At 71.3% G+C, this 55,689-nt stretch carries 52 protein-coding genes (2 of these 52 only partly in view); 28 read left to right on the top strand and 24 right to left on the bottom strand.

Features of this window, described 5'->3' with window-relative positions; all coding sequences use genetic code 11:
- Nucleotides 1-331: the 5' portion of a ParB-like protein gene (locus BMX97_RS05875; protein WP_091746589.1), read on the bottom strand. 287 nt of this gene lie to the left of the window's left edge; the window shows 331 of its 618 coding nt (coding positions 1-331); its start codon is at nt 329-331; its stop codon lies beyond the left edge, outside the window.
- A gap of 524 nt (nt 332-855) precedes the next feature.
- Between BMX97_RS05875 and BMX97_RS05880 the strand changes: the two genes are divergently transcribed.
- Genes BMX97_RS05880 through BMX97_RS05890 form a run of 3 tightly spaced genes read left to right on the top strand, consistent with a single transcriptional unit; the run spans nt 856 to nt 7,032 of the window.
- On the top strand, nt 856-2,148 hold the full coding sequence (locus BMX97_RS05880; protein WP_091746592.1) for an efflux RND transporter periplasmic adaptor subunit: 1,293 nt from the start codon (nt 856-858) through the stop codon (nt 2,146-2,148).
- 13 nt (nt 2,149-2,161) lie between these two features.
- A complete protein-coding gene (locus BMX97_RS05885) occupies nt 2,162-5,299 on the top strand; it encodes an efflux RND transporter permease subunit (RefSeq protein ID WP_091746595.1) in 3,138 nt (1,045 codons plus the stop codon).
- A gap of 5 nt (nt 5,300-5,304) precedes the next feature.
- Nucleotides 5,305-7,032 carry an efflux transporter outer membrane subunit gene (locus tag BMX97_RS05890; protein ID WP_244538302.1) on the top strand — a complete coding sequence of 576 codons (1,728 nt, stop codon included), beginning with the start codon at nt 5,305-5,307 and terminating at the stop codon, nt 7,030-7,032.
- Nucleotides 7,033-7,144: 112 nt separating this feature from the next.
- On the opposite strand, the gene BMX97_RS05895 is transcribed toward BMX97_RS05890, so the two are convergent.
- Entirely contained in the window at nt 7,145-7,465 is a 321-nt protein-coding gene (locus BMX97_RS05895) for a hypothetical protein (RefSeq protein ID WP_091746598.1), read from the bottom strand.
- A gap of 57 nt (nt 7,466-7,522) precedes the next feature.
- A complete protein-coding gene (locus BMX97_RS05900) occupies nt 7,523-9,004 on the bottom strand; it encodes a methyl-accepting chemotaxis protein (protein ID WP_091746601.1) in 1,482 nt (493 codons plus the stop codon).
- Nucleotides 9,005-9,215: 211 nt separating this feature from the next.
- Between BMX97_RS05900 and BMX97_RS05905 the strand changes: the two genes are divergently transcribed.
- From BMX97_RS05905 to hisN, 10 genes are all read left to right on the top strand, one after another.
- On the top strand, nt 9,216-9,686 hold the full coding sequence (locus BMX97_RS05905; RefSeq protein WP_091746604.1) for a PAS domain-containing protein: 471 nt from the start codon (nt 9,216-9,218) through the stop codon (nt 9,684-9,686).
- A gap of 207 nt (nt 9,687-9,893) precedes the next feature.
- On the top strand, nt 9,894-10,886 hold the full coding sequence (locus tag BMX97_RS05910) for a DUF808 domain-containing protein (protein WP_091746607.1): 993 nt from the start codon (nt 9,894-9,896) through the stop codon (nt 10,884-10,886).
- A 267-nt stretch (nt 10,887-11,153) separates the two neighbouring features.
- Entirely contained in the window at nt 11,154-11,417 is a 264-nt protein-coding gene (locus tag BMX97_RS05915) for a hypothetical protein (RefSeq protein ID WP_091746610.1), read from the top strand.
- Nucleotides 11,418-11,426: 9 nt separating this feature from the next.
- Complete coding sequence (locus BMX97_RS05920) at nt 11,427-12,473, top strand: DUF2169 family type VI secretion system accessory protein (RefSeq protein ID WP_091746613.1); 1,047 nt, start codon at nt 11,427-11,429, stop codon at nt 12,471-12,473.
- Nucleotides 12,470-13,513: a DUF4150 domain-containing protein gene (locus BMX97_RS05925; RefSeq protein ID WP_177202131.1), complete on the top strand. Its 1,044-nt coding sequence runs from the start codon at nt 12,470-12,472 to the stop codon at nt 13,511-13,513. Before BMX97_RS05920 ends, BMX97_RS05925 begins: the two co-directional genes overlap by 4 nt.
- Nucleotides 13,514-13,543: 30 nt before the next feature.
- Nucleotides 13,544-14,518, top strand: coding sequence for a type VI immunity family protein (locus BMX97_RS05930; protein WP_091747033.1), 975 nt, complete (start codon nt 13,544-13,546; stop codon nt 14,516-14,518).
- 234 nt (nt 14,519-14,752) lie between these two features.
- Nucleotides 14,753-15,796 carry a hypothetical protein gene (locus BMX97_RS05935; protein ID WP_091746619.1) on the top strand — a complete coding sequence of 348 codons (1,044 nt, stop codon included), beginning with the start codon at nt 14,753-14,755 and terminating at the stop codon, nt 15,794-15,796.
- Nucleotides 15,797-15,907: 111 nt separating this feature from the next.
- On the top strand, nt 15,908-17,944 hold the full coding sequence (gene pbpC, locus BMX97_RS05940) for a penicillin-binding protein 1C (protein ID WP_244538303.1): 2,037 nt from the start codon (nt 15,908-15,910) through the stop codon (nt 17,942-17,944).
- Nucleotides 17,945-18,068: 124 nt separating this feature from the next.
- Nucleotides 18,069-20,159 carry an AI-2E family transporter gene (locus BMX97_RS05945; RefSeq protein ID WP_091746625.1) on the top strand — a complete coding sequence of 697 codons (2,091 nt, stop codon included), beginning with the start codon at nt 18,069-18,071 and terminating at the stop codon, nt 20,157-20,159.
- 84 nt (nt 20,160-20,243) lie between these two features.
- Complete coding sequence (gene hisN, locus BMX97_RS05950; protein ID WP_091746629.1) at nt 20,244-21,029, top strand: histidinol-phosphatase; 786 nt, start codon at nt 20,244-20,246, stop codon at nt 21,027-21,029.
- Nucleotides 21,030-21,061: 32 nt separating this feature from the next.
- Here the strand turns inward: hisN and BMX97_RS05955 are convergent, their stop codons facing one another.
- Nucleotides 21,062-21,826, bottom strand: coding sequence for an HD-GYP domain-containing protein (locus BMX97_RS05955; protein ID WP_091746632.1), 765 nt, complete (start codon nt 21,824-21,826; stop codon nt 21,062-21,064).
- 97 nt (nt 21,827-21,923) lie between these two features.
- Entirely contained in the window at nt 21,924-22,928 is a 1,005-nt protein-coding gene (locus tag BMX97_RS05960) for an alpha/beta fold hydrolase (RefSeq protein ID WP_091746635.1), read from the bottom strand.
- 246 nt (nt 22,929-23,174) lie between these two features.
- Between BMX97_RS05960 and BMX97_RS05965 the strand changes: the two genes are divergently transcribed.
- On the top strand, nt 23,175-23,639 hold the full coding sequence (locus tag BMX97_RS05965) for an Hsp20 family protein (RefSeq protein WP_060846989.1): 465 nt from the start codon (nt 23,175-23,177) through the stop codon (nt 23,637-23,639).
- A gap of 111 nt (nt 23,640-23,750) precedes the next feature.
- On the opposite strand, the gene BMX97_RS05970 is transcribed toward BMX97_RS05965, so the two are convergent.
- Nucleotides 23,751-24,053 carry a carboxymuconolactone decarboxylase family protein gene (locus tag BMX97_RS05970; RefSeq protein ID WP_060846988.1) on the bottom strand — a complete coding sequence of 101 codons (303 nt, stop codon included), beginning with the start codon at nt 24,051-24,053 and terminating at the stop codon, nt 23,751-23,753.
- Between the two features lie 149 nt (nt 24,054-24,202).
- The gene (locus tag BMX97_RS05975; protein WP_091746638.1) at nt 24,203-24,688 is read right to left on the bottom strand and encodes an RNA polymerase subunit sigma-70; all 486 of its coding nucleotides are present in this window, start codon (nt 24,686-24,688) and stop codon (nt 24,203-24,205) included.
- Between the two features lie 249 nt (nt 24,689-24,937).
- Here BMX97_RS05975 and BMX97_RS05980 point away from each other — a divergent pair, with 249 nt between their 5' ends.
- From BMX97_RS05980 to BMX97_RS05990, 3 genes are all read left to right on the top strand, one after another.
- Nucleotides 24,938-25,237, top strand: coding sequence for an antibiotic biosynthesis monooxygenase family protein (locus BMX97_RS05980; RefSeq protein WP_091746641.1), 300 nt, complete (start codon nt 24,938-24,940; stop codon nt 25,235-25,237).
- A gap of 100 nt (nt 25,238-25,337) precedes the next feature.
- Nucleotides 25,338-26,273, top strand: a complete 936-nt coding sequence (gene hemC / locus BMX97_RS05985; protein WP_091746645.1) for a hydroxymethylbilane synthase — start codon at nt 25,338-25,340, stop codon at nt 26,271-26,273.
- Nucleotides 26,274-26,402: 129 nt separating this feature from the next.
- Complete coding sequence (locus BMX97_RS05990) at nt 26,403-26,825, top strand: DUF4174 domain-containing protein (protein WP_091746648.1); 423 nt, start codon at nt 26,403-26,405, stop codon at nt 26,823-26,825.
- A gap of 64 nt (nt 26,826-26,889) precedes the next feature.
- Here BMX97_RS05990 and BMX97_RS05995 read toward each other — a convergent pair whose 3' ends face one another.
- Nucleotides 26,890-27,417, bottom strand: coding sequence for a hypothetical protein (locus BMX97_RS05995; protein WP_060846984.1), 528 nt, complete (start codon nt 27,415-27,417; stop codon nt 26,890-26,892).
- Between the two features lie 137 nt (nt 27,418-27,554).
- Between BMX97_RS05995 and BMX97_RS06000 the strand changes: the two genes are divergently transcribed.
- The 5 genes from BMX97_RS06000 (at nt 27,555) to BMX97_RS06020 (ending at nt 30,421) form a co-directional block, all read left to right on the top strand.
- Nucleotides 27,555-28,349, top strand: a complete 795-nt coding sequence (locus BMX97_RS06000; protein WP_091746651.1) for a phosphodiester glycosidase family protein — start codon at nt 27,555-27,557, stop codon at nt 28,347-28,349.
- A gap of 73 nt (nt 28,350-28,422) precedes the next feature.
- On the top strand, nt 28,423-28,926 hold the full coding sequence (gene coaD, locus BMX97_RS06005; protein ID WP_091746654.1) for a pantetheine-phosphate adenylyltransferase: 504 nt from the start codon (nt 28,423-28,425) through the stop codon (nt 28,924-28,926).
- Nucleotides 28,927-28,951: 25 nt separating this feature from the next.
- Entirely contained in the window at nt 28,952-29,500 is a 549-nt protein-coding gene (locus BMX97_RS06010; protein ID WP_091746658.1) for a peptidylprolyl isomerase, read from the top strand.
- A 49-nt stretch (nt 29,501-29,549) separates the two neighbouring features.
- The gene (locus BMX97_RS06015; RefSeq protein ID WP_177202136.1) at nt 29,550-29,969 is read left to right on the top strand and encodes a hypothetical protein; all 420 of its coding nucleotides are present in this window, start codon (nt 29,550-29,552) and stop codon (nt 29,967-29,969) included.
- The gene (locus BMX97_RS06020) at nt 29,966-30,421 is read left to right on the top strand and encodes a peptidylprolyl isomerase (RefSeq protein ID WP_091746664.1); all 456 of its coding nucleotides are present in this window, start codon (nt 29,966-29,968) and stop codon (nt 30,419-30,421) included. The genes BMX97_RS06015 and BMX97_RS06020 overlap by 4 nt, the downstream gene beginning before the upstream one ends.
- A 263-nt stretch (nt 30,422-30,684) precedes the next feature.
- On the opposite strand, the gene mobA is transcribed toward BMX97_RS06020, so the two are convergent.
- The 6 genes from mobA to BMX97_RS06050 form a co-directional block, all read right to left on the bottom strand.
- Complete coding sequence (mobA, locus tag BMX97_RS06025; protein ID WP_280142788.1) at nt 30,685-31,338, bottom strand: molybdenum cofactor guanylyltransferase MobA; 654 nt, start codon at nt 31,336-31,338, stop codon at nt 30,685-30,687.
- Nucleotides 31,335-32,468 carry an Mrp/NBP35 family ATP-binding protein gene (locus tag BMX97_RS06030; protein WP_060846981.1) on the bottom strand — a complete coding sequence of 378 codons (1,134 nt, stop codon included), beginning with the start codon at nt 32,466-32,468 and terminating at the stop codon, nt 31,335-31,337. Before BMX97_RS06030 ends, mobA begins: the two co-directional genes overlap by 4 nt.
- A 364-nt stretch (nt 32,469-32,832) precedes the next feature.
- Nucleotides 32,833-33,606 (bottom strand): ABC transporter ATP-binding protein, encoded by a 774-nt coding sequence (locus BMX97_RS06035; RefSeq protein ID WP_091746669.1) that lies wholly within the window; start codon nt 33,604-33,606, stop codon nt 32,833-32,835.
- Nucleotides 33,603-34,634, bottom strand: coding sequence for a FecCD family ABC transporter permease (locus tag BMX97_RS06040; protein ID WP_091746672.1), 1,032 nt, complete (start codon nt 34,632-34,634; stop codon nt 33,603-33,605). The genes BMX97_RS06035 and BMX97_RS06040 overlap by 4 nt, the downstream gene beginning before the upstream one ends.
- Nucleotides 34,631-35,653, bottom strand: coding sequence for an iron ABC transporter substrate-binding protein (locus BMX97_RS06045; RefSeq protein ID WP_091747038.1), 1,023 nt, complete (start codon nt 35,651-35,653; stop codon nt 34,631-34,633). Before BMX97_RS06045 ends, BMX97_RS06040 begins: the two co-directional genes overlap by 4 nt.
- A gap of 238 nt (nt 35,654-35,891) precedes the next feature.
- Nucleotides 35,892-36,101, bottom strand: a complete 210-nt coding sequence (locus BMX97_RS06050) for a TOBE domain-containing protein (RefSeq protein ID WP_091746675.1) — start codon at nt 36,099-36,101, stop codon at nt 35,892-35,894.
- A 218-nt stretch (nt 36,102-36,319) separates the two neighbouring features.
- Between BMX97_RS06050 and BMX97_RS06055 the strand changes: the two genes are divergently transcribed.
- The 3 genes from BMX97_RS06055 (at nt 36,320) to BMX97_RS06065 (ending at nt 39,488) form a co-directional block, all read left to right on the top strand.
- Entirely contained in the window at nt 36,320-36,829 is a 510-nt protein-coding gene (locus BMX97_RS06055) for a pyridoxamine 5'-phosphate oxidase family protein (RefSeq protein WP_058619404.1), read from the top strand.
- A 145-nt stretch (nt 36,830-36,974) separates the two neighbouring features.
- On the top strand, nt 36,975-38,267 hold the full coding sequence (gene pncB / locus BMX97_RS06060) for a nicotinate phosphoribosyltransferase (protein WP_060846978.1): 1,293 nt from the start codon (nt 36,975-36,977) through the stop codon (nt 38,265-38,267).
- A 207-nt stretch (nt 38,268-38,474) separates the two neighbouring features.
- Nucleotides 38,475-39,488, top strand: a complete 1,014-nt coding sequence (locus BMX97_RS06065; RefSeq protein ID WP_091746678.1) for an NADP-dependent oxidoreductase — start codon at nt 38,475-38,477, stop codon at nt 39,486-39,488.
- A 4-nt stretch (nt 39,489-39,492) separates the two neighbouring features.
- Here BMX97_RS06065 and BMX97_RS06070 read toward each other — a convergent pair whose 3' ends face one another.
- Nucleotides 39,493-40,236 carry an RNA methyltransferase gene (locus BMX97_RS06070; RefSeq protein WP_091747041.1) on the bottom strand — a complete coding sequence of 248 codons (744 nt, stop codon included), beginning with the start codon at nt 40,234-40,236 and terminating at the stop codon, nt 39,493-39,495.
- Nucleotides 40,237-40,527: 291 nt separating this feature from the next.
- On the opposite strand from BMX97_RS06070, the gene BMX97_RS06075 reads away from it, so the two are divergent.
- Nucleotides 40,528-41,742, top strand: coding sequence for an NADP-dependent isocitrate dehydrogenase (locus BMX97_RS06075; RefSeq protein ID WP_091746680.1), 1,215 nt, complete (start codon nt 40,528-40,530; stop codon nt 41,740-41,742).
- 96 nt (nt 41,743-41,838) lie between these two features.
- On the opposite strand, the gene BMX97_RS06080 is transcribed toward BMX97_RS06075, so the two are convergent.
- From BMX97_RS06080 to glgX, 4 genes are all read right to left on the bottom strand, one after another.
- On the bottom strand, nt 41,839-43,455 hold the full coding sequence (locus BMX97_RS06080) for a hybrid sensor histidine kinase/response regulator (protein ID WP_091746683.1): 1,617 nt from the start codon (nt 43,453-43,455) through the stop codon (nt 41,839-41,841).
- Between the two features lie 368 nt (nt 43,456-43,823).
- Nucleotides 43,824-45,740: an AI-2E family transporter gene (locus BMX97_RS06085; protein ID WP_091746686.1), complete on the bottom strand. Its 1,917-nt coding sequence runs from the start codon at nt 45,738-45,740 to the stop codon at nt 43,824-43,826.
- 29 nt (nt 45,741-45,769) lie between these two features.
- Nucleotides 45,770-46,147: a response regulator gene (locus BMX97_RS06090; RefSeq protein ID WP_060849333.1), complete on the bottom strand. Its 378-nt coding sequence runs from the start codon at nt 46,145-46,147 to the stop codon at nt 45,770-45,772.
- A 161-nt stretch (nt 46,148-46,308) separates the two neighbouring features.
- Nucleotides 46,309-48,597: a glycogen debranching protein GlgX gene (gene glgX, locus BMX97_RS06095; RefSeq protein ID WP_091747044.1), complete on the bottom strand. Its 2,289-nt coding sequence runs from the start codon at nt 48,595-48,597 to the stop codon at nt 46,309-46,311.
- A gap of 277 nt (nt 48,598-48,874) precedes the next feature.
- Here glgX and BMX97_RS06100 point away from each other — a divergent pair, with 277 nt between their 5' ends.
- The gene (locus BMX97_RS06100) at nt 48,875-49,279 is read left to right on the top strand and encodes a CBS domain-containing protein (RefSeq protein ID WP_091747046.1); all 405 of its coding nucleotides are present in this window, start codon (nt 48,875-48,877) and stop codon (nt 49,277-49,279) included.
- Here BMX97_RS06100 and BMX97_RS06105 read toward each other — a convergent pair.
- From BMX97_RS06105 to cobD, 3 genes are all read right to left on the bottom strand, one after another.
- On the bottom strand, nt 49,254-49,559 hold the full coding sequence (locus BMX97_RS06105; protein WP_060846973.1) for a hypothetical protein: 306 nt from the start codon (nt 49,557-49,559) through the stop codon (nt 49,254-49,256). The genes BMX97_RS06100 and BMX97_RS06105 overlap by 26 nt on opposite strands.
- A 117-nt stretch (nt 49,560-49,676) precedes the next feature.
- Nucleotides 49,677-50,981, bottom strand: coding sequence for a KpsE/RkpR family capsule polysaccharide export protein (locus BMX97_RS06110; protein WP_091746691.1), 1,305 nt, complete (start codon nt 50,979-50,981; stop codon nt 49,677-49,679).
- Between the two features lie 93 nt (nt 50,982-51,074).
- Complete coding sequence (cobD, locus tag BMX97_RS06115) at nt 51,075-52,079, bottom strand: threonine-phosphate decarboxylase CobD (protein WP_177202133.1); 1,005 nt, start codon at nt 52,077-52,079, stop codon at nt 51,075-51,077.
- Nucleotides 52,080-52,104: 25 nt separating this feature from the next.
- On the opposite strand from cobD, the gene cbiB reads away from it, so the two are divergent.
- The gene (gene cbiB, locus BMX97_RS06120) at nt 52,105-53,097 is read left to right on the top strand and encodes an adenosylcobinamide-phosphate synthase CbiB (protein WP_091746700.1); all 993 of its coding nucleotides are present in this window, start codon (nt 52,105-52,107) and stop codon (nt 53,095-53,097) included.
- 111 nt (nt 53,098-53,208) lie between these two features.
- On the opposite strand, the gene BMX97_RS06125 is transcribed toward cbiB, so the two are convergent.
- The gene (locus tag BMX97_RS06125) at nt 53,209-54,471 is read right to left on the bottom strand and encodes an MFS transporter (protein WP_210187622.1); all 1,263 of its coding nucleotides are present in this window, start codon (nt 54,469-54,471) and stop codon (nt 53,209-53,211) included.
- 262 nt (nt 54,472-54,733) lie between these two features.
- A protein-coding gene (locus BMX97_RS06130; RefSeq protein WP_091746705.1) for an efflux RND transporter periplasmic adaptor subunit crosses the window boundary here: on the bottom strand, nt 54,734-55,689 show its 3' portion. It continues 7 nt past the right edge of the window; the window shows 956 of its 963 coding nt (coding positions 8-963); its start codon lies off the right edge, out of view; its stop codon occupies nt 54,734-54,736.

The following is a 55,689-nucleotide window of genomic DNA, read 5'->3' on the forward strand; positions in this document are numbered from 1 at the left end:
AGGGATGGACCCAGGCGCGGTGGTCGGCCACGACCCAGAACGCGTCCTTCTCGAGGTGGTGCAGGTCGGCCACCACGGTGGTGAACACGCTCTCGACCCCCTCCTCCTGCAGCGCGCGGGTGAGGTGGTGGTGGTCGATGACGTAGCGCTTCTTCTTCGGCCCGAGCAGGACCGGGATCATGTGCGAGCCGAGGAAGGCCTCCCGGTCCTTGTCCGCGACCTCGCGCCAGCGCTTGCGCTTGGCCGCCACCTCCCGGTAGCCGACGGTCATCTGCGTCGGCCGCAGCTCGGCGATCGGCACGCTGTGGAGGATCGGGTCGCGGACGGACATCGTGGCCTTGGTCCCTGCTGGCGCGCGGGAGATCCGCGCTCGGGCGAGGAAAATTGGTCACACCCTCCCTTGCGTCAAGCGGACGGGGCGATGCCGTATGGTCGAGAGACCCGGTTCGGCAGGATCTAACGACTTAATCCATCCCGGCCGGAAAATTTTTCGATTTCCGGCAAGATATTGATAGAGCGTTGTTATCCTCGCATCCCGGCCGTCGCGGCAGCCCCCTGCCCAGCCCTCGCGGCATCGGTGCGGCCCCGCCCGGACGTCCTTGACTCGGCTCCGGTTTGCTCGCCAAGAGACGACCACCGGACGTCGCCCGCGAGGCGGCGCCTCGGCCCGGATCCTGCACCGTCATCGCCTTGACGCAACGGAACGGCAGGACGCCGGCAGAATCCGGTAGTGAGGCACTGAAGGGAACAGGGGCCGGCCGACCCGGGATCGATCCGGACGCTTCCCGCCGTCGCGGGCGGCGACGGGGGCATCCGGGACCGGGCCGCTCTCCCCGGGCGGATGGTCGGCGCGCGATGGACACCCAAACCCCTCAGAGCCCGCCGGTGCGGCGGCGCGGCCGGCTCGCGGTCCGGCTCCTGGCGATCCTCGTCCTCACGGGCGCCGGCCTCGCGATCTGGCGCGTGCCCGCCCTCGAGCCCGTGCGCGCGCGCATCGCCGGGCTCCTGGCGCAGCGCGAGGGCGTCGAGGGCCAGGCGCCGGAGCCCGGCGAGACCGCGGTCCCGGCCTTCCGGCCGAGCAAGCAGCAGCGGGCGAGCTTCGGCATCGAGACCGTCCAGGCCCGGGACTTCCGGCCCGAGGGCTTCGCGGAGGGGCGGATCGGGGTCAACGAGGACGACAACGTCCCGGTCTACACCCCCTATGCGGGCCGGGTGACCAAGGTGATGGTCCGGGCCGGCGACCGGGTGAAGGCCAACCAGGTGCTGTTCACCCTGGAGGCCGCCGACATGGTCTCGGCCCTCAACGACTTCCAGGCGGCGACGAACGCGCTCGCCAAGAACCAGGCCCTGCTCAAGCTCAACCAGACCGTGGCGGCCCGGCTCCAGGAGCTGTTCCAGGCCAAGGCGGTGGCGCTGAAGGACTGGCAGCAGGCCCAGAACGACGTCATCGCGGCGCAAAGCGACCAGCGCTCGGCCGAGGCCGCGCTCCAGGCGGTGCGCAACCGCCTGCGCATCCTCGGCAAGTCGGACGCGGAGATCGACGCCTTCGGGAAGAGCGGGGCGATGAGCCCCGAGACCGAGATCCGCGCGCCGATCGGCGGCACCATCGTGCAGCGCAAGGTCGGGCTCGGCCAGTACCTCGCGGCGGGCAGCGACCCGGCCTTCGTCATCGGCGACCTCTCGACGGTGTGGCTCGTCGCCAACGTGCGCGAGAGCGAGGTGCCGCGGATCAAGATCGGCCAGGAGCTGGAGGCGAGCGTGATCGGCTTCCCCGACCGGGTTTTCAAGGCGAAGATCGGCTACATGGCGGCCGCCCTCGACCCGGCGACCCGGCGCCTGCCGGTGCGGGCCGAGATCGACAACGCCGAGGGCCTGCTGCGGCCCGAGATGTTCGCGACCTTCACGATCCTCACCGGGCGCGACGAGCGCGCCCCGGCGATCCCCGCGAGCGCGATCGTCTACGAGGGCGCCCGCGCGCGGATCTGGGTCGAGCAGCCGGACGGCACCATCGTGTCACGCAACGTCACCCTGGGGCTGTCCGGGGGCGGCCTCGTCCAGGTCGTGGACGGGCTCAGCCTCGGCGAGCGCGTCGTGACCCGCGGCAGCCTGTTCATCGACCGGGCCGCCTCCGGCGACAAGGCCTCGTAGGGACCGCGCCCGCATGAACCGCCTGATCGACTTCGCCCTGCGCCAGCGGGTGCTGGTGCTGCTCCTGTTCCTGGCGATGCTCGGGATCGGCTACGCCAGCTTCCAGCAGCTCAACATCGAGGCCTATCCGGACCCGGTGCCGCCGCTCGTCGACGTCATCACCCAGAATCCGGGCCAGTCGGCCGAGGAGATCGAGCGCTACATCACCATCCCGCTCGAGGTGCAGCTCGCCGGCATCCCGAACGCCACGGTGACGCGGACGATCTCGGTCTTCGGCCTGTCGGACGTGAAGATCCAGTTCACCTACGACTTCACCTACCAGGAGGCGCTGCAGCGGGTGCTCAACCGGCTGTCGCAGCTCTCGCCGCTGCCCAACAACGCCCAGCCGCAGATCTCGCCGACGAGCCCGATCGGCGAGATCATGCGCTACCAGGTGGCGGGCCCGCCGGGCTTCTCCTCGACCGACCTCAAGACCCTGCAGGACTGGGTGCTGCAGCGCCGCTTCAAGGCGATCCCCGGCGTCGTCGACGTCTCGGCCTTCGGCGGCAAGACCAAGGAGTTCGAGGTCGCGGTCGACCTGCACAAGCTCCAGGCCCAGGGGCTGACCCTGGTCCAGCTGGTCACGGCGCTCAACAACTCGAGCACCAATGTCGGCGGCCAGACCCTCAACGTCGGCGAGCAGTCGGCGGTGGTGCGCGGCATCGGGCTCATCCGCGACATGGACGACATCCGCAGCACGATGATCAGCCAGGTCGGCGGCGTGCCGGTGCTGGTGGGCGACGTGGCCGAGGTCCAGGTCAGCAACGCGCCGCGCCTCGGCATGGTCGGGCACGAGAACGACGGCGACATCGTCGAGGGCATCGTGCTCCTGAGCCGCGGCGGCCAGAGCCTGCCGACGATCCAGCGCGTCGAGGCCGAGATCGAGAAGATCAACGCCTCCGGCATCCTGCCGCCCGGCGTGCAGGTGGTGCCGCTCTACGACCGCAGCGCGCTCATCCACACCACCACCCATACGGTGATGCACAACCTCGTCTTCGGCGTGGTGCTGGTGTTCCTGGTGCAGTGGCTCTTCCTCGGCAGCCTGAAGAGCGCGATCATCGTCGCGGCCACGATTCCCTTCGCACTCGGATTCGCCATCGCCATCATGGTGGCGCGGGGCGAATCGGCCAACCTCCTGTCGCTCGGCGCGATCGATTTCGGCCTCATCGTCGACGCGACGGTGATCATGGTGGAGAACATCTTCCGCCACCTCGCCGAGCATAAAGGGCCGGCGAAAGCCGGCAGCGGGCTCAAGCTCGGGCTGATCGCGTCGGCCGCCCGCGAGGTCAACCGGGCGATCTTCTTCTCCGCCTCGATCATCATCGTGGGCTTCCTGCCGCTCTTCACGCTCACCGGCGTCGAGGGCCACATCTTCGGGCCGATGGCGAAGACCTATGCCTACGCGCTCGTCGGCGGGCTCATCGCCACCTACACGGTGTCGCCGGCGCTCTCGGCCCTGATCCTGCCCGACCACGTCGAGGAGCGCGACACCATCGTGGTCAAGGTCCTGCGGGCGCTGTTCCGGCCGCTCCAGGGCTTCACCCTCAACAACCGGATCCTGACCATCCTGGTGACGGTGGCGATGCTCGGCTGCACCGGGGTGGCGATGCGCACCCTCGGCCTCGAGTTCCTGCCGACACTCGAGGAGGGCAACCTCTACATCCGCGGCACGATGCCGGCCTCGATCTCGCTGGAGGCCGGCAACCCCTACGTCGAGCGGATGCGCAAGCTGATCGGCTCCTACCCGGAGGTGACCACGGTCGTCTCGCACCAGGGCCGGCCCGACGACGGCACCGACGCCACCGGCTTCTTCAACGTCGAGATCTTCGCCCCCCTCAAACCCGCCGACCAGTGGCGGCCGGGGCTGACCAAGGAGAAGCTGATCGAGGAGATCTCGGGGCGGCTGCGCGAGGAGCTGCCCGGCATCGAGTTCAACTTCTCCCAGTACATCCAGGACAACGTCCAGGAGGCGGCCTCGGGCGTGAAGGGCGAGAACTCGGTCAAGATCTACGGCAGCGACCTGCAGGAGATCACCCGCACCGCCGAGGCGGTGAAGGCGGCGCTCGCCACGGTGCCGGGGGTGACGGATCTGGCGGTGTTCACCTCGCTCGGCCAGCCGACGGTGCGCATCGACATCGACCGGGCGCGGGCTGCCCGCTACGGGCTGGCGCCCGGCGACATCGCCACCACGATCTCGGCGGCGATCGGCGGCCAGACCGCCGGCGACCTCTACGAGTACGGCAGCGACCGCCACTTCCCGATGCGGGTGCGGCTGGCGCCCGAGTACCGCCGCTCGCTCGAGACCATCCGCAACATCACGGTCGGGGCGGCGTCGCCGAGCGGCGGCGTAGTCCAGGTGCCGCTCTCCGAGATCGCCCGGGTCCAGCTCGTCTCGGGCGCCGCCTTCATCTACCGCGAGAACCAGGAGCGCTACATCCCGGTCAAGTTCAGCGTGCGCGGGCGCGACCTCGGCGGCGCGGTGATCGAGGCGCAGCGGCGCGTCGCCGAGCAGGTCGAGCTGCCGGCCGGCTACCACCTCGAATGGGTCGGCGAGTTCAGCAACCTGCAGGGCGCCATCGCGCGGCTGAAGCTCGTGGTGCCGCTCACCATCGGGCTGATCGCGCTCCTGCTCTACGTCAACTTCGCCTCGCTCACCGACACGCTGCTGACGCTCAGCGTGATCCCGATGGCGCTGATCGGCGGCATCTTCGCGCTGGTGCTGACCGGCACGGCGTTCTCGGTCTCGGCGGCGATCGGCTTCATCGCGCTGTTCGGCATCTCGACCATGGAGGGCGTGATCCTGCTCTCCTACTGCAACCAGCTGATGGACGAGGGCTGGGCGCGGGCGCAGGCCATCCACCACGCCGCCGACGTGCGGATGCGGCCGGTGATGATGACCTGCGTGGCGGCCTGCGTCGGCCTCCTGCCGGCGGCGATCTCCACCGGCATCGGCTCGCAGGTGCAGAAACCCCTGGCGCTGGTGGTGGTGGGCGGCATCCTGCTCGCCCCGATCCTGATCCTGGTCGTGCTGCCGGTGCTGATCGCGGCCTTCTCGCGCCATCGTCCACGCCTGCCTGTCGCCCCGGTGCGACAGCCCGAACCGGCGGAGTGAGCTAGATGCAGCCCGGTTCCGACACGCCCGCCCCTGCCGACGCCAGCATGCCCCACACCGTGCGCGCCCTCCTGCGCCTCGCGCCCATGCCCGCCGCCACCGTCGCGGCTGCGCCCGCGGCCGCGCGCGACGACGCCCCGATCCGGGTGTCGGTCGCCGCGGACGACCGGGCCGCGGGCCCGGGGCCGGACGGGGCGCCCGGCCCCGCCGCCCGCCCGGCTGCCCGCACCGCGGCGCGGATCCTGGCGGCGGCGCTGGCGGCCTCCGCCGCCTCGGCCTGCATGGTCGGGCCCGACTTCCAGGGCGCGACGCCGCCGCCGGTGACGGGCTACACCCGGGAATCCCTGCGCGACCCGGCGCTGGGCCGCGAGGATCGCCGCGGCGGCGCCATCGCCCAGAGCTTCGCACCGGGGCGCGACGTGCCGGGCGAGTGGTGGACGCTGTTCCGCTCGAAGGCGCTGAACGGCCTGGTGGCGGAGGCGCTCGCCCGCAACCCGACCCTCGACGCCGCCCAGGCCAGCCTGCGGGCGGCGCGGGCCACCACCGAGGCGCAGCGCGGCGCGCTGTTTCCGCAGGTCGGGTTCAACGCCCAATCCTCCTACAACAAGGCCCCGGGCGGCGACCTGCAATCGCCGCTCAACAACAACTCGCTGCTCTACAGCCTCGTCACCCCGCAGGTGACGGTGAGCTTTTCCCCCGACGTGTTCGGCGGCACCCGCCGGGCGCTCGAGGCGCAGGCGGCGCAGGAGGAGGGCCAGCTCTGGCAGCTCGAGGCGGCCTACCTGACTCTCAGCTCCAACGTCGTCGCGGCGGCGATCCAGGAGGCGTCGCTCCGGGCCCAGATCGCCGCGACCGAGAAGGTGATCCAGGCCCAGACCGACCTCCTCAACCTGATCACCAAGCAGCAGAATGCCGGCCAGGTGGCGGGCGCCGACGTGGTGCAGCAGACCGCCCTGCTCGCCCAGTCGCAGCAATTGCTGCCGCCGCTGCAGCGGGCGCTGTCGCAGCAGCGCAACCTGCTCACGGCGCTCGCCGGCCGCTTCCCGAGCGAGGAGGTGAGCCAGACCTTCACGCTGGCTTCGCTCCACCTGCCCCGGACCCTGCCGGTGAGCCTGCCCTCGCGGCTGATCGAGCAGCGCCCGGACGTGAAGGCGGCGGAGGCCGCGGTCCACGCGGCGAGCGCCCAGGTCGGCGTCGCGGTGGCCAACCGCCTGCCGCAATTCACCATCTCGGGCGCGGTCGGCGCCAGCGCCACCAACTTCGCCGCCCTCCTCAACCCGGCCGCCAGCCTCTGGACCATCGCCGGCGCGGTCGCCCAGCCGCTCTTCGACGGCGGCACCCTCTTCCGGCGCCAGCAGGCGGCGGAGGAGACCCTGGTCGCGGCGCAGGCCCAGTACCGCGCCACCGTCATCGGCGCCTACCAGAACGTGGCGGACTCGCTTCGCGCCCTCCAGGCCGACGGCCGCGCCGTGGCGGCGGCCAACGCCGCCGTCTCGGCGAGCCGCCAGAGCGTGGAACTGGTGCGCAAGCAGTTCGGCCTCGGCGCCGTCAGCAGCGCCTCGCTGCTGATCACGCAATCGGCCTATCTCCAGGCGCTGGTGACCCAGGCCCAGGCCCAGGCCAACCAGTACGCCGACACCGCGGCCCTGTTCCAGGCCCTCGGCGGCGGCTGGTGGAACCGCCGCGACGCGAAGCCGGCGCGCGACCCGAAGGACCCGGCGCCGTTCCTGTGAAGGCCGGCCGCTAAGCGGATTTCGCCGAAGTGGTTACCGGTTCGGCGCCGTAAATCTGCGACAGAACAAGAACCCAAGCGGGCGAAGCGTTGGCCTGCCAACGCAAGTCTGCTTAGGCCGTCGCGGTGGCCGAGAGCCGGTCGGCGGCGCCGAGCACCGCCCGGATGCACACGACGAAGCGCTCGATGATCGCGACCAGCACCCGGCGGTCGGGGTCGTCGGCCGACAGGGCGTCCAGCACCGGGACGAAGGCCTCGACGAGTTCGCGCAGGCCTGACTGGATCGCCTCGCGCAGGAGATCGATCTGGTGGCCCCGGGGCCCGAGATCGGCGCCGGCCGAGGCGGCCTCGACCAGGATCGCCGCGAGCCGCCGGTACGCCTCGGCCCCTCCCCGAGCCGGCGAGGGGAGCGGGAAGGAGGAGATCTCGGTCATGGTGGGTCTGCCCGCCTGAAGGGATCCGGGGAACGCGGCTGCGGCATGGCGGGTTTTTCAGCGCGCCAGCACGCGGGCGGCGCCCTTGGTGGTCTCCACCGCCTGCGTGACGCTGCCGACCGCCGCCGAGATCGCGCCGATATTCTGCGCGATCGCGCCCATCGCCCCGGACGCGTCCTGCATGCTGGCCGACATGTCCTGCGTCACCGCGCTCTGCTGCTCCACCGCGGCGGCCGTGCGCACCACGTAGTCCCGCAGCGCTTCGACCGAGGCCTGGATCGCCTGCAGCGATCCGACGACCTGGCCGGAGACGGCCTGGATGCTTCCGATCTCGGCGCCGATCTGCTCGGTGGCGCGGGCGGCCTGGTTGGCGAGGTTCTTGACCTCGGCCGCCACCACCGCGAAGCCGCGGCCGGCCTCCCCGGCCCGGGCCGACTCGATCGTTGCGTTGAGGGCCAGGAGGTTGATCTGGCTGGCGATGGTCTGGATCAGGCCGACGATGCCGTTCATCGCCGCCGCCGTGGTGGTGAGCTTCTGCGTCAAATCCCCGGCGGCGCTGGCCTGGGCGTGCGCCTCGTCGCTGATCGCCCGCGCCCGGACCATGCTGGCGGCGATCTCGTTGACCGACTGGGCCAGTTCCTCGGCCGCGGCGGCCACCGACTGTACGTTGGTGGAGGTCTTGCCCGCCGCGAGCCGCGCCTGCTCAGCCTCGCCGTTCGAGCGCGCGACCGCCTGGTCCACCTCGGCGAAGTTCTCGTCGATCAAGACCTTCAGCTCGGTGAGGCGCTTCACCTCAGCGGTGACGTCGCTGGCGAACTTGACGATCTTGGCGACGCGACCGTGCTGGTCGAGGATCGGGTTGTACGAGCCCTCGATCCAGACCGGCCGGCCGTCGCGGGTGAGGCGCCGGAACTGCGCCGCCTGGTACTCGCCGCGCCGCAGCCTGTCCCAGAACTCGGCGTAGTCGCGGCTCTCCCGGGTCTTGGCATCGACGAAGATCGCGTGGTTCTTCCCCCGGATCTCGTCGAGGCCGTAGCCCATCAGGGTGAGGAAGTTCTGGTTGGCGGTGATGAGGGTGCCGTCCGGCAGGAACTCGACCGCGGCCTGTGACCGGCTGATGGCGGCGATCTGGCTCGAATAGTCGAGGTTGAGCAGGCGGGCGCTGGCATCGCTCCACTCGACGACGAAGCCGAGGCGGTGGGCCGGCTCGCCCAGCGGCGTCACCAGGAGATCGAACACCCGCTGGCCGACGCGGATCGTGGCCTCGTGCGGCTTGTCGAGGGCCGCGAGCATGCGGCGCTGGTGGGTGGGCGTCTTGTGGAAGATGTCGATGTTGCTGCCGATGAGCTTGGCGGCGTCGAAGCGCGGCAGCTCGGCTTTGAGGTCGGCCTCGGCGTCCTCCATGAACCGCCGCAGCGCCGGGTTCATGTACGTGATGTTCATGTCCGCATCGGCGATCATCACGTTGGTGCGCAGCGCGGCGAGCGCCGCGATCTCCAGGCCGTTCGCCGTCGGACGGCGCTTGAGCAGCGATTTCATGACGCCTCACACTATCCCGGTCGTGCCGCAGAGGGGCGCTTCTGGTCTTCACGGAGCGCCGGCCGTTGCTTGTCGACACTTGGCAAAAATTCCTAACGAGATCCTAATTACAGCGGTCTGGGCCGGGATCTCACCGTTATGGGCGCCCGCGCCTCGGTGAGAAGACGTTAACGAAACCTGATTATCGGAGAGGCGTGGGGGAGCCGGAGCCATGACCGTCGTCGATCTCGTCCGCCTGTTCGCCGAGGACCTGGATGTCGCGGTGCTCGTGACCGACGCGCAGCTCGACCGCCCGGGGCCGCGGATCCTGTATGCCAATCCCGGCTTCGCGCGGATGAGCGGCTACGCGGCGTCGGAGCTGGTCGGCCTGTCGCCGCGCGTCCTGCAGGGGCAGGGCACGAACCGGGAGGGAACGCGCCAGGTTCAACGGGCCCTGCGGGCCGAGGGCCGGTTCGTCGGGTGCCTGCAGAACTACCGCAAGGGCGGCGATGCCTACCTGTGCGAGATCGACGTGCGGGCCATCCGGCGGCTCGACGGCGCGCCCGAGGCCTACATCGCGTTCGAGCGCGAGGTCGTCCGCCGCCGCGGCCGCCCGACCCGCGGCGGGGCCGGCCGGTACAGGCCCGTCGCGGAGACCCCGGCCCCCGTCTTCCCGCCGGATCGGATCCCGGTGTTCGACTGACGCCGCATCCGCCGGGGCGGGTCCGGCGGGGATTTCGAGAGGCCGTGGCCGGAACCGGCGCGACGCGAGGCGCCCGACGAATCCCTCGCCGGTCGGGCGGGATGTTGACGTCCGCGCGGATCGAAGACCACCCTGGCCCGTTTCCGGCGACGCCGTCGTCGCCAGGATGGGACGCGAAGGGGGAAACGGTATGGGCCGGGGGACATTGTGAGCGTCGGATTGTTGGCTCTGCTGGACGACGTCGCCTTCATGGTGAGGAGCGCGGCGGCCTCCCTCGACGACGTCGCGGCGCAGGCCGCGCGGGCCGGGACGAAGGCCGCCGGCGTCGTCATCGACGACGCGGCGGTGACGCCGCGCTACGTCGTCGGCTTCGCGGCCGAGCGCGAATTGCCGATCGTCGGCAAGATCGCGCTGGGATCGCTGCGCAACAAGCTGCTGTTCCTCCTGCCCGGCGCCCTCGCGCTGAGCGCCTTCGCGCCGTGGGCGATCACCCCGCTCCTGATGCTGGGCGGCGCCTATCTCTGCTACGAGGGCGCCGAGAAGATCTACGAGGCCCTCTTCCCGCATGCCGCGCACGGGGACGAGGAAGCGCAGCCGGCCGGCGCCGGGCACGACCCGGCCCTGGAGGAGCGCCGGGTGGCGGGCGCCATCAAGACCGATTTCATCCTGTCGGCCGAGATCATGGCGATCACCCTCGCGGCCCTGCCCGAGGGCAGCGTGTGGATGAAGGCGGCGGTCCTGGGAATCGTCGGCGTCGGCATCACGGTCGGGGTCTACGGCGTCGTCGCCCTCATCGTGAAGGCGGACGATGCCGGGCTCGCCCTCGCCCGCAGCCGGGCGGGCGCGCCCTTCGGCAACCTCATCCGGGCGACCGGCCGCTTCGTGGTCCGGGGCATGCCGGTCCTGCTCAAGGTGCTCGCCGTCGTCGGCACGGCGGCGATGGTCTGGGTCGGCGGCGGCATCCTGATGCACGGGCTCGAGGGCTACGGCCTGTCGGCCCCGGCGCACGCGGCGCATGCCGCAGCGGAAAGCCTGGGCGCGCTGCTTCCATCCGCCAGGGGCGCCATCGAATGGCTGGTGACGGCCGCGGCCTCGGGCCTCGTCGGCCTCCTCGTCGGCGGGGTGCTGATCCCGGTGGTGAGCGGCGTGTCGGGCCTGCTGCGCCGTCGCGGCGCTTCCGCCGGGAAGCATCACGCATAGACCGGGGCGTGATCGCCCGCGCGGCGGTCCGGCCCCCGTCTTCGGCGGCTCGCCGGTCTCCCGCCGCGACCTCGCCGGAAGGCGCGGCGGCGGCCTCGCCAGGACATGGGCGGCGGCGAAGGGTCGGATCGGTCACGATCCGGAGCGATGATCTTGCCTTCCTCTAGGTCCTTCAAGCTGTATCGACTTCCGCCAGCAGCGAATGTAGGTTGCAGTATCGGCCGATCGACAGCCGCCGCGGCCGGCCGGAGGCGGGAGAGCACGGCCATGAACCAGATGCGCCACGACCTGGCGGGCGCGCACCCGCTCGACCCCGCCGGGACGCCGCCCGGCGAGGCCTCGCCCGCCGATCTGGCGGCCCTCGCCCGGATGGTGCGCGTCGACGCCGCCACCGGCGACCTCGTCATCGCCAACGGCGTCGCCCGGCTGGTGCTCAAGCGGGACGGCACCATCCGGGTCGAGGGCGTGCGGATCGTCGGGACGGCCGACGAGACGATCGCGTTGCGCGCCGCCGTGATCGACCTGAACTGAGCCGCCGTCATGTGGGCGGTGGACAACCGCACCCCGTTCGCGGCGCAAGGCTCGTTCCTGCGCGACCGGCACGGGGTGGAGCACTGGGTGGTGGCGGTGCGCGCCTGCTTCTCGCTGCGCGCCGACGGCCTCCTGGACATGGCGCCGGAGCCTCCCCCGGTCCGGCTCGTCGGCGAGTACGTCGACGGGCAGGCCCGCGAGATGAAGGCCGCCGCCGACATCGCGCCGTTCCGGCCGGCGGCCGACATCCTGGTGCGGGGCACCGCCTGCGCCCCCGGCGAGGCGGTGCGACGGACCTGCGCCGTGCGCGTGCGCGTGGGAGCGATCGAGAAGCGCGCCCGCGTCACCGGCCGGCGGGTGCTGCGGCGCACCGGGGGCCGCCGCGGCCGCCTGACCCTGGACGGCCCGGAGGACTTCGCCGGCGTGCGGCTGGTCTGGCGCGCCGCCCTCGGCGGGGTCGATCCGTTCGCGGAGCCCGGCAGCCCCGCCGCCGCGCCGCACCCGCACAACCCCGTCGGGCGGGGCTGGACGGCGCGATGGTCCGACCTGCCCGAAGGCGCCGAACTGGCGCTGCCCCTGATCGAGGACCCGGCCCGGCCGGTCGTGCCCGGCCGGCCGCTGCCGCCGCCGCACGGCTTCGGGCCGCTCCAGCCGGCCTGGCGCCCCCGCCTCGACCATGCCGGCACCTACGACGAGGCCTGGATGGCGACCCGCGCGCCGCTGCCGCCGGAGGATTTCTCCGAGGCCTTCCACCAGACCGCCCCGGCCGACCAGATCTATCCGGGGGTGCTGCGCGGCGGCGAGCCGGTCGAGGTCGAGGGCCTGCACCCGGACGGTCCCTACGCCTTCCGCCTGCCGCAGGTCCTCCTGGAGGCCCGCACCCGCATCGGCACAGCGCGCACGCAGGAGCGGCTGCGCCTCGTCGCGGCGATCCTCGACGGCAGCGCGCGCAGCGTCGAGCTGATCTTCAACGCCGCCGTGGCGTGCAACGGGCGCGACCACGCGGTCGAGGGCTCGACCGTGACGGTGCGGCAGATGGCGGGGGTGGCGCGGTGAGCGGCCTGACCTCGAACGAGACGGTGAAGATCAACGACCTGACCCTGTGCCACAAGCACTCGGCGATCGGCTTCGTGCGCGCGACGCTGCCGGACGTGTGCCGCTCGCCGGTGGCGCCGGTGCCGTATTCGAACGTCGCCTATGCCCGCGACCTGGAGAACGGGACGGTGACCGTCCGATCGCATGGCGGGGCGATGAACGGGGTGAAGGGCTCGCGCTTCTACCCGTCCTACGACGACGAGCCGGGCACGGGCGGGGGCGTCACCTCGGGGGTGAACCGGCACGAGGCGACGTGGCTGTCCTGGTCGCCGAACGTGTTCATGGAGGGCCGGCCGGTCACGCGGTTGACCGACAAGATGTTGATGAACCGGGGGAATACGGTCAGCGTCGGGGGATATTTTACAGGGAATCCAGAAGGTCATTCAGTCACGCTATTGAATTCTTTTTGTGATTCGGCCTGCGAATGCAAGGGCAAAGGAAACCAGAAATGCGTCGAGCAAGACCTTGACAGGAAATTTGCTGGAAGCAGAGATCAAAATAATGGAGTATGGCCCGAAGCAACATACGCGAAACAGGGAAAAGATTGGTTATTACGGAGAGGCCCGGATGGCCTTCCTATACAAGGAGATTTCCATCCCGATTTTTGGTTCACGAGACCGGATATAACTGTGTTAAAAGACGGCAAAGTGTCAGATATATATGAAATGAAATTTGGCCCGGATGGCGACAGGCCCTACAAAGATGGTACGACGCAATTTTCAAGATATAAAGCCATCGCCTTGAGCAATAACGCCCGATTCAAATCCATCGATATTGACGAAGATTGTGAATGCGATAGCAATAACAAGAAAAAAGCTCAAGAAAAAACGTCGCCCGCACCGCAAGGGCATTCTGCACCGAGCATAAGGCCAATGCCGCCAATCATGCCGATGCCGGGAAATCGAGGTGGCATGGGTGGTCAAATACCAGTCTTTCCAGGCGGTCGTGGCGGTTTGCTAGGGAGTGGGGGTGGTGGCGTGAGGCTTCAACCGAAGCTTTAAATACAATTATGCACGAAGGATTAAAAAACTATGACTAAAGATGGTCCTTATCGCACAGGAGAGGCTTATTTCGGAGTATATGACGATTATTCCATAAAAAACAAATCCGGATCTGATAAGATAAAAATCGGAGTAGTTATACTAATTTACTTTGCAGAAACCCATAATGATACAAAACCAGAGGCTCGACTAAAAATACTAGAAAACTATCTTGAAGAATTTTCTAGATATGCGGCCGCATATATGCCGCTTAACTCTCCATTCTTTAAGAAAGGGGACAAAAATGAGATACTTCATTATTTCAATAATATAATATCAGATAAGACATCAGAACGCATGTCTATAAAAATTACAGATATAGATGAAAACGATAAAAAAACCCTTCCTGCATATTATCTTGATATATCTGCTGGGCCTGAAGAAGATCAGCTAGGACAAGTGCTTTGCTATCTTCCTGGATCATGGCTTGACACAGCAGGCCCTAAAGGCCTGATACGCCTGGTAGAACGTTGGGCCTCCTGGATTGAAGCAAATTATGGCACGGCAGGACTTGGGTTTCAATTTCGCGAGGGAAATTGCCACGGGACGGCCGACTTGCTATTTCCATACTTGAAAAGATACCCTGGATTTGAGATTGGCGACGGATTCACTTGGCGCCTTGAGAATCGGTATGGCAATCACAGTCGAAAGATAAGATCGACAAATTGGCTTACAATTATTGATAGGAATTTTACTGAGGATTTAGGCGGTTTATCATTGATAGAAAAATCACCAACGCGCAATTATGATCTCCATCATTACAAAAATGGTATCATAGTTCAAGCTGGACATGAACCGCAAGTTGGTGATTTTAATTATGCGGATATACCAGAGTCATATCGATCAGTGGCTGATTTATTGCGTCCTATACGCTGCGAAAAATTTCAACGCGTCGGTCTGTTTGAGACTCCCTATCCCTTAGATGAAATCCAAGAAACGGAGGCCTGGATATCTCGGTTTGATTGATTTTGACGATATTCTATTTTTTAATCGCCTTGTTTTGTGATAATTTATTTTAAAATTAAATAATTTAAATTCCTCGCTAATATTTAATTTTACTGACAAATATATTTGATTTGCAAGAAATTAAACAATCGTCAATTACATATATTCACATATAATCTAAAGCAAATCGAGATTATCGAAAATCTAGCAAGAGACTGGAAAGTACAAACCCAACCCTTTTGCATAGCAGGTCCGATGCCCACCGACCGCCTCCCCGCCATCCTCGCCGTCGGCCTGTGCAGCCCGCTCGGCGCCACGTTCGCCGAGACCGCCCGGCGCTACGCGGCGGGCGAGCGGGCACAGCGGCTCGAGCGCGCCCTCGTCGGCGCCGACGGGCTGCCGCCGACGCTCGCCCAGGCGATCCCGATCGCCGAGTGCCGCGACTACGGTCGGCGGCTGCGGCGCCTGCTCGCCGCCGCGCTCGCCGATTGCGCCGGCCGGGTGCCGCCGCCGCCGGGCGGCTGGCTCCTGCGGCTCACGGTGCGGCCGGAGCTCTGCGAGCATCCCGACCGGGACGCGTTCCGCGCCTCCCTGCTGGAACCGCATGCCGGCCTCCTGCGCGACCTCGACCTCCTGCCGGGCGGGCCGGCCGAGGCCCTGTCCGACCTCGCCCACGCCGCCGTCGCGGTCCGGGACGGGGCCGAGGACCACGTCCTGGTCGGTGCCCTCGACAGCGCCATCCATCCGCTCCTGCTGGACCGCCTCGCGGTGGAGGAGCGGATCCTGATGCGCGGCAATCCCTGGGGCCTGATCCCCGGCGAGGCCGCGGTGGTGATGGCCCTCGGCCTCGAGACCGGGGAGCCGGCGCACGGTCCCGGGCGCGGTGCCGTGCTCGGCGTCTTCCGCGGCGTCGAGGAGGAGGACGTGGCCGCGCCGCGGGGCCTGATCGGGCGGGGGCTCGCCAAGGCCTTCGCGCGCGGTGCCCGCTTCCTGCCGCCGGACCGCCTGCTGGCCGACCTCACCGGCGAGCGCTGGCGGGCCGAGGAGTTCGGCGTCGCGGTCGCCCGCGCCGCCGCGCCCGAGGCCGGCATCGCCGCGCTCGCCGCCGATCCGGAGACGCCCGCGCTGCACCTCGGCGATTGCGGCACGGCGGCGGGCCTGCTGCTCCCCGCCCTCGCCCTGGCCGACCCGCCCCCCCGCGCCGCCGCCGGGCCGGTCGCGATGGTCTCGGTGAGCTCCCGGGAGACCGGCGCCCGCGCGGTCGGCTTCGTCGAGCGGTGCGGAGCGGGTGCCGCGTAGGGCCGGGCCGGTCTCCCGCCGGCGGGGATTGCCCCGGCTCCGGCGCGGGGGCACAGTCGCGGCGGGATCGGAATCCGCATGGCAGCAGGCGACGGGTCGACGGTGCGACGGATGGCATGGGGCCTGGCCGGCCTCGTCCTCGCGGCCGCCGCCTGGCTCTGGTCCACCCTCGCGCATCTCCCGCCTCTCGACCTCGCCGCGGCGCAGGCCCGCTCGACCGTCGTCCTCGACCGGTCCGGCACGCTGCTGCGCCCCTTCGCCACCGCGGACGGGCGCTGGCGGCTGCCGCTCGAGCCGGCGGCGACCGATCCCCGCTTCCTCGCCCTGCTGACCGTCTACGAGGACCGGCGCTTCCGCGAGCATGCCGGCGTCGATCCGCGGGCGCTGCTGCGCGCCGCCGGGCAGTGGCTCGCGGCGGGGCGGATCGTGTCGGGGGCGTCGACCTTGTCGATGCAGGTGGCGCGCCTCGTCGAGCCGCGGGGCGAGCGCTCGCTCACGGCCAAGCTGCGCCAGATCGCCCGGGCGGTCGAGCTGGAGCGGCGCCTCGGCAAGGACGGGGTCTTGCGGCTCTACCTCGCGCTCGCGCCCTATGGCGGGCCGGTCGAGGGCCTGCGGGCGGCGAGCCTCGCCTATTTCGGGCGCGAGCCGGCGCGGCTCACCCTCGCCGAGGCCGCCCTGCTGGTGGCGCTGCCCCAGGCGCCGGAGGCGCGCCGGCCCGACCGGTTCCCGGAGGCCGCCCGCCGGGCCCGCGACCGGGTGCTGGCGCTCGCGGCGGCCCGCGGCGTCATCCCGGCGGCCGAGGCCGAGGCGGCCCGGGCCGAGCCGGTGCCGCACGGGCGAAAGGCCTTCCCGATGCTGGCTCCCCACGCCGCCGAGGCCGCCCTGGCGCAGGAGCCGGGCCGGGCGGTGCATCGCCTGACCCTCGACGCGCGGCTCCAGGCCCGGCTCGAGCCGCTGGTGGCCGAGCGGGCGGCGGCGCTCGGGCCCGGCCTGTCGGCGGCGCTCCTCGTCGTCGACAACGCCACCGGCGAGGTGCGGGCCCAGGTCGGCAGCGCCGGCTACCTCGATACGGCCCGCGCCGGCGCCATCGACATGACCGGAGCCGTGCGCTCGCCGGGCTCGGCGCTCAAGCCGTTCGTCTACGCCATGGCGTTCGAGGCCGGCCTCGCCCATCCCGAGACCCTGATCGAGGACCGCCCGTCGCGCTTCGGCGCGTCCTACGCGCCGGAGAACTTCGACCTCACCTTCCAGGGCACGGTGACGGCGCGGCGCGCGCTGCAGCTCTCCCTCAACGTGCCGGCGGTGGCGCTGATGGAGGCGGTGGGCCCGGCCCGGTTCATCGCCCGGCTGCGCGGCGCCGGCACCGCCATCGCCCTGCCGCGGGACGCCGCCCCCGGCCTGCCGGTGGCGCTCGGGGGACTGGGCATCACGCTCGCCGACCTCGCGCGGCTCTATGCCGGGCTCGCCCGCGGCGGCGAGGTGCCGGTGCTGATCCGGCGCTTCGACGGGCCGGCGGCGCCCGACGCGGTGCTGCCGCGCATCGCCGAGCCGGTGGCGGCCTGGTACGTCGCCGACACCCTGCGGGGCACGCCCCCGCCCGAGAGCGCCCTGCCCAACCGCCTCGCCTACAAGACCGGCACCTCCTACGGCTACCGCGACGCCTGGGCGGTGGGGTTCGACCGCCGCGTCACCGTGGCGGTCTGGATCGGGCGGCCGGACGGGGCCGGGGTGCCGGGCCTCGTCGGGCGGGTCGCCGCCGCCCCCCTGCTGTTCGACGCGGTGGCGCGGATCGGGGGCGAGCCCGAGCCGGTGCCGCGCCCGCGCGACGCCCTGGTGGCGGCGACCTCCGCCCTGCCGCCGCCGCTGCGCCACCTCGCCCGCGAGGCCGGTCCCGCCGACCGCCTGCGCATCGCCTACCCGCCGGACGGGGCGCGGATCGACCTCGGCGCCGCGGAAGGCCCGCCCGCCGGCCTCGCCCTCAAGGCGCTCGGCGGCACCCTGCCGCTCACCTGGCTCGTCGGCGGCCTGCCGGTGACCGAATCCGACCGCCGCCAGGCCGAGTGGCAGCCCGACGGCGCCGGCTTCGTGCGGATCTCGGTGCTCGACGCGGCGGGCGCGAGCGACAGCGTGATGGTGCGCGTCGAATAGGCCCGATCACGTTTTCGACAGATTGGCCCAGGGTCAGCGGGGGATCGTTTCGTCCCCCGCCCCGTTCCCCCCTGGTGGAAGCGTGGCGGAGCGTGAGCGCCGCGTGGGGTTGGAGGCGCGTCGCATGGCGGATCGGCGAGACGATCGCACGCAGATCTTTCCGGTGAAGCCGGCCCGGGTCCAGGCCGCCGAGACCCCCGGGGACGGCCTGGCGGCGCCGCTCGTCATCGGAGCGGTGATCGTCGCGGCCCTGTATTTCGGCCGCGACATCCTGATCCCGATCGCCATCGCGGTGCTGCTCAGCTTCGTGATCGGGCCGCTGGTGGCGCTCCTGCGCAAGCTGCGCCTCGGCCGCCTGCCCTCCGTCGGCGTCGCGGTGCTGCTGCTGCTCGCCGTGGTGGCGGGCTTAGGGGGGCTCATCGGCATGCAGCTCGCCGACCTCTCGACCGGGCTGCCGCGCTACCAGCGCACCATTGCCCAGAAGGCCGAGAACCTGAAGGCCGGGCCGCTCGGCGACGTCGCAGGCTACCTGCGCAGCATCAACCACCAGATCCAGCAGGCCGGCGCGCCGGAGCAGAAGCCGGAGGAGAAGCCCGAGACCAAGCGCGCCGCCCCGCCCGCGGTGCAGAACCCCGACAAGCCGGTGCTGGTCGAGATGCGCGACCGCGAGCCCGGCCCGGTGGAACTGGCCGAGAAGGTGCTGGCACCGGTGCTCTCGCCGCTCGCCACGCTGGGCATCGTCTTCGTGGTGCTGCTCTTCATCCTGGTCCAGCGCGAGGACCTGCGCGACCGGATGATCCGCCTCGCGGGATCGAGCGACCTGCACCGCACCACCGTGGCGATGGACGACGCGGCGCTGCGCCTGAGCCGGTTCTTCCTGGTCCAGCTCGCCCTGAATGCCGGGTTCGGCCTCGTCATCGGCGTCGGGCTGTGGCTGATCGGCGTGCCGAACCCGATCCTGTGGGGCATCTTCTCGGCGCTGATGCGCTTCGTGCCCTATATCGGCGCCTTCCTGTCGGCCCTGCTGCCGCTGGCGCTCGCCGCCGCGGTCGATCCGGGCTGGAACATGGTGCTGGCCACCGCCGCCCTGTTCATCGTGCTCGAGCCCCTGGTCGGCCAGTTCATCGAGCCGCTGCTCTACGGCCACTCCACCGGCTTGTCGCCCTTCGCGGTGCTGGTCTCGGCCCTGTTCTGGACCTGGCTGTGGGGACCGGTCGGGCTCCTGCTCTCGACGCCGCTCACCGTCTGCCTCGTCGTCCTCGGCCGCCACGTCGACAAGCTCGAATTTCTCGACGTGCTGTTCGGCGACCGTCCGGCCCTGACCCCGGTCGAGAACTTCTATCAGCGCATGCTGGCCGACGACCCCGACGAGGCGCAGGAGCTGGCCGAGGCGATCCTCGCCCAGTGCTCGCTCTCCTCCTACTACGACGAGGTGGCGCTGAAGGGCCTTCAGCTCGCCGCCACCGATGCCCGCCGCGGCGTGCTGACCGAGAGCCAGCTCGACCGCATCCGCGTCGGCATCGCCCAGTTGATCGAGGACCTGTCGGACCGCGACGACGCCGCGCCGGAAACGAAGCCCACCCTCGCCGGGCGGCTCCTGTCGGGCAGCCGCGACGAAGAGGTGCCGTGCGAGGCCGCCCCCGCGGTGCCGGACGCCCCGGCTCCCGACGCCCTGCCGGAGGCGTGGGCGCGCGAGGGCGCGGTGCTCTGCATCGCCGGCCGCGGCCCCCTCGACGAGGCCGCCTCGATGATGCTGGCCCAGCTCCTGGGCAAGCACGGCTTCGGCACCCGGGTGGTGCCGTTCGAGGACGTCACGCGCTCGCAGATCGGCACCCTCGACGCCGAGGGCGCCCAGATGGTCTGCATCTCCTACCTGGAGATCAGCGGCACGCCGGCGCATCTGCGCTACCTCGTCCAGCGGCTGCGCCGCCGCGCCCCGGAGGCCCAGGTGCTCGTCGGCCTGTGGCCGGCGGACGACGCGGTGCTGACCGATCCGGGCGCCCGCGCGGCGCTCGGGGCCGACCACTACGCCGTGTCCCTGCGCGAGGGCGTCGAGGCGTGCCTCGAGGCGGTGCGGGACGCGCCGCGCTCAGCCGCTCCCGGCAAAGCCGCTCACGCGCCGCCCCATGCGGCGCCCCCCGGGGCCGCCCTGCCGGCTCCCGGCGGGGAGCCGGTGTCGGCACCCAGCCGGGAGCCGGTACCGGCCGAGGCCTGAGGGCTTGACGCCGGGGCCCCGGCACCCTTTCGATCCGGGGCATGCCGGCCCTCCGGGCCGGCCGAGCGGGAAGCGGGGACAAGCATGAGCGTGGTGGATTTCGCGCGGTTCGTGGACGAGCTCGCCACCCAGTCGGGCCAGGCCATCCTGCCCTTCTTCCGCGCCGCCTTCGCCACCGAGGACAAGGCCGCGGGCCATGCCGCGTTCGACCCGGTCACCGAGGCCGACCGGGCCGGCGAGGCGGTGATGCGCCGGCTGATCGCCGCCAGCTTCCCCGACCACGGCATCCTGGGCGAGGAATTCGGCGCCGAGCGCGCCGATGCGGACTACGTCTGGGTGCTCGATCCGATCGACGGCACCCGCGCCTTCATCGCCGGCCTGCCGACCTGGGGCACCCTGATCGGGCTCACCCGGGGCGGCGTGCCCTGCTACGGCCTGATGAACCAGCCCTTCACCGGCGAGCGCTTCTACGGCGACGGCGAGGCCGCGCATTGCCAGGGGCCGCACGGCACCCGCCGCCTGCTCACCCGGCGCAAGGGCGAGCTGTCGGAGGCGGTCCTGCACACCACCGACCCGCGCCTGTTCGGCCCCGGCGACCGGGAGGCCTACGATCGGGTCGAGGGCGCCGCACGCCTCGCCCGCTACGGCGCCGACTGCTACGCCTACGCGATGCTGGCGGCGGGCCATATCGACCTCGTGGTCGAGGCCGGGCTGAAGCCCTACGACATCGTGGCGATGATCCCGGTGATCGAGGGCGCCGGCGGCGTCGTCACCACCTGGGAGGGCACCTCCGCCGCCAAGGGCGGGCGGATCGTGGCGGCCGGCGACAAGCGGCTGCACGCGGCGGCCCTGGCGCTCCTCAATTCCTGACGGTCGGAGCAGGAAAGAGGCGCGACGGCGGCTCACCAGCCGCCGTCGCGCGGGTCGCTCCGCATGGTCGCCGGGGCGGCGGGGAACGCGCCTCCGCGCATCGCCTGCGGCGGCGCGAGCGAGGCCTCGAACGCGTCGACGAAATCCGGGTCCAGCCGGTCGGGCGCCATGCCCCGCAGGATTCCGAGCGCGTCTGCGCGGGTCATCGCCGGGCGGTAGGGGCGGTGCTCGGTCAGCGCCGCGTAGATGTCGCAGACCGTCATCAGCCGGACGAGGTCCTTGACCGCCTCCTTGGCCAGGCGGTCGGGGTAGCCGGAACCGTCGAGCATCTCGTGGTGGTGGCGCGCCGCCTGCAGCACGACCGGATCGCGCATCCCGGAATCGCGCAGGATGTCGTAGCCGATCGCGGCGTGCCGGCGGACCAGGGCCGTCTCGTCCTCGGTGAGCGCGCCGGGCTTGGCCAGGATCGCGGCCGGGATGCGGGCCTTGCCGATGTCGTGCAGCAGCCCGGCCCGGACCAGGGCGACGCAATCGCAGGCCGGCAGCCCGAGATGGTGGCCGAAATTGGCCGCGAGACCGGCGACGTGCATCGCATGCTGGACGGCGTCCTGGCTCGGATGGCCGTGGACCAGGGCGAGCCAGGCCTGGACGCCGCCATCCTGGAGCACGCGCATGACCGGGTAGACGAGGTCGTCCACCGGGGCGAGGGCGATGCGTCCGCCGGCCGCCTCGTCGAACAGGCGCGACACCCCCGCCCGCGTCCGCTCGAAGATGCGGCCGAACAGTAAAGCGCTCATCCTGCAACTCCCCGAGGCGCCTGCGCGGTCTCCGTCGGCCGGTGGGCGCGATCCTAGATCGGCCCGTCGCGCATGGACAGCGGGTTCCGGGCCGCCGTCAGGCCACCGCGGCCCTCGGCTCGCCCTCGGTCTGCGGCGCCGTGTCCGGCAGCGGGGTCGCCGTGCCCGGCACGAACGCGTCGAAGGCGGCCCAGAACTGGGCCCGGATCGCGTCGCGCTCCATCAGGATCTCGTGGCGGGCGCCGCGCAGGGTGATGGTGCGGCCGGCGGCGAGCCGGGCCGCGAAGCGCTCCGCCGCCGGGGTGCTGCAGACCGGATCGGCGCCGGCGGCCACCACCAGGACCGGCAGGCGGATGCCGAGGGCGTAGCGCGGGTCCTCGAAGCGGCGCATCGCCCGGAAGGCGGCGGCGAGCCAGCCGACCGTGGGGTCGCCGATGGCGCCGGCCCCGACCGCCAGCGCCGCGGCGGCGTTGCGGGCGTAGCGGACGGGATCGGCGGTGAGCCGGTTGTTCGGGAACGGCTTGGTGGCGATCGACACCGCCGAGCCGCCCGGCACGTAGCGACGGCCGAGGCCGAGGAGCCGCAAGACGGCGGCGAGGCGCATCGCCGCCTTCGGCCACCGGATCATGCAGATCGCCACCATCGGGGCGAGGGCCACCAGCCGGTCGAAGGGCAGCCAGCCCTCCCGGGCGGCGGCCAGGCAGATCGCGCCGCCCATCGAGTGGGCGAGGCCGAAGAACGGGCGCGGCATCCGCCCCTCGAGCACCTGCGCTTCCACCGCCGCGAGGTCGAGCCGGTACTCGGCGAAATCGTCGACGTGGCCCTTGTGCGGATCCTCGACCGTGCGGTCGGAGCCGCCCTGCCCGCGCCAGTCGAAGGCGACGACGTGGAAGCCGCGCCCGCGCAGCTCCGCCACGGTCTCGAAGTACTTCTCGATGAACTCGGCCCGGCCCTGCACCAGGCAGACCGTGCCGTGCACCACCCGCGCCGTCGGCGCCCAGGTGGCGACCCGCAGGGAGAGGCCGTCGGCGGTCCGCACCGACAGGAGCGTGGCGCCCGGCGGGATCGGGTTGTCGGGCGTGGCGAGCAGCGGCACTGTCACGAGAGGGCCTCTGAAGCTGTCATCCGCCGCATCCTGGCACGGCATCCCCTAATAAGTGGGGCAGAACCTGCGCCCGTCCGGGCCCCGCGAAAAAATTCGCGAAACCCCGTCGGCGCCGGCCTTGACCAGTCTAGAGGCCACCCCAATATGCGAGGGGCGCCGGCCGATACGGCGGCGCGCAAGACCGGGACCGGCCCTCGTGGCGGTCCTTCAAGACTACATATTGCTTCAGACGGAGAATATGTCATGCGTCAGTTCGATCTCGCTCCCCTGTACCGCTCGACCGTCGGCTTCGACCGCCTGTTTTCCGCGCTCGATCAGTTCGTGACCTCGGATGCGGCCCCGACCTATCCGCCCTACAACATCGAGCGCACGGCCGAGAACGCCTACCGGATCACTCTCGCGGTGGCCGGCTTCACCGATCAGGACCTGTCGATCGAGACCCGCGAGAACGCGCTCACCGTGAAGGGCGAGCGCAAGGGCGAGGCCAAGCAGGCCGAGTTCCTGCACCAGGGCATCGCGGCCCGCGGCTTCGAGCGGCGCTTCCAGCTCGCCGACCACGTCCAGGTGACGGGTGCGGTGCTGGAGAACGGCCTGCTCCACGTCGATCTCGTCCGCGAGATCCCGGAGGCCAAGAAGCCGCGCCAGATCCAGATCGCCTCGGGCTCGCGCCCGCAGTCGATCGAGGGCAGCGTCCAGCAGGCGGCGTAAGTCCGTCCCGCTCAGCCGACAGGAGAAGCGCCCCGGCCGCCCGGCCGGGGCGCTTCACCGTGTTCGCACTCCCGGCGCACGGAACCGCTCCGCCGTCCGGGACGACGTGGGTCAGGGCAGCAAATGGGTGCCGTGGGTCAGCGCCGCGCCGGCCCGCAGGGCGACCGCGACGAACACCGTCTCGGCGATCTCCTGCTCGGTGGCCCCGGCCTTCTTGGCGGCCTCGCGGTGCACCTCGAGGCAGTACGGGCACTGGGTGGTCAGCGCCACCGCCAGCGCCATCAGTTCCTTGTACTTGCGCGGGATCGCGCCGTCGGCCAGCGCCGCCTTGTCGAGGGCCTCGAAGGCGCCCATCGCTTCGGGGGCGAGGCTCTTGAGGGCGGGCAGCTTCTTCAGGTTCGCGGCATCGTACATCGGCGTGCTCTCCTCCCGGCCTGCCGGGTCCGCCGGCCGCCCTCGATCGGGGCGGCTTCGGCACCGGAAGTTGGTAGAGCATCGCGGGACCGCAGCCCATTGGGCTGCGGTCATGCCTGGCCTGCCGGGCCGGGGATCCGCTTTCGGGGTCAGAGATCCCCGAAGGCGAGCTGGGCCGTCGCCGGGCGCTTGGAGGGCTTGCCGGCGCCCTTGTCCCCGCCCTTGCCCGCTCCCTTGGCGCTCCTGGCCGCGCCGCCTGCGCCGCTCTTGGCCGCGGGCCGGCGCGCGCGCTTCGGCTCGGTGCCCTGGATGCGCGCCTTGCCCTTGTCGCGGGCCACCGCCTCGGGGGCGGCCTGGTCGCCCGAGAGCCACTTGCCGCGCTTGATCACCTCGTTCACCCGGCCCTGGTTGACGCCGAGCTTGAAGGCGATCTCCTGCTGGGTCATCTCCGTCGAGCCGTGCAGATCGAGGATCTCGCGGGCCAGTTCCGGCGTCATCTTCTTGCCGACGATGCGGCGCCCCGGCTTGACCACGCGGTTGGCGCGGTCGCGCTCGCGCAAGCGATCGAGAATCGCCAGCGCCATCTGCATGCCGTTCTCGCGCAGGGCTTCCTCGAATTCCTTCAGCGTCGCCATCAGGACCGAACTCCGCTGTCACGCTCCGGCAGGGAAACGGCGCCGGTCGGGGCTGGTTGCCACCGTGCACAGGTCATCCACGGTTTGTGCGCGTCCTGTTCCGGGTTGGCAACCGCCCGCCGGGGGCCATCCACCGCTCTCGCGCCGGCGGGTTGGACAAGGCCGGCGGCTTCGCGCATGGCTGTCGGCACCGGCGTTTTCGCGCAGGGCCGCCGCACGCGGCCTTGGCACCGCGACAGGGGGGACGGGATGGTTCTGGAGATCGCGCAGATCGAGGTGAAGGCCGGGCACGAGAGCGCCTTCGAGGCCGGCGTCGGCCGGGCGGCGGAGCTGTTTCGCCGCGCCAAGGGCTGCCGCGGCATGGAGCTGCAACGCTCGGTCGAGGTGCCGACCCGCTACCGGCTGATGGTCCGGTGGGAGACCCTGGAGAACCACACCGTCGACTTCCGCGAATCGGCCGACTTCCAGGCCTGGCGCGCCCTGGTCTCCGAGTATTTCGCCGCCCCGCCGCAGGTCGAGCACACGGTGCTGGCGGTCCAGGGCTTCTGAGGGAGCCGGCAGCCTGTGGGGGCCGTGACACGGCGGCCCCGACTCGCTACTCGCGGATGTGACGCTTCTCGTACCCACGGCACCCGAGATGGCCCGACCCATGGCTCGACGTCCCCTGCGCATCGGCACCCGCGGCAGCCCGATGGCGCTCGCCCAGACCGGGATGGTGCGCGACCGCATCGCGGCGGCCCATCCCGACCTCGCCGAGCCCGGCGCGATGGAGCTCGTCGTCGTCACCACGGTGGCCGACAAGGTGCTCGACCGGCCGCTCTCCGAGATCGGCGGCAAGGGCCTGTTCACCAAGGAGCTGGAGCAGGCGCTGCTCGCCGACGAGGTCGACATCGCCGTCCACTCGATGAAGGACGTCGAGACCTGGCTGCCGGACGGGCTCGTCATCGCCTGCATCCTGGAGCGGGACGATCCCCGCGACGCCTTCCTGTCGCCGCACGCCACGCGCCTCGCCGACCTCGCGCCGGGCAGCCGGGTCGGCACCTCGTCGCTGCGCCGCGGCGCCCAGGTGCTGATGCACCGGCCGGACCTCCGGATCGTGCCCCTGCGCGGCAATGCCAACACCCGGATGAAGCGGCTCGAGGAGGGCGCCTGCGAGGCCACCCTGCTGGCCATCGCGGGCCTGGAACGCCTCGGCCTCGCCGACCGGGCCCAGGAGATCCTGCCGGTGAGCGCGATGCTGCCGGCGGTGGCGCAGGGCGCGCTCGGCATCGAGTGCCGGGCCGCGGACGCCGCGGTGATCGAGCGGCTCCAGGCGGTCGCCTGCGCCCGCACCACCATCGCGGTCGGCGCCGAACGGGCCCTGCTCGCGGAGCTCGACGGCTCCTGCCGCACCCCGATCGCGGCGCTGGCCCAGATCGACGGCGACGCCCTCACCCTCGACGGGATCCTGTTCCTGCCCGACGGCAGCGCCCACTGGGCGACCCACCGCACCGGTGCGGTCGCCGACGCGCTGGCGATCGGCCGCGAGGCGGGCGCCGAGCTGAAGGCCAAGGCCGGTGAGACCTACCGGGCGAAGCTGCAATAGGTCGAGCCGGGGCTGCGGCGTGGACCGATCGCATCCGGTCCGGGCACCAGTGGGGGCGGATTGTCGTTGGGTTTTCTCCTGAACGAGCCGGGCCCGTTGCCCGGCACCGCTTCGAGAAAGGCCCGGCCCATGCCCGCAATCCCGCGCCCCGTCCTGCTCCTCGCTCCCCTTGTCCTCATACCCCTTGTCCTGGCCGCCGCGACGGTGCCGGCCGGGGCCTCCGACCTCGACCGCTACCGCTGGAAGTCCCGGGTGCTGGTGATCGCCGCCGAGGACGGGGATCCCCGGGCGACCGCGCAGGCGCGCATCGCCGAGACCTCGGCGATGCGCGAGCGCGACCTCGTGGTGGTGCGGGCGATCGGGGACGGGAGGGAGGCCGCCGCTCTGCGCCGGCGCCTCGGCCTGCCGGCCACCGGGTTCCGGGCGGTGCTGGTCGGCAAGGATGGCGGGCAGAAACTCACCGCCGCGGAGCCGATCCCGGCCGAGACCCTGGTCGCCACCATCGACGCGATGCCGATGCGCCGCGAGGAGGCGGCGGGACGGCGCAACTGAGCCATGTGCTACCAGTCGCAAAAAAAGGCCGCCCTGGCGGGCGGCCTTTCCGTTCCGGTCCCGCTCAGTAGCAGCGGGTCACGAGGACGCGGCGATAGCCGTAGGGCGTCCAGCGCACCCGGGGCACCTCGTAGCAGCCGCCGCCATAGCCGTAATCGTAGCCGCCGTAATAGCCGACCGGGGCGTAGCCGCCGCCGTAACCATAGCCGTAGCCGCCGTAATACGGGGCGGTGGCCGCCGCGAGGCCGAGCCCGACGCCGAGCCCGAGGCCCGCCGCGCCCCAGCCGAAGCCGCGGCGGTAGCCGTAGCCCCCGCGCCAGCCGCCGTATCCGCCGCGCCAGCCGCCATAGCCGCCGCGCCAGCCGCCACCGAAGCCGGCCTGGCGGTAGCCGAAGCCGCCGCCGCGCCAGCCGCCGCCCGCGAACCCGCCGCGGAACCCACCGCCGCGGAAGCCGCCGAACCCGCCGCCGTGGAAGCCCCCGCCGTGGAACCCGCCACCGCCGAAGCCGCCGAAGCCCCGCGCTTCCGCAGTGGCCGGCAGAGCCACCAGCGCACCCGCGAGGACTGCCGATGCCGCCAACATGACCTTCATGAGCCGATCTCCGTTCACGTGAAGATGTCGAACCCCCAGGCTCACAGAACACCGCGGCGGGGTTTTCGGTTCATGCTGCAAAACGTCACGATCGCTCTATACCGGTAGCCGGATGTCGGCCGGACACGGAGAGGCTCATGGCGACGATCGGGGTGCGGGCGGGACGGATCGGGGCGCTGCTGGTCGGTGCGGGCCTGTGGCTCGGGCCCGCGCCCGCGCCGGCGGCGCCCGCCACGCCGGCCGCCTCCGTGCCGGCCTCCCCCGCCGTCGCCTGCCGGCCGCAGACCCACGAGGGCCAGGCCTATTCGGTCTGCACCGTCGATCTGCGCCGCGCCCGGGTGAAGCTGTTCTGGCGCGGGCCCGACGGGCTGCCCTACGGCTCGCTCTCGCGGCTCGCCGGGCAGCAGGGCGACAAGCTCGCCTTCGCGATGAATGCCGGCATGTACGATACCGGCCTGGGCCCCGTCGGCCTCTACGTCGAGGACGGGCGCGAGCTGAAGGCCGCCAACACCGCCAACGGCCCGGGCAACTTCCACATGAAGCCGAACGGGGTGTTCTACGTGGCGGGCGACAAGGCGGGCGTGCTTGAGACCGGACGCTACCTGAAGGCCCATCCCAAGGCAGAGTTCGCCACCCAGTCCGGCCCGATGCTGGTGATCAACAACCGCATCCACCCCAAGATCTCCGAGGACGGCCCGTCGCAGAAGATCCGCAACGGCGTCGGCGTGCGGCCGGACGGGCGCACGGCGGTGTTCGCGATCTCGGAGGCGCCGGTGACCTTCGGGGCCTTCGCGCGGCTGTTTCGCGACACGCTCGGCTGCCCCAACGCGCTCTTTCTGGACGGCAGCGTGTCGAGCCTCTACGCGCCGGCGCTCGGTCGGCAGGACCTGAGCCGGCCGCTCGGGCCGCTGGTCGGGGCCGTGACCAAATGAGGCCGGCGCAAGCGGGGCCGGCCCGGGGCCGGGCGGTTCCGTTGCGCCAAAAAATGCTCTACGTGGGGCCACGATGAACCGCACCGCGCTCTATGCCGGCTCCTTCGATCCGGTGACCAACGGCCATCTCGACGTGGTGCGCCAGGCCTGCCGCCTGGTCGGCCGCCTCGTCGTCGCGATCGGCGTGCATCCGGGCAAGACCCCGCTCTTCTCCGCCGAGGAGCGGGCCGAGCTGATCCGCGTCACCTGCGGCCCGCTCGCCGCCGAGACCGGCACGGTGCTGGAGGTCGTCAGCTTCGCCGACCTCGCGGTGGCGGCGGCGCGCCGCCACGGCGCCAGCCTGTTCATCCGCGGTTTGCGCGACGGCACCGATCTCGACTACGAGATGCAGCTCGCCGGCATGAACGGCGCCATGGCGCCGGAGGTGCAGACCGTGTTCCTGCCGGCCTCGACCGGCGTGCGGCCGATCACCGCCACCCTGGTCCGCCAGATCGCCGCCATGGGCGGCGACGTGCGGCCCTTCGTGCCCGCGGCGGTGGCCGACCGCCTGAGCGCCCGCTTCGCCCCGTCCGCCTGACGCGGGCCCATCCCAGGAGACCTTCATGATCCGCTGGCTCGCAGCCCTGGTGCTGTCCGTCGCCGCCCTCGGCATCGCCGCTCCGGCGAGCGCCGCGCCCGACCAGAACACCGTCTACCTCGACACCAAGGACGGCCGCGTCACCATCCAGCTGCGGCCCGACCTGGCGCCCAAGCACGTCCAGCAGATCAAGACGCTGACGAAGCGCGGCTTCTACAATGGCATCGTGTTCCACCGGGTCATCGACGGCTTCATGGCCCAGACCGGCGACCCGACCGGCACCGGCACGGGCAAGTCCGACCTGCCGAACATCCCGGCGGAGTTCTCCAAGGTGCCGTTCAAGCGCGGCACCGTCGGCATGGCCCGCTCGCAGGATCCGAACTCGGCCAACTCGCAGTTCTTCATCTGCTTCGGCGACGCCTCGTTCCTCAACAACCAGTACACGGTGGTGGGCGAGGTGACCTCGGGCATGGACGTGGTCGACAAGATCAAGAAGGGCTCGTCGGCCCAGAACGGCACCGTGCAGAGCCCGGACAAGATCGTCCGGATGAGCCTGGCGCAGGACGGCCAGTAGGCCGTTGCGCGGCGGGCTCTCGCTGGCCGGCCTCGCGCTGGCGGTCTCGATCGCGCCCGCCGCCGCGCAGTTCGACGTCACCGACAACCCCTCGGTGCTCTCGCTGCCGACCACCCTGCGGGCGACCGTGCGGGTGCCGGTGACGCCGCCGCCCGAGGGCCCCGCCGACACCCTGGCGGACCTCTACCCCCGGCTCGCCGCCTGCTGGCGCGCACCGGCCGATCTCGGGGCCTCCGCCATCACCCTGCGCTTCGCGCTGCGGCGGGACGGGAGTCTCCAGGGCACCCCGCGGATCACCTTCACGCGCGTTCCGCCCCGGCGGCGGGACGCGCTCGTCGCCGAGACGCTCTCGTCGCTCGCCCGCTGCACCCCGGCGCGGCTGACGGCGGGGCTCGGCGGCGCCGTCGCGGGGCGTCCCATCGCCCTGCGTTTCGTCTACCCTGGTCCGAATCAAGGAGACCGACCATGACCGACAGCAACCGACTCGTGATGGAGACCAGCAAGGGCCGCGTGGTCATCGAGCTGCGCCCCGATCTCGCCCCCAACCACGTCGAGCGGATCACGACCCTCTCGGAGCAGGGCTTCTACGACGGCGTGCCGTTCCACCGCGTGATCGACGGCTTCATGGCCCAGACCGGCGACCCGACCGGCACCGGCACCGGCGGCTCCGAGCTGCCCGACCTGAAGGCCGAGTTCAACGCCGAGCCGCACGTCCGCGGCACCTGCTCGATGGCCCGCACCAACTTCCCGCACTCGGCCAACTCGCAGTTCTTCATCTGCTTCTCCGACGCCCGCTTCCTCGACAAGCAGTACACGGTGTGGGGCAAGGTGGTCGAAGGCATGGACGTGATCGACCAGATCAAGCGCGGCGAGCCCGTGCGCGATCCCGACACCATCAAGTCGATGCGCGTCGAGGCGTAAGCCTTCGATTCGGCGGGCGACCGTCTGCCAAGATAAACGCGCGAACCCTCCCCCCTCTGCGGGGGAGGGTGGCCTGCGGAGCAGGCGCAGCGGGACGCAGTCCCGCCGAGAGGGGCAGCGCGACGCCGTTCCGGTGGGCGCCCCTCATCGAAGGGCGCGACTTTTTCCGGAAGCGGCGTCCCCTCTCCCGCCCCAGCACGAGTGCTTCGCACTCGCCGCGGGGCACCCTCCCCCGCGGAGGGGGGAGGGTTCAAGCCCGAGCCTCACTGGATCCCCGGACGTGCCTCGTCCGCCAGCAGCCGCTCCGCCGCAAAGACATCCTCCGGCGTGTTGAGGTTCAAGAACGGATCCACCGGGTCCGTCTCCCACGCCGCCTCCGAAGCATTGTGCCGGGCGATCCACATCCCCACCCGCCGCAGGCCCCGCTCGACCAGCGCCGTCCGCAGGTCGTGGCGCAGGCTCACCGCCCACAGCCCGTTCACGAAATGCAGCTGCCCGCCCGAGGCCGCGACCGCCATCGCGACGCCGTCGCGGGCGCGTGCCGCGTGCAGGCGCGCGACGAGATCGTGCGGCAGGAACGGCGTGTCGCCGGCCACGCTCGCGACGTAAGTCACATCCGGGTGGTGGCTCGCGCAGAAGTCCAGCGCCGCGAGCACGCCGGCGAGCGGCCCGGGGGCGTCGGGCACCGAATCCGCCACCACGAAGCCCGTGAAGGCGCGGAACCGGCCTGCATCGCCGTTGGCGTTGAGGATCAGGCCGGCGGAGCATTGCGGGCCCAAGCGCTCCGCCACCCGCTCGAGCAGGGTTTTCTCGCCGAGGCGCAAGAGCGGCTTGTCGCCGCCGCCCATCCGGCGGGAGAGCCCGCCGGCCAGGATCACCCCGAGGGTCGGGGGCACGCTCCCGGGCGCGCCGCTCACTCGATCACGATCCGGGGCGCCGGGCGCGGGCCGGCGCCTCCGCTCAGCCCGGCCCACAGGCCGGCGGCGATGGTCCGGTAGGCGGCGGCCTGCGGCCCGTCGGGATCGACCGCGACGACCGGGCGGCCGGAATCCGAGGATTCGCGGATCGTCATGTTGAGCGGGACCTCGCCGAGGAACGGCACGCCCAGGGTCTCGGCCTCGTGGCGCGCGCCGCCATGGCCGAAGATGTGCGAGGTGCCGCCGCAATGGGGGCAGACGAAGGTCGCCATGTTCTCGACCACGCCGAGGATCGGCACCTCGACCCGGCGGAACATCGTCACGGCGCGCCGCGCATCGATCAGCGCCAAATCCTGTGGTGTCGAGACGATCACCGCGCCGGCGAGCGGGGTCGCCTGCGCCAGCGTCAGTTGCGCGTCGCCGGTGCCGGGGGGCATGTCGACGATCAGCACGTCGAGCTCGCCCCAGGCGACCTCGCGCAGGAGCTGGGTCAGCGCCGATTGCACCATCGGGCCGCGCCAGATCATCGCCGTGTCGGCGGAGATCAGGAAGCCGATCGACATCACCGCGAGGCCGTAGCCGTTGAGCGGCACGATGCGCTGGCCTTGCGGCGTGTTGATCGTCTCGGGCTTGCGGTCGAGGCCGAACAGCTTCGGCACCGAGGGGCCGTAGATGTCGGCATCGAGGAGCCCGACCTTCAGGCCCTGGGCGCGCAAAGCCAGGGCGAGGTTGCAGGCGGTGGTCGACTTGCCGACGCCGCCCTTGCCCGAGGCCACCGCCACGATGTGGCGCACGCCCGGCAGCGCCGGGCCGGGCCGTGGCCCGCCCTGGGGCGCGCCGCCCGGAGCGGCGGGACGGGGCGGGGCGCCGGCACCGGGGCCGCGCTCGCCCGTGAGGCTCGCCAGCGCCGCGTTGACGCCCGGAATCTTCAGCACCGCAATCTCGGCCGCCTGGCGCACCGCCTCGAAGGCCTTGGCCTCCGGCGGCGCGATGCCGATCGAGAACACCACCCGGCCGTTGGGGTCGATGACGATCTCCGACAGGCGGCCGGAGGCCGGCAGGCTGGTTCCCGCCGCATCGACCGTCACGCCCGCGAGCGCCTTCAGCACGTCGTCCCGGGTGATCGCCACGTCGTCTCGCTCCTGTCCGCACCGCGTATCCGTCCGGCGTCATGTAACCCCTGCGCCGGGAAACGCCAGCGCGGCGGGGACGGCCATCGGTGGGGGGAGGCGCAGCGCGCCGTCATGAAGCGTCCCATGGCCGGCCGGTCGGCCGGACCGACGACCGTGCAGGTTTCTTCTCCATCCCACCCTCGACCTCATCCTGAGGTGTTGGCGATCGCAGATCGCACTCGATCGAAGATCGACTGACCTCGAAGGAGGGCTTCAGGAATCGAAGGGATTTCTGGAGCCCTCCTTCGAGGCTCCTTTCAGTCGCACCTCAGGATGAGGTCACGGACGAGACGGGCCTCCGTCGCCTGCGCCAGACGAACGATCACCCGCCCGGCAGGAAGGCCCGCGCCCCGCTCACCGGATCCCGCACCTCCTCGACCGGCGCGCCGTAGAGCCGGCTCAAGGCGGGAGCGTCCAGCACCTGCCCCACCGGGCCGGCGGCGAGGGCGGAGCCTCCGCGAAGGAGCAGTGCCCGGTCGGCGTAGCGGGCGGCCTGATTGGGATCGTGGGTGGTGAAGAGAAGGCCGAGCCCGTCGCCGCGCAGGCGCAGGATCTCGGCCATCACCCGGCCCTGGTTGCCGAAATCGAGGCTGGCGGTGGGCTCGTCGAGGACGACGATGCGGGGCTCCTGGGCCAGCGCCCGGGCGACCAGCACGAGCTGCCGCTCGCCGCCCGACAGCCGCGTCACCGGCCGCTCGGCGAGGTGGGCGATGCCCATCCGGGCAAGGGCCCGTTCCGCCGCCGCGTGGTCGGCCCGGGACGGGGCTTGGAGCAGGCCGGTGCGGCTCGTGCGGCCCATCAGCACCACGGCGCGGGCCGTGAACGCGAAGGCGCTCGTACCGGCCTGCGGCACGTAGGCCATCGCCCGCGCCCGCTCCCGGGCGGTGAGGTCGGCAAGCGGCCGGCCCTCGACCCGGATGGTACCGGCGAGCGTCGGCAGGAGGCCCAGCAGGGTCTTGAGCAGGGTGGTCTTGCCGCCGCCGTTGGGCCCGAGCAGCGCCATCGCCTCGCCGGCGGCGAGATCCAGCGAGAGATCGCGGCCGATCTCCCGGCCGGGATACCCGAAGGCGAGGGCGTCGGCCTGGAGCAGGGTCACGACCAGTCGCGCTCCGCCCGGGCGAGCAGCCAGAGGAACACCGGCGTACCGACGAAGGCGGTGAGGATGCCGAGCGGCACTTCCACCGGCGCCACCGTGCGGGCGAGCGTGTCGATGGTGAGCAACGTGCCGGCGCCGAGCAGGGCGGCGGTCGGGACCAGCCGGCCGAAGCCGGGGCCGACGAGGAAGCGGGCGAGATGCGGCACCACCAGCCCGACCCAGCCGACGATGCCGGCCGTCGCGACGCTCGCCGCGGTGACGAGGGTGGCGGCGGCGACCACCGCGACCCGCAGGGGGCCGGTGGCGAGGCCGAGCGAGCGCGCCTCCTCGTCGGGCAGGGACAGGACGTCGAGGCGCCAGCGCAGGAGGAGCAGGAGGCCGGTGCCGAGGATCACGGGGCCGGCCAGCGGCAGGAGGTCGGCGGGATGCGTGCCCGACAGGCTGCCGAGCAGCCAGAAGGTCATCGCCGGGAGCTGGTTGTAGGGATCGGCGAGGGACTTGATTAGCCCGACCCCGGCGCCGAGGAGCGAGCCGATGACGATGCCGGCGAGCACCAGCACCAGCACCGGATCGCGCCCCGACAGGGCGGCGCCGAGCCCGTAGACGCAGGCCACCGCGAGCAGCCCGCCCGCGAAGGCCAGCCCCTGGATCGCCAGCACCCCCAGCGAGAGCCAGATGCCCGCGACCGCGCCGAGCGCCGCCCCCGAGGAGGCGCCGAGGATGTCGGGCGAGACCAGGGGATTGCGAAACAGCCCCTGGAAGGCGGTGCCGGCGACCGCCAGCGCCGCGCCGACCAGGATCGCCGCGGCGATGCGGGGGCCGCGGATCTGCAGGACCACCGCCTCGACGGCCGGCGCCACGTCCGGCGCGTGGCCGGTGAGCCGGCCGGCGAGGACGCGGGCGACGTCGAGGAGGGAGACCGGGTAGCGCCCGACCCCGAAGGCGAGGGCGGCGGCGAGCACCAGGGCGAGGAGCGCCAGCCAGGTCCCGCCGAGCCGGATCGCCCGGGCGCCCGCGACACCGCTCACGAGGTTTCCGCCAGCACGCGGTCGAGGGCCGGATCGTCCGGGGTGACGTGGTAGAGCCGGCCGTACAGGTCGCGGGCGACCGCCCGGATGTCCTCCGGGAAGAGCGCCGGGTACAGGACCTTGCCGAGCCACCACAGGCCGGCCAGCCGGTTGACCGAGGGCGGGAAATCGACCCAGCCGAAGGGCAGCGACGGGCCGACATGCAGGCGGTTCGCCCGCAGGGCCGGGGTCGCCTGCCACAGCGGGTCCCGGCGCGCGGCGGCCGCGAAGGCGGGATCGAGGGCGACGATGACGTCGGGCGCCCAGGCGACCACGTCCTCGGGCGAGACCTGCGCCAGGCCGCCGCCGGGGCCGGCGACGTTGGCGGCGCCCATCAGCACCAGCGCCTCGACGTTGATCGAGCCCGCCCGCGCGGTCTCGAGGCCGCGCGGGCCGCGGGCGAGGTAGACCCGGGGGCGCTTCTCCTCCGGCACCGTCGCGACGCGCTCGCGTATCGTCGCCAGGGTGCTCTGGCTGAGGGCGGCGAGGGGCTCGGCGTCGCGCCCGATCAGGCGGCCGAGGCTGCGATAGGTGGCCGGCGCGGAGGCGAGACGCCCGTCGAGGAGGGCGTAGGGGATGCCGGTCTGGCCCTGCACCCGGTCGGCGAGCGACCGGTAGGTCTCAGCGGTGGAGCCGACGTCGAGGATCAGGTCGGGCTTGAGCGCCAGGACCGATTCGAGGTTGGCGGTGTTGCCGCGCCCGGTGAGCCGGCCGACCTCCGGCAGGTCGGCGGCCCGGGGCAGGAGATAGGGCTTCTCCGAGGGCCGGATCGCCCGCGGCCAGCCGAGCAGCAATTCGGGGGCGAGGGTGTAGAGCAGGATCGCCGCCGGGGGGCCGGCGGGAAACACCCGGGCGACGGGATGCTTCAGGGTGTCGAGCGCCCGGCCGGCATCGTCCCGCGGGGGATCGGCGGCGCGGGCCGCGTTTGCCAGCGCGAAGGCTGCGGAGCCGGTCAAGAGGGAGCGTCGATCGAGCGGCATCGCCAAGGCACTCGGGGCGTGGTCGATTGGAATGCCGAATATCATCCCACCCAATCCACCTCATCCTGAGGTTTTAGTCGATCAGCGATCGACTGACCTCCAAGGAGGGCTCCAGGGATCGCCGAGGCATCTGGAGCCCTCCTTCGAGGCCTCCGCTTTGCTCCGGCACCTCAGGACGAGGTCGCGGGTAGGATGAACGAGGCGTCCGTGGAGCCGTTCGAATCAACGGAGCGGCGTCTCAATCCGTCGCGATCATCACGTCGCTGGACTTGATGATCGCCTTCACGGTCTTGCCGGGGGCGAGGCCCAGTTCGTCGGCGGATTCGTTGGTGATCGCCGCGGTGACGACCTGCCCGCCGGCGAGCTCGACCCGGACATGGGCGGTGGTGGCGCCCTTCTTCACCTCGACGACCTTGCCGTCGATCTGGTTGCGCGCGCTGATCTTCATCGTCGGCTCTCCCCGGCGGCCCGCCGCGCAGGCGCCTTCCGCGGCACAGATAGGCGAGGCCGGCCGATCCGGCGAGCCGTACGATCGAGGATTTCGATGCAGGATCTCACGGCCGAGTTTCGATCGCGGGGAACCGAAACCAAAGCGGGCATCGTCCGTTGTCGTGCAGCTTCGAGCGGGCCCGCCCGCTCGTCCCGGACTTCAAGGGAGACCCACCGATGCACCAGGGCAGCCACCGCGACCACGAGGGCGCAAAGAAGCTCTTCGCGATGATCAAGGACGTGAAGGTCGCGATGATGACCACGGCCGATTCCGACGGCCAGCTGCGCAGCCGCCCGATGTGGAACCAGGACGCAGACGAGAACGGCGACCTCTGGTTCTTCGTCAAGCAGGACGCGCCGGTGACCAACGAGATCGGCCGCGACAACCAGGTCAACCTCTCGTATTCCGATCCCTCGAGCCAGAACTACGTCTCGGTGTCGGGCAAGGCCGAGATCGTGCGCGACAAGGCGCACATCGACGCCAAGTGGAGCGAGAGCCTGAAGACCTGGTTCCCGGGCGGCAAGGACGATCCCTCGGTGGCGCTGATCCGCGTCCACCCCGAGAAGGGCGAGTACTGGGACAGCCCGAACTCGACGATGCTGCACCTCTACGGCTACGTGAAGGCCGCCGTCACCGGCGAGTCGCCGAAGACCGAGAAGAAGGCGGTCGACCTCGGCGCCCGCTGAGGCCCGTCCTCGCCGACTGGGGGTTTGCGCGGGCCGGCGGCTTGACTCCGGCCCGTGAACCGTGCGGGCTTCGCGCCTTCCGCCGCCCCCGGGCGGCGTACCGGCCGCTCGCAGGAGGCGGTCCCAAGTCAGGCAGGCACGGGCGATGCTCGATCTCGCGACCAGGGTCTACAACCACACCTGGAAGATCGATCCGATCATCCGCTCCGTGCTCGACACGGACTTCTACAAGCTCCTGATGGCGCAGACGATCTTCCGGCGCCACCGGGACGTCTCGGTCACCTTCGGGATCCAGAACCGCACCAGCCGCATCCGGCTCGCCGACCTGATCGACCCCGGCGAATTGCGCGAGCAGCTCGATCATTGCCGGTCGCTGCGGCTGACCCGGGGCGAATCCACCTGGCTGCGCGGCAACACCTTCTACGGAAGGCGCCAGATGTTCTCGCCGGACTTCATGGACTGGCTCGAGAACTTTCGCTTTCCCGACTACCTCCTGGAGAAGCAGGACGGGCAATACGTCCTCACCTTCCACGGCCCGTGGATCGAGACCACGATGTGGGAGGTGCCCGCACTCGCCATCCTCAACGAGCTGCGCTCGCGCGGCGTGCTCAAGGGCATGGGCAAGTTCGAACTCCAGGTGCTCTACGCCCGGGCGATGACCCGGATCTGGGAGAAGATCGAGCGGCTCAAGAACCTGCCGGGCCTCTCCATCGCCGATTTCGGCACGCGGCGGCGCCACGGCTTCCTGTGGCAGGACTGGTGCGTCGAGGCGATGATCGAGGGGCTGGGCTCGAGCTTCCTCGGCACCTCGAACTGCCTGATCGCGCTGCGTCACGACATCGAGGCGGTGGGTACCAACGCCCATGAGTTGCCGATGGTCTACTCGGCGCTGGCCGAGACCGAGGAGGACCTCGCCCGCGCGCCCTACCTGGTGCTGGCCGACTGGCAGCGCGACTATGCCGGCAACCTCCTGGTGATCCTGCCCGATACCTACGGCACCACCGGCTTCCTCGAGCGCGGGCCGGCCTGGATGGCCGACTGGACCGGCATCCGCATCGATTCGAAGGACCCGATCGAGGGCGGCGAGGAGGCCATCCGCTGGTGGACCCAGCACGGCCGCAACCCGCGCGAGAAGCTGGCGATCTTCTCCGACGGGCTCGACGTCGACGTGATCGAGCGGATCCACCGGCATTTCCACGGCCGCCTGCGCATCGGCTACGGCTGGGGCACGCTGCTCACCAACGACTTCCGCGGCCTCGCGCCGGACGGGCGCCTCGACCCGATCTCGATCGTCTGCAAGGTGATCTCGGCCAACGGCCACCCGACCGTGAAGCTCTCCGACAACCCGACCAAGGCGCTCGGTCCCGAGGAAGAGGTCGAGCGCTACAAGCGGGTCTTCGGCGTCGGCACCCAGCAGGCGGTACCAGTGCTGGTCTGAGGACCGACCCGAGGGCGTCGACCCGCCCTTCGAAGCTCTGACAATCTCCCGCCGGCGCGGCGTCGGCGCCCGGGACTCCCCTTTCCAAGCGGCGCCTTCCTTCCCAAGTGCGGTCTTTCCCCGGTGCGGTCCTGGCGAAGCGCGACCGCACCGGCGCGCGGGCGCGGCGGCAAGGCCGCGCCCCAACCCCACGAGGAGGTCCCCCGCATGTCCGACGTGAACCGCCGCATCGTCCTGGCGTCCCGGCCCCACGGCGAGCCGACGCCGGCCCATTTCCGGCTCGAGCGCGGCACGGTGCCGGTGGCGCATGACGGCGAGGTGCTGCTGCGCAACCATTACCTCTCGCTCGATCCCTACATGCGCGGCCGGATGAGCGCGGCGAAGTCCTACGCCAAGCCGGTCGAGATCAACGACGTGATGGTCGGCGCCACGGTGTCGGAGGTAGTGGCCTCGCACCATCCGGGATTCGCGGTTGGCGAGACCGTGCTGGCCTATGGCGGCTGGCAGGATTTCGCCGTGTCGAACGGCCAGGGCCTGCGCAAGCTCGACGCCTCGGCGGCCCCCGTCACCACCGCGCTCGGCGTGCTCGGCATGCCGGGCATGACCGCCTATACCGGGCTGCTCACCATCGGGGCGCCGAAGGCCGGCGAGACCGTGGTGGTGGCCGCCGCCACCGGCCCGGTCGGCTCGCTCGTCGGCCAGATCGCCAAGCTGAAAGGGGCCCGCACGGTCGGCATCGCCGGCGGGGCCGACAAGTGCCGCCACCTCACCGAGGATCTGGGCTTCGACGCCGCGGTCGACCACCGGTCCGGCGACCTGCCGGCTGCGCTCGCGGCGGCCTGCCCGGACGGCATCGACGTCTATTTCGAGAATGTCGGCGGCGCGGTGTTCGACGCGGTGCTGCCGCTGCTGAACGACTTCGCCCGCATCCCGGTCTGCGGCCTCGTCGCCAACTACAACATGACCGAGCTACCCCCCGGCCCCGACCGGGTGCCGGCGCTGATGCGCGCCGTCCTGAGCAAGCGCCTGAATTTCCGCGGCTTCATCGTCTCCGACTTCGCCGACCAGGGACCGGCCTTCCTCGAGGAGGTCGGCCAGTGGCTGCGCGAGGGCAAGATCCGCTACCGCGAGGACGTGGTCGAAGGGCTGGAGAGCGCGCCGGAGGCCTTCATCGGCCTGCTCAAGGGCCGCAACTTCGGGAAACTGGTGGTGAAGCTGTAGGGCTTCACTCCTCCGGGGGGCGCCGCGTCAGGGCGCGCAGCGCCCCCCGGAAGCTGCGCACGTCCTGCTCGGTCATCGCCATGCGGTGGAACATGTCGCGCATGTTGCGGATCATCCCGTCGCGCTTGACCGGCGGGTAGTAGCCGGCGGCGTCGAGGTCGGCCTCCAGGCTCTCGAACAGCGAGATCAGGGCTTCCCGGGGCGCCGGGCCAGTGCGCATGGCGCCCGAGAAGGGCAGCACCGCCCGGCCCGCCGCCCGCCGCCACTCGTAGGCGACGAGGAGCACGCTCTGGGCGAGGTTGAGCGAGGCGTGATCGGGATCGACCGGGAAGGTGACGATGGCATCCGCCAGCGAGACCTCGTCGTTCGACAGCCCGACCCGCTCGCGCCCGAACAGGATGCCGACCCTCTCCCCGGCCGACAGCCGCCCGGCTGCTTCCGCCATGCCCTCGTCGGGCCCGAAGACCCGCTTCATCTGGCCCCGTTCCCGCGCCGTGGTAGCGAGCACGTAGTGGAGGTCGCCCAGGGCCTCGGCGACGGTGGCGAAGATCCTCGCGCCGTCGAGCACGTGGGTGGCGTTGGACGCCGTCTCCCGCACGCCCTTCATCGGCCAGCCGCCCTTCGGCGCGACGATCCGCAGGGCGTCGAGCCCGAAATTCCCCATCGCGCGGGCGGTCATGCCGATATTCTCGGCGAGCTGCGGCTCGACCAGGATGATGACGGGGCGGGGCGGGGATGGGTCGGTCATGGGATAATCGGCGATCGGAAGGGGTGGCCGCCACATAGAGCCTGACGCCGCTTCCGCGAAGGGGCCTCGCGCGCGCCGGGAACCGACAGGGCCCGAGCGACGTTTGATAGCCGGACCTCCTTTCAACCCCGGTGCCCCCGCGCCGGGGTTTTTTTCATGCCGGCTGACGACAGGTCTTCCGCCCCGGCGCTTCCCCCTGTTTGTGCAGCGCGCTATGACCGCGCCACGGCCGGCCGCTTAGCCAACGCGGGCATGGGGACGGCCCCCGGATCACGGAAGGCTGGATCAGACATGGCGAAGATCAAGGTGGCGAACCCCGTCGTCGAGCTCGACGGCGACGAGATGACCCGGATCATCTGGCAGTCCATCAAGGACAAGCTGATCCACCCTTACCTCGACGTCCCGCTCGAGTACTACGACCTCGGGGTCGAGCATCGCGACGCCACCAACGACAAGGTGACGATCGAGGCCGCCGAGGCGATCAAGAAGCACGGCGTCGGCGTCAAGTGCGCCACCATCACCCCGGACGAGGCCCGGGTGAAGGAGTTCAACCTCAAGGAGATGTGGAAGTCGCCGAACGGCACGATCCGCAACATCCTCGGCGGCGTGATCTTCCGCGAGCCGATCATCTGCAAGAACGTGCCGCGCCTGGTGCCGGGCTGGACCCAGCCGATCGTGGTGGGCCGCCACGCCTACGGCGACCAGTACCGCGCCACCGACTTCAAGGTGCCGGGCAAGGGCCGCATGACGGTCAAGTTCGAGGGCGACGACGGCACCGTCATCGAGCGCGAGGTGTTCAAGTTCCCGGGCGCCGGCGTCGCCCTGTCGATGTACAACCTCGACGAGTCGATCCGCGACTTCGCCCGCGCGTCGATGAACTATGGCCTGGCCCGCAAGTTCCCGGTCTACCTCTCGACCAAGAACACCATCCTCAAGGCCTATGACGGCCGGTTCAAGGACATCTTCGAGGAGGTGTACGAGGCCGAGTTCAAGTCGCGGTTCCAGTCGGCCGGCATCACCTACGAGCACCGCCTGATCGACGACATGGTCGCCTCGGCCCTGAAGTGGTCCGGCGGCTACGTCTGGGCCTGCAAGAACTACGACGGCGACGTGCAGTCCGACACCGTGGCGCAGGGCTTCGGCTCGCTCGGCCTGATGACCTCGGTGCTGCTCACCCCCGACGGCCAGACCGTCGAGGCCGAGGCCGCCCACGGCACGGTGACCCGCCACTACCGCGAGCACCAGAAGGGCAAGGAGACCTCGACCAACTCGATCGCGTCGATCTTCGCCTGGACCCGCGGCCTGTCGCATCGCGCCAAGCTCGATTCCAACACCGACCTCGCGAAGTTCGCCGAGACCCTCGAGAAGGTCTGCGTCGACACCGTCGAGGCCGGCTTCATGACCAAGGACCTCGCGCTGCTCGTCGGTCCCGACCAGAAGTGGCTCTCGACCACCGGCTTCCTCGACAAGATCGACGAGAACCTGAAGACCGCGATGACGGTCTGAGGCGCTGGCGGCCGGGCCTCGCGCCCGGCCGTCCGGCCCCGTACCCTGCTCAACCCGCCCGAGGCCGTCCGGCCCCGGGCGGGTTTTTTCATGGGTTCAGGTCACCCCCGTCGGCCCGTCGAGCACCGCCCGCACCCGGCGCGCCAGCTCCGTGCGGCGGTAGGGCTTGTTGATGATCTCGAACTCGGTGCCGCCGGCATCCGTGCGCTCCAGCGAGGCCTCGGCGTAGCCGGTGGTGAGCAGCACCTTGAGGCGGGGCTGGCGGCGGCGCGCCTCGCGGGCGAGCATCACGCCGTTCATGCCGCCCGGCATGATCAGGTCGGAGAACAGGAGGTCGACCTTGTCGCCCCCGTCGAGGAGTTCGAGGGCCTGGCGCCCGTCGGTAGCGAGCAGGGTGGTGTAGCCGAAATCGCGCAGGATCGCCCGGGCGAGCTCGGCGACGTCGCGCCGGTCGTCGACGATCAGGATCGTCTCGGTGCCCGATCGGCCCGCTCCACGGGTATCCGGGCCCGGCGCCGGGCGCTCGTCGCTGTCGCTCATTGGGAAGTAGAGCCGCACGGTGGTGCCGTGGCCGGCGCGCGACTCGATCACGATGGTGCCGCCGGACTGCTTGGCGAAGCCGTACACCATGGCGAGGCCCAAGCCCGTGCCGCGCCCCTCCTCCTTGGTGGTGAAGAACGGCTCCATCACCCGGGCCAGGATCTCGGGCGGCATGCCGGTGCCGGTGTCGGAGACCGCGACCGAGACGTAGCGCCCGGGCTGCGGCAGCCCGGAGGGCAGCTCGTCGGCGTCGAAGACGTGGTTCTCGGTGCGGATCGTCACGGTGCCGCGGCCCGGCAGGGCGTCGCGGGCGTTGACCAGGATGTTGAGAAGCGCGACCTCGGTCTGGGTCGGGTCGATGCGGGCGTTCCAGAGCCCGTCGGCCAGCTCGGTCTCGACCACGATCTCGTCCCCGAGGGTGCGGATCGCGAGGTCGCGCATGCCCTCGACGAGGTTGTTGAGGTTCACCGAGCGCCCGTCGAGCCGCTGCTTGCGGGCGAAGGCCAGGAGCTGCTGGGTCAGGGTGGTGGCGCGCTCGGCGGCGTTGCGGATGTTGTCGACCGCGCGCACCATCCGGCGCGGGTCGGTCGCCGGGTCCTGCAGGCCCGAATGCAGGATGTCGACGTAGCCGACCACCACCTGCAGCAGGTTGTTGAAGTCGTGCGCGATGCCGCCGGTGAGCTGGCCCAGCGCCTCCATCTGCTGCGACTGGCGCAGGGCCTCCTCGGCGTCGCGCCGGCGCGACACGTCGAGCTGCGAGCCGAAGAAATAGACCAGGTCGCCCTTCTGGTCGTAGACCGGCGAGACGAACAGCGCGTTCCAGAACGTCGAGCCGTTCTTGCGGTAGTTCAGGATCTCGGTGGCGATCTCCTTGCGCTCGGCGATGGCGCGGCGCACCTCCGCCACCGTCTCGCGGTCGGTCTCGGGCCCTTGCAGGAAGCGGCAGTTGCGGCCGACCAGCTCCTCGGGCGTGTAGCCGGTCATCGCCCGGAAGGCCTGGTTGGCGAAGATGATCGGGTTGTCCGGCTGGCGCGGATCGGTCACGATCATCGGCATCCGCGTCATCTCGACGGCGGCGAAGAAGATGTCGCTGTGGTGGTCCGCGACGTCGGTGGGCACGTCCGCCACGGTCGGCCGGGTCCCGAGTTCGGTCGGCGTTCGCTTCGCACTCATCGTCGTTCCGCTGGCTCCCGACCTCGTATCCCTGGCCCTGCACCGGATCCTACACCCGGCCGTTCCCTACAACGGCAAAAGCCGCCCCGAAGCGACCGCGACCGGGCGTCGCTCCGCAATCCGGACCGGTCAGCCGAGGCTGCGGTGCAGTCGAGCGCCGTCTTTCCGGCTCGCCGTGACAATGCTCCACCAGGGCATGACCGCGTTCCACCGAGGAAGGTGCGACGCAGGAGGCGGACGCCCCGCGCAACACTCCCGACCACCGGCTTCATCCGCTACGACAACCTCGGCGCGCCGGACGTTTTGTCAAGGACACTGCGTCCGCCGCCCGCCCGATCCGCGATCGAGTTCGGTGCGGCCGCCCGGGCTCACGCCACCGTGCGACCGGCCCGATCGGCCGGCGCCGCGCCCGAGAGCGACAGGGCGGCGTCGAGGGCGTCGCTGATCGTGGTGACCACGATGTCGGCCGAGGTGGCCCGGCGCAGGCGGTCGCGCCCGGCCGCGTCGCGCTCGCGCCACACCGCCACCATGATCCGCACGCCGGGAATCGCCCGCCGCGCGAGGCGGGCGGCGAGCCGGATGTGCGAGGTGCTGATCGGCTCGATGTAGGACAGGCAGACCAGGGCGACGCCCTCCAGGTCCGGCCGCTCGCCCTTGTTCAGCGCGTCCTGGCTGGTGGTGCGGGCGTTGAGACCGTGGCGCCCGAGCACCTGGGCCAGCATGCCGGCGGCGGCGGCGTCGAACGGCCCGCGGGCCGCCACCACCAGCACCGGCGCGGTCCCGCGCCAGGTCGGGCTCAGGTCCTCGCGCCGGCGCACGATCGCGGTCGAGGCCCGGTCGGGCCCGAGCGCGGCGACCGCCGCCTCGGTCTCGGCGCTGCGCAGGGAGGCGGCCTTCTTCGGCACCGGCATGGCGCCGAGCGTCGTCACCACGGTCTCGATCGCCTGCCCCACCGCCTGCTGGCGGTCGGCGGCGAGCGCGCCGCTCGCCCGGTCGTTCTGGGCGAGCCGCAGGCCGCCGAGCGCGATCTCGTCGTAGTAGGTCGCGAGCGCCCGCTCCTTGAGCACCTGGCGGGCCTTGTCGATCGCCTCGAGCGGGTCGCCGGCGAGCATGCGCTGGTAGAAGATTTCAGAGGGCGCCAGCGCCGGCCGGTCGCCCAGCATCACGTCGAGGAAGGTCAGGCGCTCGACGTGGCGGCCGAGCACGACCAGGCAGACCGTGATCGGGGTGGCGAGCACGAGGCCGACGGGCCCCCACAGGAAGGTCCAGAGGGTCGCCGCCAGGATCACCGCCACCGGCGACAGGCCGGTGGAGTGGCCGTAGAGCAGGGGCTCGACGACGTGGCCGGCGATCGGCTCGACGACCGCGAACAGCACGAGCGTCGCGATCAGCATCGACCAGCCCGGATCGACGGCCGCCGCCAGCAGCAGCGGGAACGCCATGCCGATGACCGCGCCGATATAGGGCACGAAGCGCAGGATCGCCGCGAGCACGCCCCACAGGATCGGGCTCGGCACGCCGATGACCCACAGGCCCGCCGCCACCACCACCCCGAACGCGAAGTTGAGCCCGGCCTGGGCGAGGAAGAAGCGCGAGAGCCGCGCCACCGCGTCGTCCATGGCGGCCGTGGTGGCGCGCAGGTCGCCCGAGCCGGCGAGCCGGATCGCGCGGTTGCGCAGGTCCTCACGCTGGGCGAGGAAGAACAGGGTGAAGAGCAGGATCAGGCCGACCGTGGCGAGCGGGTGCAGCACCGGCGCCACGACGCTGCCGAGGGTGGAGAGGAGCCCCGCCTTCGCCTCGCGCACCTCGACCAGCATCGGCTTCTCGGGATCCGTGGGGCCCCGCGACTTGGCGGGCTCGGGCGGCTGCAGGTCCTGGCTCAGGTCCTGCACCGCCTGGAACAGCCGCTCCAGGGTGGCGCCGCCGCCGGCATTCGCCCGCAGGGCCCCGATCTTCTCGCGCATCGTCACGGTGTAGCGCGGCAGGTCCGAGGCGAGCTGCGAGGCCTCGTTGGCGATCAGGAGGCCAAGCCCCCCGATGCCCCCGAAGGTCGCCAGCACCACCACCAGCACGGCCAGCGAGCGCGGCAGGCGGCGGCGCTGCAGCCCCCGCACCGCGGGCGCCAGCACGAAGCTCAACAGCACCGCGAGCGTGATCGGCATCAGCACGTCACGCCCGAGGGACAGGATCGCCCCGATGGCCAGCACCAGCAGGCAGGTGGACAGCGCCGTGAACACCGGCATCGCGTCGCGCAGGCGGCGCGCCGTCACGGGATCGTCGATCATCAACCGCGTACCTGCCGGACGTTCTGTCGTTACGGTGTGGCCGGCGTGCCGAGGGCGGCGCCGATCTGGGTCAGGAGCTTCGAGAAGTCGACCGGCTTCGGGTGGTAGTCGTCGCAGCCGGCCTGGATCACCTTCTCGCGGTCGCCCGACATGGCGTGGGCGGTGAGCGCGATGATCGGGATCCGGGCGGTGTCGGCGTCGGACTTGAGCGCGCGCGCCGCCGACCAGCCGTCGAGCACCGGCAGGTTCATGTCGAGCAGGATGATGTCGGGCCGGCTGGTGCGGGCCTTCATCACGCCCTCCTCGCCGTCATGGGCGAGCACCACCTCGTAGCCCCGCCGCTTGAGCCGCCGGGAGAGGAAATCCCAGATTTCCTCGTGGTCCTCGACGAGAAGGATCTTTGCCACCGCCCGCACTCCGCGCTCGCGTCGTTCCCGGCCGGGCCGCTCCGGCCCCGCCCGAGGCACCACGCCTCATCGAAAGGTTCCCCGTCCATGCCCGTCCGCCGCCGGAGCGGTGGACGAAGCACGAATCGGGCCCTGTCAAAGTGGGCAGACCCGCCCGGATGTCACCCCTCGTGCGGCAACCCGAACGCGACGCTCTCGGATTCCGCCCGCTCGAAGGCCTGGATGACGTGCTGGTAGGAGCGCCAGGTCTCGCTGGCATGGTCCAGGCCCGTCGGGCGTAGGACGAACATCAGCATCGAACGGCCGGTGACCGCGTAGGTGTCGCCGACGGCGAAGCGGGCGAGGTCCTGGGTGTCGGGCAGGTTGGTGTCGAGCACCCGCATCCAGGCATCGCCCCCTACCACCTCCGGCAGGGTGAACTCCACCACGTCGTGGTGGGCGTTGAACAACAGCATCAGGGTCGCCTCGCCGCCGCGGCGGTGGATGCCGCTCGACTGCGCGCGCCCGTCGAGGACGACCGCGAGCGCGCGGGCGCCGCCGTCGTTCCAGTTCTCCGGGGTCATCTCGGTGCCCGAGGGCGTGAGCCAGCTCACGTCCTTGACGCCGAGTTCGGCGTCGTAGGCCCCGCTGAGGAACCGGCCGCGGCTCAGCATCGGCAGCGACCTGCGCAGGATCAGGAGGCGCTGGGTGAACTCGGCGAGGTCGCGTTCGTCCTCGCCGATCCCCTCCCAGTCGATCCAGGAGATCTCGTTGTCCTGGCAATAGGCGTTGTTGTTGCCGCGCTGGGTGCGGGCGAACTCGTCGCCGGCCAGCAGCATCGGGGTGCCGCGCGACAGGAGCAGCGTCGCGAGCAGGTTGCGCATCTGGCGCAACCGCACGGCGCGGATCTCGGGATCGTCGGTCGGTCCCTCGGCGCCGTAATTGTAGGACAGGTTGTGCGAGTGGCCGTCGCGGTTGTCCTCGCCGTTCGCCGCGTTGTGCTTCTCGTTGTACGAGACCGTGTCGGCGAGGGTGAAGCCGTCATGGGCGGTGATGAAGTTCACCGAGGCCCAGGGGCGCCGGCCGCGCTTGTTGAACTTGTCGGCCGAGCCGGTGAGGCGGGAGGCCAGCGCCGGAAGCAGGCCCTCGTCGCCCTTCCAGTAGCCGCGCACCTCGTCGCGGAAGCGGTCGTTCCACTCGGCCCAGCCGGGCGGGAAGCCGCCGACCTGGTAGCCGCCCGGGCCGCAATCCCACGGCTCGGCGATCAGCTTGACCGAGGACAGCACCGGATCCTGGCGGCAGGAATCGAGGAAGCCGCCGCCCTCGTCGAAGCCGTAGGGCTCGCGGCCGAGGATGGTCGCGAGGTCGAAGCGGAAGCCGTCGACCCGCATCTCGGTCGCCCAGTAGCGGAGCGAATCCGTCACCATCTGCAGCACCCGCGGGTGCGAGAGGTTGACGGTGTTCCCGGTGCCGGTGTCGTTGATGTAGTAGCGCTTCTGGTCGGGCAGCAGCCGGTAGTACGAGGCGTTGTCGATGCCCTTGAACGAGAGGGTCGGGCCCTTCTCGTTACCCTCGGCGGTGTGGTTGTAGACCACGTCGAGGATCACCTCGAGGCCGGCCCCGTGCATGCGGGCCACCATCTCCTTGAACTCGGAGAAGGCGAAGTCCGGTACCGCGGCGTAGCGGCGGGCGGGGGCGAAGAACGAGAGGGTGTTGTACCCCCAGTAGTTCACCAGGTCCTTCTCGAGCAGGTAGCTGTCGTTGACGAAGGAGTGGACCGGCAGGAGCTCGACCGAGGTGACGCCGAGGCTGCGGATATAGGCCAGCACCTCGGGTGTGCCGAGGCCCGCATAGGTGCCACGCAGGCGCTCGGGCACCGCCGGGTGCAGCTTGGTGAAGCCCTTGACGTGGGTCTCGTAGAAGACCGTCTTGTCCCACGGCACGTTCGGCTTCTGATCGCGGCCCCAGGTGAAGGCGGGGTCGATCACCCGGCACTTGCGGGTGAAGGGCGCGCTGTCGCGGGTGTCGAAGGTGGTGTCGTCGCCGCTCTCCATCACGTAGCCGAACAGCGCCGGGTTCCAGGTCACGGAACCGACCAGCGCCTTGGCGTAGGGGTCGAGGAGCAGCTTGTTGGGGTTGAAGCGGTGGCCGGCCTCCGGCTCGTAGGGGCCGTGGACGCGGTAGCCGTAGATCGTGCCGGGGCGGGCGTCGGGCAGGTACCCGTGCCAGACCTCGTCGGTGTATTCGGGCAGCTCGATCCGCTCGATCTCGGTCTCGCCGGTATCATCGAACAGGCACAGCTCGACCTTGGTGGCATGCGCGGAGAACAGCGCGAAGTTGACGCCGAGGCCGTCCCAGGTGGAGCCGAGCGGGAAGGGCTGGCCCTCGCTGATGGTGCGGTTCGCCCGCACGAGGGGCGAGGCCGAGGGGGCGGCCGGGGCGGCCGGGGCGGGCTTGGACGTGATTTCCATGTTCATGGGGGCGTTCGACGATCCCGGAGGCGAGAAGCCTGACTGTGGGCTGAACGCGCCGGACCTCGCCCAAGCTCCCCTGTCGTCGCCAAAATTTCACGCCCGCGGCCGAATGGCGGGACACGCGGTCGGGTACTGGGTGGGATCACGGCTCGGGGGACCCGATCCGGGGCCATGAGACCGGTCCCGCCACGGCGCGGCGGAGCCGCGAGCCGCCCTCGCGGGTTACCGCAGCGTGCAGACGGGGGATCGGATGGGCGCGACGGTCGCGGACGTGATGAGCAGGGACGTGGAGTTCATCACCGGGGACGCCCCGGTCCCGGAGGCGGCGGTGCTGATGGGCGAGCTCGACGTCGGTGCCCTGCCGGTCGGCACGGCGGACGCCCTCGACGGGGTGATCACCGACCGGGACATCCTCTACCGGGTCGTCGCCCAGGGGCTCGATCCGCGCGCGGTCCGGGTGAGCGAGGCGATGTCGCGCCCGGTCGTGTCCTGCGCCGAGGGCGATCCCCTGCGCACCGCCCTCGACCTGATGGCCGCCCACCACGTCCGGCGCCTGCCGGTGCGGGACGCGGGCGGGCGCGTCACCGGCTGGGTGACGCTGGCGGACCTGTCGCGCGCACTGCTGCTCGGCGGCGACGCGCTCCAGACCTCGCTCAAGCGTCTGACCGAGGAGGCGTGAGCGGCTCGGCCGCGGCGGCCGCGTTCGCCGCCGCGTTGGCGCGCTCGGCCTCCAGGATGGTCTGGCGGGCGAGGTAGCGGGTGACCAGCGCCTCGACGTCGCGAATCGTCTCCTCGACGAGGTGGGACTGGAGCAGGGCGCGGGGCTCGTCGGGGGCGAGGTTCTCGCGCTCCTGGAGCCGGCGCATCGCCTGCTTGACCACCTGGTAGACCGCCTCGCGTTCCTCGCGGCTCATCGCCGGGGAGACCGCCCGGGCGACCAGGTCCGTGAAATCGGACATCGGGGTGCTGCTCGTCCTTGCCTGCCGGGCGCGACCCGTCGCGCCCAAGGCCCGTTTCATCGCACGCCGCGCGCCCGGACCGAAGCCCCGGGCGTCGAACGGTGCCGGGCCCCTGCCCTACATGTTGTGGTCCTTGACGCCGGCGATGAGCAGGCTGCTGCAGCCCCACATCACCATGAAGGCGAAGAACGCCACGAACAGGGCGTGGCCGCGCATCGGCACGGTGGAGAGCTCGGGCCGGGTCGGCGGCACGAAGACCGCGAGGTAGACGTGCTGGCGGTTGGCCGCCACCCGGGCGCGGTCGAGCATCATGGTGGCGGAGTCGTTCAGCTTCTCGGCGATGGTACGCTCGACCATCAGGCCCTCGTATTCGAGGATCGCCTCCGAGACCGGCCGGCCACCCACCGCCATCCCGTCGCTGGTCAGCGTATCCTCGAGCTGCTTGATCTGCTGGTTGGTGGCGGTGAGGCTCGCCACGATGGTCTGGATCGAGCGGGACTTCTCGTCGAGGCCGGAGCCGCGCAGCACCTGGAGGTCGTTCTCCGACTTGATCTTGTCCTTGCGCAGGGAGAGCAGCGTGGTCATCGTCGCCTCCGCCGACTTCGCCGGGTCGATGATGCCCCAGCGGTTGCGGAACTCGCGCAACGCCAGATTGGCCTTGCGCAGCCGCTGCTCGGTCGCTGCCAGGTCGTCCTTGCTGTGCTTGAGCATGTCCTGCTGGGCGCGCGACGAGATCGTGTTGATCAGCGCCTCGGCGCGGGCGACGACGTGCCGGCCGATCGCCAGGGCGTCGTCCGGGGTGAAGGCCTGCACCGTCAGGGTCATCACGCCCGAGATCAGGTCGATATGGACCTGGACGCGCTTGCGCCAGTACTCCAGCAGCTCCTCGATCGGCTTGTCGCCGGAATAGCGGGTCCAGAAATCGGCCTCGTCGCGGGTGAACATCCGCATGACGTCGAGCTCTTTCTGGGCGCTCTCCAGCATCGGCTGGCTCTGGATGTACTCCTGGACGATGTAGCTGTCCTGGCTATTGTTCTTCTGGATCAGCGAGGAGAACTCGCCGAGCGCGACGCTGCCCATCGGCTCGACCTCGCCGCGGATGGCGAAGCGGGCCTCGACCACGTACTGGTCGGCGGCGAAGGCGAACAGGTAGATCCCGACCACCGCCGTCGGCAGCAGCACGAAGAGGCCGATGTTGCGCAGGAGCCGGGCCAGGACGCGGTTCTGGGTTCCCTCGCCGGGCACGAGCGGCAGGCGGGTCCAGCGCAGCGGGTTGAGCAGGGCCGGGAGCCGGCGGCGTCCGTCGGCGGGGGCGATCGGCTCGACCGTCTCGGCGTTGCGGCGCAGCTCTGGCACGGTGCGCCGCGCGAACGCGATCATGCTGCCGAGCCTGTCGCGCCGTTTGACCTCGTCCGCGTCCATTCTGCCTGCTTTCCCATGCGGCGTCGGCCGCGTTCGTGACCCCGAGGGCCAGGGCTGTCCGATGCTGCGGTTTTCGGCCTTTTTAATGGCGCCTCACCGCTCCCGGAGCGCGGCGGCGAGGCGGCTCCAGGCGGTCTCGTCGGGCGGCAGGCCGAAGCGCAGGCGCGCAGGCGCGGCCTCGAAGCGGCGCACGAAGATCCCGGCCCGTCCGAGCCGGTCGAACAGGCCTGGCCCGTCGGGGAAGTCGGCGGTGCGAAACAGCCGCGTGCCGCCGACGATCCGGCCGGCGGCCCGCTCCAGGAGGGCGTCGAGCCGGGCGGCGTCCCGGCCCCGCGCCGCCGCCGCCTCGTGCCGCCAGGCGGCGTCCGAGAGGGCGCATCGCCCGATCGCGATCGCCGGCCCCGACACCGCCCAGGGGCCGATCCCGCGGCGCAGGAGGCCGACGAGCGGGTCGCCCGCCACCGCGAAGCCGAGGCGCAGGCCGGCGAGCCCGTAGGTCTTTCCGAAGGAGCGCAGCACCAGGCAGGCAGGCGGCACCGCCCCGCACAGGCTCTCGACGGGTTCGAGGTCGGCGAAGGCCTCGTCGACCACGAGCCAGCCGCCGCGGGCGGCGAGCCCGGCCGCGGCCGCCGCGAGGTCCGAAACCGGCACCACCCGGCCGTCCGGGTTGTTGGGGGTGACCACCACGGCCACGTCCGCCGCGCCGATGTCGCGCAGGTCCGCGACCGCCGCGACGGCGTGCCCGCCCCGGGCCCAGGCGGCCGCGTGCTCGGCATAGGTGGTACCGACCACGGCGACGCGGCCGGACGGCCGCAGCCGCGGCAGCAGGTCGATGAGGGCCTGCGTGCCGGGTGCCGCGACGACCCGCTCCGGCGGGGCGCCGTAGGCCGCGGCCGCGGCGGCCTCGAGGGCGGCCAGCTCGGCCCTGGCCGGCAGCCGCGTGAAGGCGCTGGCCTCCGGGGCCGGCCACGGATAGGGGATCGGGTTGATCCCGGTCGAGAGGTCGATCCAGGGCTCGGGGGCCCGCGGAAACAGGAGGCCCGCCTCGCCGAGGTCGCCCCCGTGCCGGATCGCCCCGTCCGCCGTCTCGTCCGCCATCCCGCCCAACCGTCCGCCCCTCGCGATGACCGCCCTGACGCACCCGCCCGACAGCCTCGTGCTGCTCGTCCTCGCCCTCGCGATCGAGGCCGCCCTCGGCTACCCGGATCGCCTCTACAGGCTGGCCGGCCACCCTGTCACCTGGATCGGCGCCCTGATCGCCGCCCTCGACCGCCGCCTCAACCGCGAGGGCGATCCCGCGCCCCGCCGGCGGGGCGCGGGCGTGCTGGCCCTCGTCCTGGTGCTGGCGGCGACGGGGTTGACGGCGCTGGCCCTGTCGCTCGCCTGCGGGGCGCTGGGCGCGGCAGGCCTTCTCCCCTGCGCGCTCCTCGCCGCGAGCCTGCCGGCGCAGCGCAGCCTGCACGACCACGTCGCCCGGGTGGCGGCGGAGCTGGAGCGCGACGGGTTGTCCGGCGGGCGGCGCGCGGTGGCGATGATCGTCGGGCGCAACCCGGAGACCCTCGACGAGGCCGCCCTCTGCCGCGCCGCGATCGAGAGCCTGTCGGAGAACTTTTCCGACGGCATCGTGGCGCCGACCGTCTGGCTCGGGGTGGGCGGCCTGCCCGGGGGGGCGCTCTACAAGGCGATCAACACCGCCGACAGCATGATCGGCCACCGCACGCCCCGGCACGAGGCCTTCGGCTGGGCCGCCGCCCGCCTCGACGACCTCGTCAACCTGCCGGCCTCGCGCCTCACGGCGGGGCTCATCGCGGCCGCCGCCGCCCTCACCCCGGGCGCCTCCGCCCGCGGGGCCCTGGCGGCGGTACGGCGCGATGCCGGCCGCCACCGCTCGCCCAATGCCGGCTGGCCGGAAGCCGCGATGGCCGGGGCGCTCGGCCTGCGGCTCGCCGGCCCGCGGATCTACGGCGCGACGCGGGTCGAGGATGCCTGGATGGGATCGGGCCGGGCCGAGGCCGGCGCCGGCGACATCGCCCGGGCGCTGGTCGTGTACCGCCGGGCCTGCCTGCTGCTGTGGGGGCTGGCGGCGGGGCTGGCGGGGGTCGCGTTCCTCGCCTGACGCCGACGGGAGGTCACGCGCGCGATGCGCGGCCGCGCCTCGGGTCTTTGATGATGAAAGCGTGATCCCTTTCGGGGCCGGATCCGGCCCCGAAAGGGATGATCGTCGCGCTCAGCGCCGGACCGGGGCGAGCCCCCCGGCCTCGGCGAGGGTGCGGCGCTTCAGGATGCCCTGGACCACGAAGACCATCACGACGCCGACGAGGAGGCAGGCGGCGAGGAACAGCATCGGCACGAGCTTGCTGCCGCTGACGTCGCCGATCCACGGCACGACGTTCTGGGCGATGAAGCCGCCGAGGTTGCCGACCGAGTTGATCATCGCGATGCCGGCCGCCGCGGTGGCGCCGCGCAGGAAGGTCGGGGGCAGCGACCAGAAGACCGGCTGGCCCGAGAAGATGCCGGCGGCGGCCACGCACAGGCAGGCGAACTTCACCGCGTCGCCCGGCAGCACCACGCTGAGGATCAGCCCCAGCGCCCCGACCAGCGCCGGGCCGGCGATGTGCCAGGTGGTCTCTCCGGTGCGCGCCGCGTGCCGGGGCACCCACCACAGGGCCAGCGCCACGCAGATCCACGGGATGATGTTGATGAAGCCGTTCATGGTGTTCGAGACGCCGAACCCCTTCACCACCGTCGGCAGCCAGTAGCTCAGGCCGTAGGCGGCGAGCGGGAAGGCGACGTAGAGCAGCGCCAGCAGCACCACGCGGGTGTCGGCCAGCACCCGGAACGGGTTGCCGTGGTCGGTGTGGGTGACCCCGCCCTCCTCCCGCGCCAGGGTGTCGGCGAGCCATTTCTTCTGGCCGGCATCGAGCCAGGGCGCGTTCCCGGGCCGGTCGGGCAGGATCAGGAACACCACGGCGGCGAGCAGCACCGCCGGCACGCCGGTGGCGATGAACACCCATTGCCAGCCGCGGTAGCCCATCGTCCCGTCGAGGTCGAGGAGCGCGCCGCCGATCGCCGCGCCGACGGCGTTGGCCACCGCGCTCGCGATCATGAACCAGCCGACCATCCGGCCGCGATAGGCCTGCGGGAACCACAGGGTGAGGGCGTAGAGCACGCCGGGGAAGAACCCGGCCTCCGCCGCGCCCAGGAGGAAGCGCAGCACGTAGAACATCACCGGCCCGGTCGAGAAGCCGAGCAGGATGGTGATGATCCCCCAGGTCGCCATGATGCGGGTGAACCACACCCGGGCGCCGACCCGCTCCAGGATCACGTTCGAGGGCACCTCGAACAGGAAGTAGGCGAGGAAGAACAGCGAGGCGCCGAAGCCGTAGGCCGCCTCGCTCAACCCGAGGTCGCCGACCATCTGGAGCTTGGCGTACGAGACGTTCTGCCGGTCGATGTAGGCGATCAGGTACATCAGGCCGAGGAGCGGCATCAGCCGCAGGGTGATCGTCCTGACGGTGCCGATGCCGAGCGCATCGGTGCCGATGCCGAGCGCATCGGTGCCGATGCCCCGGGCATCGGTGGCGGTGCCGAGCGCACCGGTGCCGACGCCGGACGCGTCCTGTCGTGGGTCTGCCATGGGGCCTCCTCCCGGCCTCGTCGAACTTCGCGTTCTGGTGGCGCTCCATAATCCCGCCCCGGCCGGGGCGAAAGTGTTATCGGTACCACACCCGGGAGGTCGTCGATCGAGGTCGTTAGCTCCTGGCCGCCGCCAGGCGGGTCTTCAGCGCCTCCCAGCCCTGCCCGATCCGGCGCAGCCCCCGGAAGGGCCGGACCTCCGGCCGCTCGCCGCCGGGATGGACCACCACGGTGGCGGTGCGCCCGACGGTGAGCCGGTCGCGGTCGACGGAGGGGTCGAGGGCGACCCGCACCGGCACGCGCTGGGCGAGGCGCACCCAGGCGAAGGTCGGGTTGACGTTGGCGAGCAGGCTGGCGCTCGCCCCGCGCTCGCGGTCCTCGATGCCGGCGGCGATGCTCTCGACCCGGCCGGTGATGGGCCGGTCCTCGCCCATCAGCTGCACGGTGACGGGATCGCCCGGGTGGATGCGGCCGAGCTTCGTCTCCTCGAAGTAGCCTTGGACGTGCAGGGTCTCGCCGTCGACGAGCGCCATCACCGGCTTGCCGACCGCCACGTAGGCGCCGGGACGCAATTCGAGGTTGCTGATCCGGCCGCCGACCGAGGCGCGCACCTCGGAGCGGGCGAGGTTGAGCCTCGCGAGGTCGCGGTCGGCCACCGCCTGGTCGTGGGCGGCCCGGGCGCTCTGCTCGGTGGCGAGCGCGGCTTCGAGCTTCTGCTGCGACACGACGTTGTCGCTGAGCTGGCGGTAGCGGGCGAGGTCGGCCTCGGCCTGGACCAGGCTCGCCTTGCGGCCGGCCACCACGGCCTCGGCCTGGCGCAGCGCGAGGGCGAAGCGGTCGGGGTCGATGCGGAAGAGCACGTCGCCGCGCTTGACCTCCTGGTTGTCGTGCACCGCGACGTCGCGCACCAGACCCGAGACGTCGGGGGCGACGCCGACGACCTCGGCCCGCACCCGCCCGTCCCGGGTCCAGGGGGCCTCGAGGTAGTAGTCCCAGAGCGCCGTCCCGACGACGGCGGCGAGGGCGAGCAGGACGGCGGTGACGGCGAAGCGGCCGAGGAAGGCGAGCGCGC

The organism is Methylobacterium sp. ap11 (assembly GCF_900110515.1).
Taxonomy (GTDB): Bacteria; Pseudomonadota; Alphaproteobacteria; order Rhizobiales; family Beijerinckiaceae; genus Methylobacterium; species Methylobacterium ajmalii.

Excerpts from the sequence above, each read along its gene's own strand:
- BMX97_RS05880 (WP_091746592.1), top strand. The coding sequence starts at position 856 with ATGGACACCCAAACCCCTCAGAGCCCGCCGGTGCGGCGGCGCGGCCGG.
- BMX97_RS05885 (WP_091746595.1), top strand. The coding sequence starts at position 2,162 with ATGAACCGCCTGATCGACTTCGCCCTGCGCCAGCGGGTGCTGGTGCTG.
- BMX97_RS05890 (WP_244538302.1), top strand. The coding sequence starts at position 5,305 with ATGCAGCCCGGTTCCGACACGCCCGCCCCTGCCGACGCCAGCATGCCC.
- BMX97_RS05895 (WP_091746598.1), bottom strand. The coding sequence starts at position 7,465 with ATGACCGAGATCTCCTCCTTCCCGCTCCCCTCGCCGGCTCGGGGAGGG.
- BMX97_RS05900 (WP_091746601.1), bottom strand. The coding sequence starts at position 9,004 with ATGAAATCGCTGCTCAAGCGCCGTCCGACGGCGAACGGCCTGGAGATC.
- BMX97_RS05905 (WP_091746604.1), top strand. The coding sequence starts at position 9,216 with ATGACCGTCGTCGATCTCGTCCGCCTGTTCGCCGAGGACCTGGATGTC.
- BMX97_RS05915 (WP_091746610.1), top strand. The coding sequence starts at position 11,154 with ATGAACCAGATGCGCCACGACCTGGCGGGCGCGCACCCGCTCGACCCC.
- BMX97_RS05920 (WP_091746613.1), top strand. The coding sequence starts at position 11,427 with ATGTGGGCGGTGGACAACCGCACCCCGTTCGCGGCGCAAGGCTCGTTC.
- BMX97_RS05930 (WP_091747033.1), top strand. The coding sequence starts at position 13,544 with ATGACTAAAGATGGTCCTTATCGCACAGGAGAGGCTTATTTCGGAGTA.
- BMX97_RS05935 (WP_091746619.1), top strand. The coding sequence starts at position 14,753 with ATGCCCACCGACCGCCTCCCCGCCATCCTCGCCGTCGGCCTGTGCAGC.
- pbpC (WP_244538303.1), top strand. The coding sequence starts at position 15,908 with ATGGCATGGGGCCTGGCCGGCCTCGTCCTCGCGGCCGCCGCCTGGCTC.
- BMX97_RS05945 (WP_091746625.1), top strand. The coding sequence starts at position 18,069 with ATGGCGGATCGGCGAGACGATCGCACGCAGATCTTTCCGGTGAAGCCG.
- hisN (WP_091746629.1), top strand. The coding sequence starts at position 20,244 with ATGAGCGTGGTGGATTTCGCGCGGTTCGTGGACGAGCTCGCCACCCAG.
- BMX97_RS05955 (WP_091746632.1), bottom strand. The coding sequence starts at position 21,826 with ATGAGCGCTTTACTGTTCGGCCGCATCTTCGAGCGGACGCGGGCGGGG.
- BMX97_RS05965 (WP_060846989.1), top strand. The coding sequence starts at position 23,175 with ATGCGTCAGTTCGATCTCGCTCCCCTGTACCGCTCGACCGTCGGCTTC.
- BMX97_RS05970 (WP_060846988.1), bottom strand. The coding sequence starts at position 24,053 with ATGTACGATGCCGCGAACCTGAAGAAGCTGCCCGCCCTCAAGAGCCTC.
- BMX97_RS05975 (WP_091746638.1), bottom strand. The coding sequence starts at position 24,688 with ATGGCGACGCTGAAGGAATTCGAGGAAGCCCTGCGCGAGAACGGCATG.
- BMX97_RS05980 (WP_091746641.1), top strand. The coding sequence starts at position 24,938 with ATGGTTCTGGAGATCGCGCAGATCGAGGTGAAGGCCGGGCACGAGAGC.
- hemC (WP_091746645.1), top strand. The coding sequence starts at position 25,338 with ATGGCTCGACGTCCCCTGCGCATCGGCACCCGCGGCAGCCCGATGGCG.
- BMX97_RS05990 (WP_091746648.1), top strand. The coding sequence starts at position 26,403 with ATGCCCGCAATCCCGCGCCCCGTCCTGCTCCTCGCTCCCCTTGTCCTC.
- BMX97_RS05995 (WP_060846984.1), bottom strand. The coding sequence starts at position 27,417 with ATGAAGGTCATGTTGGCGGCATCGGCAGTCCTCGCGGGTGCGCTGGTG.
- BMX97_RS06000 (WP_091746651.1), top strand. The coding sequence starts at position 27,555 with ATGGCGACGATCGGGGTGCGGGCGGGACGGATCGGGGCGCTGCTGGTC.
- coaD (WP_091746654.1), top strand. The coding sequence starts at position 28,423 with ATGAACCGCACCGCGCTCTATGCCGGCTCCTTCGATCCGGTGACCAAC.
- BMX97_RS06010 (WP_091746658.1), top strand. The coding sequence starts at position 28,952 with ATGATCCGCTGGCTCGCAGCCCTGGTGCTGTCCGTCGCCGCCCTCGGC.
- BMX97_RS06020 (WP_091746664.1), top strand. The coding sequence starts at position 29,966 with ATGACCGACAGCAACCGACTCGTGATGGAGACCAGCAAGGGCCGCGTG.
- BMX97_RS06045 (WP_091747038.1), bottom strand. The coding sequence starts at position 35,653 with ATGCCGCTCGATCGACGCTCCCTCTTGACCGGCTCCGCAGCCTTCGCG.
- BMX97_RS06050 (WP_091746675.1), bottom strand. The coding sequence starts at position 36,101 with ATGAAGATCAGCGCGCGCAACCAGATCGACGGCAAGGTCGTCGAGGTG.
- BMX97_RS06055 (WP_058619404.1), top strand. The coding sequence starts at position 36,320 with ATGCACCAGGGCAGCCACCGCGACCACGAGGGCGCAAAGAAGCTCTTC.
- pncB (WP_060846978.1), top strand. The coding sequence starts at position 36,975 with ATGCTCGATCTCGCGACCAGGGTCTACAACCACACCTGGAAGATCGAT.
- BMX97_RS06065 (WP_091746678.1), top strand. The coding sequence starts at position 38,475 with ATGTCCGACGTGAACCGCCGCATCGTCCTGGCGTCCCGGCCCCACGGC.
- BMX97_RS06070 (WP_091747041.1), bottom strand. The coding sequence starts at position 40,236 with ATGACCGACCCATCCCCGCCCCGCCCCGTCATCATCCTGGTCGAGCCG.
- BMX97_RS06075 (WP_091746680.1), top strand. The coding sequence starts at position 40,528 with ATGGCGAAGATCAAGGTGGCGAACCCCGTCGTCGAGCTCGACGGCGAC.
- BMX97_RS06080 (WP_091746683.1), bottom strand. The coding sequence starts at position 43,455 with ATGAGTGCGAAGCGAACGCCGACCGAACTCGGGACCCGGCCGACCGTG.
- BMX97_RS06085 (WP_091746686.1), bottom strand. The coding sequence starts at position 45,740 with ATGATCGACGATCCCGTGACGGCGCGCCGCCTGCGCGACGCGATGCCG.
- glgX (WP_091747044.1), bottom strand. The coding sequence starts at position 48,597 with ATGGAAATCACGTCCAAGCCCGCCCCGGCCGCCCCGGCCGCCCCCTCG.
- BMX97_RS06100 (WP_091747046.1), top strand. The coding sequence starts at position 48,875 with ATGAGCAGGGACGTGGAGTTCATCACCGGGGACGCCCCGGTCCCGGAG.
- BMX97_RS06105 (WP_060846973.1), bottom strand. The coding sequence starts at position 49,559 with ATGTCCGATTTCACGGACCTGGTCGCCCGGGCGGTCTCCCCGGCGATG.
- BMX97_RS06110 (WP_091746691.1), bottom strand. The coding sequence starts at position 50,981 with ATGGACGCGGACGAGGTCAAACGGCGCGACAGGCTCGGCAGCATGATC.
- cobD (WP_177202133.1), bottom strand. The coding sequence starts at position 52,079 with ATGGCGGACGAGACGGCGGACGGGGCGATCCGGCACGGGGGCGACCTC.
- cbiB (WP_091746700.1), top strand. The coding sequence starts at position 52,105 with ATGACCGCCCTGACGCACCCGCCCGACAGCCTCGTGCTGCTCGTCCTC.
- BMX97_RS06125 (WP_210187622.1), bottom strand. The coding sequence starts at position 54,471 with ATGCCGCTCCTCGGCCTGATGTACCTGATCGCCTACATCGACCGGCAG.